66 protein-coding genes, 1 riboswitch and 1 other annotated feature (2 of these 68 only partly in view) are annotated in these 55,242 nt (G+C 40.6%); of the genes, 42 read left to right on the top strand and 24 right to left on the bottom strand.

Annotated elements, in window-relative coordinates:
* Together C1A12_RS17675 and C1A12_RS17680 are read left to right on the top strand one after the other, a co-directional pair.
* Positions 1–224, top strand: the final stretch of a protein-coding gene (locus tag C1A12_RS17675) for a nucleotidyltransferase domain-containing protein (RefSeq protein ID WP_235001677.1). The gene continues 256 nt to the left of window position 1, outside the view; 224 of the gene's 480 nt are visible here — the last part of the coding sequence; its start codon lies off the left edge, out of view; the stop codon is at positions 222–224.
* A gap of 1 nt (position 225) precedes the next feature.
* Complete coding sequence (locus C1A12_RS17680; protein ID WP_101845997.1) at positions 226–636, top strand: DUF86 domain-containing protein; 411 nt, start codon at positions 226–228, stop codon at positions 634–636.
* 217 nt (positions 637–853) lie between these two features.
* Here C1A12_RS17680 and C1A12_RS17685 read toward each other — a convergent pair whose 3' ends face one another.
* Positions 854–1,339, bottom strand: a complete 486-nt coding sequence (locus C1A12_RS17685; RefSeq protein WP_101845999.1) for a DinB family protein — start codon at positions 1,337–1,339, stop codon at positions 854–856.
* Positions 1,340–1,950: 611 nt separating this feature from the next.
* On the opposite strand from C1A12_RS17685, the gene C1A12_RS17690 reads away from it, so the two are divergent.
* On the top strand, positions 1,951–3,192 hold the full coding sequence (locus tag C1A12_RS17690; protein WP_101846001.1) for a dicarboxylate/amino acid:cation symporter: 1,242 nt from the start codon (positions 1,951–1,953) through the stop codon (positions 3,190–3,192).
* Positions 3,193–3,359: 167 nt separating this feature from the next.
* A complete protein-coding gene (locus C1A12_RS17695; protein WP_101846542.1) occupies positions 3,360–4,064 on the top strand; it encodes a YqcI/YcgG family protein in 705 nt (234 codons plus the stop codon).
* A gap of 61 nt (positions 4,065–4,125) precedes the next feature.
* Here C1A12_RS17695 and C1A12_RS17700 read toward each other — a convergent pair whose 3' ends face one another.
* Positions 4,126–5,088: a bile acid:sodium symporter family protein gene (locus C1A12_RS17700; protein WP_101846003.1), complete on the bottom strand. Its 963-nt coding sequence runs from the start codon at positions 5,086–5,088 to the stop codon at positions 4,126–4,128.
* A gap of 663 nt (positions 5,089–5,751) precedes the next feature.
* Here C1A12_RS17700 and C1A12_RS17710 point away from each other — a divergent pair.
* The 3 genes from C1A12_RS17710 to C1A12_RS17720 all read left to right on the top strand — a co-directional run bounded on the left by C1A12_RS17710 (position 5,752) and on the right by C1A12_RS17720 (position 7,727).
* Positions 5,752–6,204 carry a GNAT family N-acetyltransferase gene (locus C1A12_RS17710; protein ID WP_373420493.1) on the top strand — a complete coding sequence of 151 codons (453 nt, stop codon included), beginning with the start codon at positions 5,752–5,754 and terminating at the stop codon, positions 6,202–6,204.
* A gap of 614 nt (positions 6,205–6,818) precedes the next feature.
* Entirely contained in the window at positions 6,819–7,253 is a 435-nt protein-coding gene (locus tag C1A12_RS17715; RefSeq protein ID WP_101846010.1) for an N-acetyltransferase, read from the top strand.
* Positions 7,254–7,277: 24 nt separating this feature from the next.
* On the top strand, positions 7,278–7,727 hold the full coding sequence (locus C1A12_RS17720; protein WP_101846012.1) for an NUDIX hydrolase: 450 nt from the start codon (positions 7,278–7,280) through the stop codon (positions 7,725–7,727).
* Between the two features lie 172 nt (positions 7,728–7,899).
* Here C1A12_RS17720 and C1A12_RS17725 read toward each other — a convergent pair whose 3' ends face one another.
* Entirely contained in the window at positions 7,900–8,367 is a 468-nt protein-coding gene (locus C1A12_RS17725; RefSeq protein WP_101846014.1) for an Lrp/AsnC family transcriptional regulator, read from the bottom strand.
* 543 nt (positions 8,368–8,910) lie between these two features.
* Between C1A12_RS17725 and ggt the strand changes: the two genes are divergently transcribed.
* The 5 genes from ggt to msrA all read left to right on the top strand — a co-directional run bounded on the left by ggt (position 8,911) and on the right by msrA (position 13,218).
* The gene (gene ggt / locus C1A12_RS17730; RefSeq protein ID WP_101846543.1) at positions 8,911–10,515 is read left to right on the top strand and encodes a gamma-glutamyltransferase; all 1,605 of its coding nucleotides are present in this window, start codon (positions 8,911–8,913) and stop codon (positions 10,513–10,515) included.
* Positions 10,516–10,537: 22 nt separating this feature from the next.
* The gene (locus tag C1A12_RS17735; RefSeq protein ID WP_101846016.1) at positions 10,538–11,116 is read left to right on the top strand and encodes a chromate transporter; all 579 of its coding nucleotides are present in this window, start codon (positions 10,538–10,540) and stop codon (positions 11,114–11,116) included.
* Positions 11,113–11,646, top strand: coding sequence for a chromate transporter (locus tag C1A12_RS17740; protein WP_101846018.1), 534 nt, complete (start codon positions 11,113–11,115; stop codon positions 11,644–11,646). Before C1A12_RS17735 ends, C1A12_RS17740 begins: the two co-directional genes overlap by 4 nt.
* Positions 11,647–11,717: 71 nt before the next feature.
* Entirely contained in the window at positions 11,718–12,416 is a 699-nt protein-coding gene (locus C1A12_RS17745) for an AIM24 family protein (RefSeq protein ID WP_101846020.1), read from the top strand.
* 84 nt (positions 12,417–12,500) lie between these two features.
* Positions 12,501–12,622, top strand: a riboswitch (SAM riboswitch).
* A gap of 122 nt (positions 12,623–12,744) precedes the next feature.
* Complete coding sequence (gene msrA, locus C1A12_RS17750) at positions 12,745–13,218, top strand: peptide-methionine (S)-S-oxide reductase MsrA (protein ID WP_101846022.1); 474 nt, start codon at positions 12,745–12,747, stop codon at positions 13,216–13,218.
* A gap of 61 nt (positions 13,219–13,279) precedes the next feature.
* On the opposite strand, the gene C1A12_RS17755 is transcribed toward msrA, so the two are convergent.
* The 3 genes from C1A12_RS17755 to C1A12_RS17765 all read right to left on the bottom strand — a co-directional run bounded on the left by C1A12_RS17755 (position 13,280) and on the right by C1A12_RS17765 (position 15,449).
* Entirely contained in the window at positions 13,280–13,813 is a 534-nt protein-coding gene (locus tag C1A12_RS17755) for an RDD family protein (RefSeq protein ID WP_101846024.1), read from the bottom strand.
* A gap of 13 nt (positions 13,814–13,826) precedes the next feature.
* Entirely contained in the window at positions 13,827–14,825 is a 999-nt protein-coding gene (gene sppA / locus C1A12_RS17760; protein WP_101846026.1) for a signal peptide peptidase SppA, read from the bottom strand.
* Positions 14,826–14,921: 96 nt separating this feature from the next.
* On the bottom strand, positions 14,922–15,449 hold the full coding sequence (locus tag C1A12_RS17765; RefSeq protein WP_101846028.1) for a GNAT family N-acetyltransferase: 528 nt from the start codon (positions 15,447–15,449) through the stop codon (positions 14,922–14,924).
* A 124-nt stretch (positions 15,450–15,573) separates the two neighbouring features.
* Here C1A12_RS17765 and C1A12_RS17770 point away from each other — a divergent pair, with 124 nt between their 5' ends.
* The 4 genes from C1A12_RS17770 to C1A12_RS17785 all read left to right on the top strand — a co-directional run bounded on the left by C1A12_RS17770 (position 15,574) and on the right by C1A12_RS17785 (position 19,077).
* Positions 15,574–16,002, top strand: coding sequence for a hypothetical protein (locus C1A12_RS17770; protein WP_145997062.1), 429 nt, complete (start codon positions 15,574–15,576; stop codon positions 16,000–16,002).
* Positions 16,003–16,030: 28 nt separating this feature from the next.
* The gene (eutH, locus tag C1A12_RS17775; RefSeq protein ID WP_101846032.1) at positions 16,031–17,122 is read left to right on the top strand and encodes an ethanolamine utilization protein EutH; all 1,092 of its coding nucleotides are present in this window, start codon (positions 16,031–16,033) and stop codon (positions 17,120–17,122) included.
* A 69-nt stretch (positions 17,123–17,191) separates the two neighbouring features.
* The gene (locus C1A12_RS17780) at positions 17,192–17,845 is read left to right on the top strand and encodes a peroxiredoxin-like family protein (RefSeq protein ID WP_101846034.1); all 654 of its coding nucleotides are present in this window, start codon (positions 17,192–17,194) and stop codon (positions 17,843–17,845) included.
* Positions 17,846–18,180: 335 nt separating this feature from the next.
* Complete coding sequence (locus C1A12_RS17785; RefSeq protein WP_101846036.1) at positions 18,181–19,077, top strand: DMT family transporter; 897 nt, start codon at positions 18,181–18,183, stop codon at positions 19,075–19,077.
* Positions 19,078–19,081: 4 nt separating this feature from the next.
* Here the strand turns inward: C1A12_RS17785 and C1A12_RS17790 are convergent, their stop codons facing one another.
* The 4 genes from C1A12_RS17790 to argS all read right to left on the bottom strand — a co-directional run bounded on the left by C1A12_RS17790 (position 19,082) and on the right by argS (position 23,310).
* Entirely contained in the window at positions 19,082–19,603 is a 522-nt protein-coding gene (locus C1A12_RS17790; RefSeq protein WP_101846038.1) for a ribonuclease H-like YkuK family protein, read from the bottom strand.
* A 111-nt stretch (positions 19,604–19,714) separates the two neighbouring features.
* Positions 19,715–19,951 (bottom strand): hypothetical protein, encoded by a 237-nt coding sequence (locus C1A12_RS17795; RefSeq protein ID WP_101846040.1) that lies wholly within the window; start codon positions 19,949–19,951, stop codon positions 19,715–19,717.
* 64 nt (positions 19,952–20,015) lie between these two features.
* Positions 20,016–21,491, bottom strand: a complete 1,476-nt coding sequence (locus C1A12_RS17800) for an MDR family MFS transporter (RefSeq protein ID WP_101846041.1) — start codon at positions 21,489–21,491, stop codon at positions 20,016–20,018.
* A gap of 136 nt (positions 21,492–21,627) precedes the next feature.
* Positions 21,628–23,310 (bottom strand): arginine--tRNA ligase, encoded by a 1,683-nt coding sequence (gene argS, locus C1A12_RS17805; protein WP_101846043.1) that lies wholly within the window; start codon positions 23,308–23,310, stop codon positions 21,628–21,630.
* 39 nt (positions 23,311–23,349) lie between these two features.
* Positions 23,350–23,571 (bottom strand) — a binding site (T-box leader).
* A 98-nt stretch (positions 23,572–23,669) separates the two neighbouring features.
* Here argS and C1A12_RS17810 point away from each other — a divergent pair.
* A complete protein-coding gene (locus C1A12_RS17810) occupies positions 23,670–24,287 on the top strand; it encodes a DUF421 domain-containing protein (protein WP_101846045.1) in 618 nt (205 codons plus the stop codon).
* Positions 24,288–24,305: 18 nt separating this feature from the next.
* Here C1A12_RS17810 and C1A12_RS17815 read toward each other — a convergent pair whose 3' ends face one another.
* Positions 24,306–24,839: a hypothetical protein gene (locus tag C1A12_RS17815; RefSeq protein WP_101846047.1), complete on the bottom strand. Its 534-nt coding sequence runs from the start codon at positions 24,837–24,839 to the stop codon at positions 24,306–24,308.
* Between the two features lie 85 nt (positions 24,840–24,924).
* On the opposite strand from C1A12_RS17815, the gene C1A12_RS17820 reads away from it, so the two are divergent.
* From C1A12_RS17820 to C1A12_RS17835, 4 genes are all read left to right on the top strand, one after another.
* Positions 24,925–25,248, top strand: coding sequence for a thioredoxin family protein (locus tag C1A12_RS17820; protein WP_101846048.1), 324 nt, complete (start codon positions 24,925–24,927; stop codon positions 25,246–25,248).
* 398 nt (positions 25,249–25,646) lie between these two features.
* Positions 25,647–26,489 (top strand): pyrroline-5-carboxylate reductase, encoded by an 843-nt coding sequence (proC, locus tag C1A12_RS17825; protein WP_101846050.1) that lies wholly within the window; start codon positions 25,647–25,649, stop codon positions 26,487–26,489.
* A gap of 55 nt (positions 26,490–26,544) precedes the next feature.
* The gene (gene proB / locus C1A12_RS17830) at positions 26,545–27,678 is read left to right on the top strand and encodes a glutamate 5-kinase (RefSeq protein ID WP_101846051.1); all 1,134 of its coding nucleotides are present in this window, start codon (positions 26,545–26,547) and stop codon (positions 27,676–27,678) included.
* An 81-nt stretch (positions 27,679–27,759) separates the two neighbouring features.
* A complete protein-coding gene (locus tag C1A12_RS17835) occupies positions 27,760–29,022 on the top strand; it encodes a glutamate-5-semialdehyde dehydrogenase (protein WP_101846053.1) in 1,263 nt (420 codons plus the stop codon).
* A gap of 169 nt (positions 29,023–29,191) precedes the next feature.
* On the opposite strand, the gene C1A12_RS17840 is transcribed toward C1A12_RS17835, so the two are convergent.
* Positions 29,192–30,199: a nuclease-related domain-containing protein gene (locus C1A12_RS17840; RefSeq protein WP_101846054.1), complete on the bottom strand. Its 1,008-nt coding sequence runs from the start codon at positions 30,197–30,199 to the stop codon at positions 29,192–29,194.
* Positions 30,200–30,276: 77 nt separating this feature from the next.
* Here C1A12_RS17840 and C1A12_RS17845 point away from each other — a divergent pair, with 77 nt between their 5' ends.
* The 15 genes from C1A12_RS17845 to C1A12_RS17920 all read left to right on the top strand — a co-directional run bounded on the left by C1A12_RS17845 (position 30,277) and on the right by C1A12_RS17920 (position 42,428).
* Positions 30,277–31,008 (top strand): nucleotidyltransferase domain-containing protein, encoded by a 732-nt coding sequence (locus C1A12_RS17845; RefSeq protein ID WP_373420494.1) that lies wholly within the window; start codon positions 30,277–30,279, stop codon positions 31,006–31,008.
* A gap of 139 nt (positions 31,009–31,147) precedes the next feature.
* Entirely contained in the window at positions 31,148–31,405 is a 258-nt protein-coding gene (locus tag C1A12_RS17850; protein ID WP_101846057.1) for a DUF2651 family protein, read from the top strand.
* Positions 31,402–31,656 carry a hypothetical protein gene (locus C1A12_RS17855; protein ID WP_101846059.1) on the top strand — a complete coding sequence of 85 codons (255 nt, stop codon included), beginning with the start codon at positions 31,402–31,404 and terminating at the stop codon, positions 31,654–31,656. Before C1A12_RS17850 ends, C1A12_RS17855 begins: the two co-directional genes overlap by 4 nt.
* A gap of 414 nt (positions 31,657–32,070) precedes the next feature.
* The gene (locus C1A12_RS17865; protein ID WP_101846063.1) at positions 32,071–33,285 is read left to right on the top strand and encodes an acyl-CoA dehydrogenase; all 1,215 of its coding nucleotides are present in this window, start codon (positions 32,071–32,073) and stop codon (positions 33,283–33,285) included.
* A 3-nt stretch (positions 33,286–33,288) separates the two neighbouring features.
* Positions 33,289–34,068: an SDR family oxidoreductase gene (locus C1A12_RS17870; RefSeq protein ID WP_101846065.1), complete on the top strand. Its 780-nt coding sequence runs from the start codon at positions 33,289–33,291 to the stop codon at positions 34,066–34,068.
* On the top strand, positions 34,062–34,667 hold the full coding sequence (locus C1A12_RS17875) for a TetR/AcrR family transcriptional regulator (RefSeq protein ID WP_101846067.1): 606 nt from the start codon (positions 34,062–34,064) through the stop codon (positions 34,665–34,667). The genes C1A12_RS17870 and C1A12_RS17875 overlap by 7 nt, the downstream gene beginning before the upstream one ends.
* On the top strand, positions 34,664–35,536 hold the full coding sequence (locus C1A12_RS17880) for a 3-hydroxyacyl-CoA dehydrogenase family protein (RefSeq protein WP_101846069.1): 873 nt from the start codon (positions 34,664–34,666) through the stop codon (positions 35,534–35,536). Before C1A12_RS17875 ends, C1A12_RS17880 begins: the two co-directional genes overlap by 4 nt.
* A 13-nt stretch (positions 35,537–35,549) precedes the next feature.
* Positions 35,550–35,948, top strand: coding sequence for a thioesterase family protein (locus C1A12_RS17885; protein ID WP_101846071.1), 399 nt, complete (start codon positions 35,550–35,552; stop codon positions 35,946–35,948).
* An 11-nt stretch (positions 35,949–35,959) separates the two neighbouring features.
* Complete coding sequence (locus C1A12_RS17890) at positions 35,960–37,024, top strand: phosphotransferase family protein (protein ID WP_101846073.1); 1,065 nt, start codon at positions 35,960–35,962, stop codon at positions 37,022–37,024.
* Complete coding sequence (locus C1A12_RS17895) at positions 37,017–37,748, top strand: 2-phosphosulfolactate phosphatase (RefSeq protein WP_101846075.1); 732 nt, start codon at positions 37,017–37,019, stop codon at positions 37,746–37,748. The genes C1A12_RS17890 and C1A12_RS17895 overlap by 8 nt, the downstream gene beginning before the upstream one ends.
* Positions 37,745–39,517, top strand: coding sequence for an acyl-CoA dehydrogenase family protein (locus C1A12_RS17900; RefSeq protein ID WP_101846077.1), 1,773 nt, complete (start codon positions 37,745–37,747; stop codon positions 39,515–39,517). The genes C1A12_RS17895 and C1A12_RS17900 overlap by 4 nt, the downstream gene beginning before the upstream one ends.
* 73 nt (positions 39,518–39,590) lie before the next feature.
* The gene (locus C1A12_RS17905; RefSeq protein ID WP_235001654.1) at positions 39,591–40,328 is read left to right on the top strand and encodes an enoyl-CoA hydratase/isomerase family protein; all 738 of its coding nucleotides are present in this window, start codon (positions 39,591–39,593) and stop codon (positions 40,326–40,328) included.
* Between the two features lie 12 nt (positions 40,329–40,340).
* Positions 40,341–41,315 (top strand): quinone oxidoreductase, encoded by a 975-nt coding sequence (locus C1A12_RS17910; RefSeq protein ID WP_101846080.1) that lies wholly within the window; start codon positions 40,341–40,343, stop codon positions 41,313–41,315.
* Between the two features lie 112 nt (positions 41,316–41,427).
* On the top strand, positions 41,428–41,970 hold the full coding sequence (locus C1A12_RS17915) for a GNAT family N-acetyltransferase (protein ID WP_101846082.1): 543 nt from the start codon (positions 41,428–41,430) through the stop codon (positions 41,968–41,970).
* Positions 41,970–42,428, top strand: a complete 459-nt coding sequence (locus tag C1A12_RS17920) for a hypothetical protein (protein WP_101846084.1) — start codon at positions 41,970–41,972, stop codon at positions 42,426–42,428. The genes C1A12_RS17915 and C1A12_RS17920 overlap by 1 nt, the downstream gene beginning before the upstream one ends.
* A gap of 96 nt (positions 42,429–42,524) precedes the next feature.
* On the opposite strand, the gene C1A12_RS21160 is transcribed toward C1A12_RS17920, so the two are convergent.
* The 3 genes from C1A12_RS21160 to C1A12_RS17930 are packed head-to-tail and all read right to left on the bottom strand — an operon-like array spanning position 42,525 to position 43,925.
* Complete coding sequence (locus C1A12_RS21160) at positions 42,525–42,665, bottom strand: hypothetical protein (protein WP_159462223.1); 141 nt, start codon at positions 42,663–42,665, stop codon at positions 42,525–42,527.
* Positions 42,666–42,724: 59 nt separating this feature from the next.
* On the bottom strand, positions 42,725–43,135 hold the full coding sequence (locus C1A12_RS17925) for a Mov34/MPN/PAD-1 family protein (protein ID WP_101846086.1): 411 nt from the start codon (positions 43,133–43,135) through the stop codon (positions 42,725–42,727).
* Positions 43,122–43,925 (bottom strand): hypothetical protein, encoded by an 804-nt coding sequence (locus C1A12_RS17930; protein WP_145997063.1) that lies wholly within the window; start codon positions 43,923–43,925, stop codon positions 43,122–43,124. Before C1A12_RS17930 ends, C1A12_RS17925 begins: the two co-directional genes overlap by 14 nt.
* A 749-nt stretch (positions 43,926–44,674) precedes the next feature.
* Here C1A12_RS17930 and C1A12_RS21450 point away from each other — a divergent pair.
* The 3 genes from C1A12_RS21450 to C1A12_RS17945 all read left to right on the top strand — a co-directional run bounded on the left by C1A12_RS21450 (position 44,675) and on the right by C1A12_RS17945 (position 46,167).
* Positions 44,675–44,902 carry a hypothetical protein gene (locus C1A12_RS21450; RefSeq protein ID WP_235001655.1) on the top strand — a complete coding sequence of 76 codons (228 nt, stop codon included), beginning with the start codon at positions 44,675–44,677 and terminating at the stop codon, positions 44,900–44,902.
* Positions 44,903–44,904: 2 nt separating this feature from the next.
* Positions 44,905–45,219, top strand: a complete 315-nt coding sequence (locus C1A12_RS17940; protein ID WP_101846090.1) for a hypothetical protein — start codon at positions 44,905–44,907, stop codon at positions 45,217–45,219.
* A gap of 81 nt (positions 45,220–45,300) precedes the next feature.
* Complete coding sequence (locus tag C1A12_RS17945) at positions 45,301–46,167, top strand: hypothetical protein (protein WP_101846092.1); 867 nt, start codon at positions 45,301–45,303, stop codon at positions 46,165–46,167.
* Between the two features lie 203 nt (positions 46,168–46,370).
* Here the strand turns inward: C1A12_RS17945 and glnA are convergent, their stop codons facing one another.
* Positions 46,371–47,681: a type I glutamate--ammonia ligase gene (glnA, locus tag C1A12_RS17950; protein WP_101846094.1), complete on the bottom strand. Its 1,311-nt coding sequence runs from the start codon at positions 47,679–47,681 to the stop codon at positions 46,371–46,373.
* 251 nt (positions 47,682–47,932) lie between these two features.
* Between glnA and C1A12_RS17955 the strand changes: the two genes are divergently transcribed.
* Positions 47,933–48,388, top strand: a complete 456-nt coding sequence (locus C1A12_RS17955; RefSeq protein WP_101846096.1) for a DUF2188 domain-containing protein — start codon at positions 47,933–47,935, stop codon at positions 48,386–48,388.
* Between the two features lie 187 nt (positions 48,389–48,575).
* Positions 48,576–48,785, top strand: coding sequence for a YwbE family protein (locus tag C1A12_RS17960; protein ID WP_101846098.1), 210 nt, complete (start codon positions 48,576–48,578; stop codon positions 48,783–48,785).
* Between the two features lie 389 nt (positions 48,786–49,174).
* Here the strand turns inward: C1A12_RS17960 and C1A12_RS17965 are convergent, their stop codons facing one another.
* The 3 genes from C1A12_RS17965 to C1A12_RS17975 form a co-directional block, all read right to left on the bottom strand.
* A complete protein-coding gene (locus C1A12_RS17965) occupies positions 49,175–50,167 on the bottom strand; it encodes an acryloyl-CoA reductase (protein ID WP_101846100.1) in 993 nt (330 codons plus the stop codon).
* A 16-nt stretch (positions 50,168–50,183) separates the two neighbouring features.
* Complete coding sequence (locus C1A12_RS17970; RefSeq protein WP_101846102.1) at positions 50,184–50,396, bottom strand: hypothetical protein; 213 nt, start codon at positions 50,394–50,396, stop codon at positions 50,184–50,186.
* Between the two features lie 306 nt (positions 50,397–50,702).
* Complete coding sequence (locus C1A12_RS17975) at positions 50,703–51,338, bottom strand: hypothetical protein (protein ID WP_101846104.1); 636 nt, start codon at positions 51,336–51,338, stop codon at positions 50,703–50,705.
* A 164-nt stretch (positions 51,339–51,502) separates the two neighbouring features.
* Here C1A12_RS17975 and C1A12_RS17980 point away from each other — a divergent pair, with 164 nt between their 5' ends.
* Entirely contained in the window at positions 51,503–52,078 is a 576-nt protein-coding gene (locus C1A12_RS17980; RefSeq protein ID WP_235001656.1) for a M15 family metallopeptidase, read from the top strand.
* 34 nt (positions 52,079–52,112) lie between these two features.
* Here the strand turns inward: C1A12_RS17980 and C1A12_RS17985 are convergent, their stop codons facing one another.
* The 5 genes from C1A12_RS17985 to mreBH form a co-directional block, all read right to left on the bottom strand.
* On the bottom strand, positions 52,113–53,027 hold the full coding sequence (locus C1A12_RS17985; protein WP_101846106.1) for a ketopantoate reductase family protein: 915 nt from the start codon (positions 53,025–53,027) through the stop codon (positions 52,113–52,115).
* Positions 53,028–53,046: 19 nt separating this feature from the next.
* Positions 53,047–53,406 (bottom strand): DUF1428 family protein, encoded by a 360-nt coding sequence (locus tag C1A12_RS17990; protein WP_235001657.1) that lies wholly within the window; start codon positions 53,404–53,406, stop codon positions 53,047–53,049.
* 38 nt (positions 53,407–53,444) lie between these two features.
* The gene (locus C1A12_RS17995) at positions 53,445–53,804 is read right to left on the bottom strand and encodes a DUF1428 family protein (RefSeq protein WP_101846108.1); all 360 of its coding nucleotides are present in this window, start codon (positions 53,802–53,804) and stop codon (positions 53,445–53,447) included.
* Between the two features lie 22 nt (positions 53,805–53,826).
* Positions 53,827–54,120, bottom strand: coding sequence for a hypothetical protein (locus C1A12_RS18000; protein ID WP_101846110.1), 294 nt, complete (start codon positions 54,118–54,120; stop codon positions 53,827–53,829).
* A gap of 178 nt (positions 54,121–54,298) precedes the next feature.
* Positions 54,299–55,242 carry the 3' portion of a rod-share determining protein MreBH gene (gene mreBH / locus C1A12_RS18005; RefSeq protein WP_101846112.1) on the bottom strand. Its footprint extends 64 nt past the window's final position, so only the last 944 of its 1,008 coding nucleotides appear in the window; its start codon lies off the right edge, out of view; its stop codon occupies positions 54,299–54,301.

Genomic DNA, 55,242 nt, shown 5'->3' on the forward strand with positions numbered 1-55,242 from the left:
CCGCCCAACAGCTGTCAGAACTTATTGATATTGAAGTTAATCTGGTAGATTTACGGAATGCATCTCATGTCTTTCAAACGCAAATCTTTTCAAGAGGAACGGTCATTTATTCTGAAAATGATTACCTGCGTATGGGGATGCAGATGAAAGCCTATAGCATGTACGCTCTCTTCACCGAAGAAGAGACCAGTATAGCGAATCGCATCTATGAAAGAAGGGCGTAAAATGAAGGATGATATAATTGTAAGGAAGATTAATTCTATTGAAAGAAGCGTTCAGAAAGTGTATACCGTCTACGATGATAATCCTAATGAGCTGTTAGATACGATTAAACAAGATTCAATGGTGCTCAACATTCACAGGGCATGTAAAGCAGGTATAGATCTGGCTATTCATATTATTGCAGAATATCAGCTTGGAATTCCTCAATCTTATAGAGAATCATTTGACATTTTACACGATAAAGGAATTATAGATCATTCATTAAAACTTAAGATGAAAAATATGGAAGAGTTTCGGCATGTTGCTGTAAGTGACAGCCGTAAGATTAATCTAAATGCGCTAAAGAAAACCATAGAACAGGATTTGCCAGATTTGTCCCTATTGGGGAGGCAAGTATTAAAATCCAAAATATAAGAGACAGTCCAAACGGACTGTCTCTTTTCCTGTGTTCTAGGAATTTATAGAATTCCAAGCTGTGAATCATTTTTCTTGTAGAGCGACATCCGGATCCAGCGCACAAACACCCGCGACACAAGCAATCCGACTTGCGGAAGGAAAAACCACCTTCCTCCGGCCGTTTTGCTTATGCGTGTCAGGTCTACCAGGGCTCCTGCGCCTTTGTTCATTTCTATTATTGAACTTGTTCATAAGCTTCTTTCATTTGATCTAAATGGCGGAGTTCATGCCAGCCTATAAATTCTACCCATTGTTTCACCGTTAAATCGCCAAAAGCCGGGTGGGGGAAAGCATATTTATTAAGTGTTTCCTCGTCTTTATTATGAATAAGAAATAGTAGTGCTTCTCTGCTTTTTGCTAAAGCGTCACTTGCTTCCTTCACGTTCGTAAATTGGGCTTTAGGCTGTACAGATTCAGGTGCCTCTACTTTATAATCGCGATTTATCGCTTTGTGGATAGGTTTCTCACTTGTCTCCTGAGGGTTATCTTCTTTAAACGCTTTTCCAATTTGTGAGCTTATAAGTTGCTCCATTAAATAAAGATGCTCACTGATTTCCAGGATGGACCATGACGTTGGGGTAGGCCTTTTGTAAACGAGTGGTTCGGGAATTTTTTCAATAAACGAGAGAACTTCATTACGTTTTTCTTCGATTCCATACATTATCGGTCATCCTTTCCACTTAAAGGGTGATTTGATTTTATCATATTCACATGTAATATTCTTTTCTCAACCTCGTTCTGTATTTAGATGTTTTTCTAAAACCGTTACAAGTCGCAGAGATCGCGGCTAATTGGGCGAACTTGTTCATAATGCATTTTTCTATAATAAAAGAAGAAGGAAGTAATTTTTGGGGATAAAGAAATAAGCAATAAGAACTATAATTAAATTACTTAAAATACCGTTTGAATCTTTTATCAAAGCATTATTAGCAGGGAACCTGGGGTTTTTAAAAGAATAAATGAAATAAAATGAAAGCGTGAAAGGTTTAACGCAATGAGACGCTGAATAGTGAATGCTTATTTTATGGAGAGAAGCAAATATTACTATATTCCATAAATATCCTCAATTTGTTGAAAATTATGTCAACAATATAGGTTTATTGTCGTGTATGAATTTGTCCTTTGGTCTGATAATTTAGAAAAGGACCTTTCCCATTAAAAATGCCATCATCACTATTCATTTGGTTGAATTTTCTGACACATAACCTTCTATATTGATTCATATATAGGAGTAAACGAGCTATTACAACGAAGAGAAGGAGGCGTACATGCATGAACTTAACCGTTAAAATTTTTATTGGTTTAATTTTAGGTGCTGTTATTGGTTTAGTCTTAAATCTTACTTCACCAGATTTATTTAGTACGTTAGATACGTATGTGTTCGATCCACTAGGAACGATATTTCTTAATTTAATTAAAATGCTGGTTGTCCCGATCGTATTCTTTTCCATTACACTGGGAACAGCTTCTTTAGGGGATCCTAAGAAACTGGGACGTATCGGGGGAAAGACCATTGGTTTTTTCTTAGCTTCTACAACCGTTGCGATTACGATTGCCTTACTGCTTGCATTCGCATTTGAGCCGGGCAGTGCTAACATAGACCCATCCGGTGCTAATTATGAGCAGGAGGAAGAAGCACCTGGAGTCGTCGAAACATTTACTAACATTATTCCAGAGAACCCTATGCAGTCTATGACAGAAGAGAACATGCTTCAAATTATCACGTTCTCCATTTTTATTGGTTTGGCTTTAGCAATGCTTGGTGAAAAAACATCGGGCATATTCAACCTTATCGAACAAGGTAATGAAATTATGATGTGGCTTGTCAATCTAATTATGCGTTTTGCGCCATACGGGGCATTCGGTTTGCTTGCATCCGCCATTGGAGAAATGGGGATCAATGGGATGAAGGCGATGCTTGCCTATATGATTCTAGTTCTCGCAGGATTAGTTATTCATGCTTCACTTTTCTATAGTTCAATTGTTTACTTTATTGGAAAGATGAATCCTATTCATTTCTTTAAAAATTTCTTCCCGGCTATGACTGTAGCCTTCAGTACGTCAAGCAGCAGTGCTGTACTGCCTATTTCAATGAAAACAGCACAGGAAAGACTAGGGGTTTCGAAACCGGTAAGCAGTTTCGTTCAGCCTCTTGGTGCTACTATTAATATGGATGGTACAGCGATCATGCAAGGTGTAGCAACCCTGTTTATTGCCCAGGTATATGGCAGTGATCTTTCTTTCGCTCAATTAGTAATGGTTGTATTGACGGCGGTGCTGGCAAGTATTGGTACAGCCGGCGTCCCGGGTGTTGGTTTAATTATGCTTGCCATGGTATTAAGCCAGGTGGCCCTTCCTGTAGAAGGAATTGCGCTTATTCTTGGAATTGACCGTGTGCTTGACATGGCCCGTACCGCGATTAACATTACGGGCGATGCAGCTTGCGCAGTTGCTGTTGATAAATCAGAAAAAGACAAAGGTACACCTCATAATACGGCTGAAGATCCTGTTTAATGAAAAAGAGCTTGCTCAGAAGAGTAAGCTCTTTTTCTAATTTCGCTGTTTTTAGTTTCATCCTGCTGTGACAGGGTAGTGTTTTTTCTGCGTGAATAGGGAATAGAAATATTATTAATAACGAGAAGAGGTGGAGACAGTTGAGTTTTCTGTATACAAAAGAAGATATGACCGATTTAAATAAAGTACCTCAATGGGTCAAGAATGAATACGAAACATTCCGCGGTATTGTGACAGACAAAACATTCCCGTGCTACTTTGGAATGTCGGGAGAAAAGCGTGGAGAATTAAGGTACTCCTATATTACCCATGAAAACTGGAGACACCTCCCTGAAACTCTAGAAACTTTTATTCGTTTATTTGACAACCAAAAGCGAATGATTCGTCATGGGTTTTTCCTTTTTGTAGAACCAGAGAAAGAAAATAGATCCATTCCTTATTATCGAGAGTATTTCTGGGAAATTCTACAATACTTACATAACAATGACCATAAGCCATGGCCTGAGGATTATCCAACCGATCCTGATCACCATTTATGGGCATTTTCCTTTGCGGGAGAGCCTTTTTTTGCTTTTGGCAACGCTCCTGCGTATAAACAGAGAAAGACAAGAGACTTAGGAAACAGTCTAGTAATAGGCTTTCAACCACGGCGTATATTTGAAGGCTTGGAAGGTACGTCAAAGGGCGGCATTATGTCTCGGGAAAAAGTAAGGGAGCGGGTGGAGAATTGGGATCGACTGCCTAAGCATCCAAATATCAATCATTACGGGGACCCTGATCATAGGGAATGGAAACAGTATTTTATTGGGGACGATATAGAGCCGATTCAAGGGAAGTGTCCTTTCACTCATAAAAAAAACGAAGAATCCTAATTCGATCCTTCGTTTTTTAAAAATGATCTTCACCTAAATATCATTCACATCACTTAACAAGTTAGGATGCCTGGTCTACAGAAGCAGCAGAGGATTCTTTTTCTTTCATTTTCCGGTAGATCGTAGCTACTAAAGGTCCGGATATATTATGCCATACACTAAAGATGGCACTTGGAACGGCAGCTAAAGGACTAAAGTGAACGGCTGCCAGCGAAGCTCCTAGCCCGGAATTCTGCATGCCCACTTCGATCGATACAGCCCGCTGTTTTGCAGATCCCATCTTAAATAGTTTGCCTAATCCATATCCGGTCAAATAGCCCAGTAGATTATGCACGACTACTATTGCGAAGATAATGGGACCAGTCTCCATAATTTGCTGCTGATTGCCTCCGATAACCGCTGCAACGATTGCAACAATAGCCACGACAGAAACAAGAGGGACTGATTTAATTCCAACTTCAACTTTAGTACCAAGAAGAGCTCTAACAATTAAACCTAATATAATCGGAATCAACACAACGTTGATGATAGAAAAGAACATGTCTGAAGCTGAAACAGGAAGCCACTGACTGGCAAACAAAAGCATAAGAGCCGGTGTTAGAAAAGGTGCCAGTAAAGTAGAGACCGAAGTAATGGCTACTGATAAAGCTGTATCTCCTTTTGATAAATAAGTCATTACGTTAGAGGCGGTACCACCTGGACAGCAACCGACCAAAATTACTCCGACCGCTACCTCTGGAGAAACGGGTAATAACGTAACCAGCAGAAAGGCGAGTAGCGGCATTAAAACGAATTGAGCAGCAACTCCTACGGCTACATCTTTAGGACGTCGAAAAACTTCTTTAAAGTCTTGTTTTGACAAGGTTAATCCCATACCAAACATAATTATGCCAAGCAATGGAACGATATATGGAGAGATCCATGTAAAAGCGGAAGGATAAACAAAAGATAATACCGCAAATAACAGTACCCAGACAGCAAAGGTACCTCCAACAAAACTACTGATTTTTTCTAATGTACGCATATGAATTCCTCCTGGATGTAATAGAAATATAATGTCAGATTATACGTTATTTTCAGATAAAAGAAAGAAGTTCAGTAAAGAAAAAAATGAAAAGAATGCAGTTATTGCAGCATGCTGAATTTTAATGTTTTGTAAAGTAATCGTAATCGTAATTTCAATATTACGTGTGATAGAGTGTATAGAATCAAGGGTACATACTTGGGTTACCATTCAAAGCTGTAGAGAAGGAGTGAGCTTTTTGTTTATTCGCTCGTATTTTATTCCAATTGTCTTATTCATTATAAACGTAATTTTATTAAGTATTTTAACTTTAGAGGTGTCAGGAATTTTACCCCATAAGCAGGGTGGGCTGGGTTTCTTTGTACCTTTTTTGTCCTTTCTTTCTTTCCAATTTATAAGAGGAGAACAAAGAAGACGGGATTATGTCAGCAGAGGATTAAGTACTTTGCAAGCAGTTAATACATTGACTTTCATCATTCCATTTATTATATTTTTTACGTTTTTAATTAGGTTTATTTAAATATCTTGAATTCCCTTAACTTTCCTGTAAAATATAAGTAGACTTTGTACAGGGAAGTTTTTTTGGGGATTTAAATTATGAATGATCCATCATTCATAATTTAAGGCCCGGAACTTCTATATCTGGTAAACTGACTTATGGTAATGGTGAGGAGATCGATAATGGCAGAAATAAAAGAGTTACAAACTGATGAGGAAATTAAAAGCAGTTTCCCTGTAATGAAGCAGCTGCGTACTCATTTAAATCTTAAAGACTATACCTCTCTGGTAAAAGAAGCAATGGAAAAAGACATGTATCGTTTGTACGGCCAGTTTGAAGAAGGAAATATGGTGGCCGTTACAGGGTTCAAACCCATGATCACTTTGTATTATGGTAGGTTTATCTGGGTTTGTGATTTGGTCGTAAGAGAAGACTTGCGTTCATCAGGTTATGGGGAAAAACTGTTATCATTTGTCCATCAGTGGGCGGAGGAAAATAATTATGAAAATATAGCCCTGTCATCCGGTCTTCAAAGAGAAAAGGCCCACCGGTTTTACGAGGAAAAAATGGGGTATAATCGAGTAAGCTACGTTTTTAAAAAAAACATTGAACCTTGAATACAAAAGAGTGTGTATTTTGCAATCTATTAGAAGTGAGGACCAATTAATCATTGAGGAAAAATAATGCTTGCTATTTTATCCAGAAATAGTCTGAACAGGAGGTCCTCCAAGACAGCGCGTTAATTATTCCCGCAAATACATATTAAACCAGGAGCAGGAAGACTCTTTTGTATTATGTCATAAAACCCAAACGCAAAATAGATAGTCTATATTCCCCAGATGGTTTCAGTGTAGAGTGGATACGGCTGCGTTCGGAGGACAAACGATTTCACATGCCCACCTTCATGTAATTCCGCGATTTTCTGATGAACCATATGCAGGAAGAGGACTCCGTTATTGGATAAAGCGGCCCGAAAATGAGAGAAATGTGAAAGGGAAAAAATAGAAAAAACTCACTGTAAATAGAATGATGAAAGATCGTAAATTTTTTTGATGGAAAGTAAAACTTTATGATAAGGCTAGTCGTCTAACTTCATAGAGTTTTAACTGTGAAAGTTATTCATAGTTAAATGGATATAAGTTCTAATGTTTTCCTGATTATGTTAAAATACTTTCAGTGGTAAGACAGACCCATATGATTTTATTCCATTATTAGAGGTGAAATAGAAAAAGTGAACTATAATGTGACAATTGATATGGAAGGGCGAGGGGAGTTTTCAGATTATATTTATAAAAAGCTGGCAGAATGTAAAAGAGAATATACCAGCTATTGTGCCAAAAATAAAGAAGCGCTTCAGCCTATTAATATGATGGTATCGAACGAAAACCATAAGTGGATGGGCGGCATTTCTTCGGAATTGTATTGGAACTGGCTGGAGATCAATGATTGCTGGGTATACGAACAGTACCGCGGCCAGGGTATAGGAACAGAGCTTCTCCGAACTGTCGAGAACATGGCAAGAAAAAGAGGCGCAGATTATGCTATGCTTACCACCTTCGAACAACGGACAAAAAAATTCTACGAGGGAAATGGTTACAAAGTGGTAGGAGAAATCAAAGATTATTTACCAGGAACAAGCTTCTACACTTTAAAGAAAACTCTATAGACTGCTTAGAAAGAAGGTTATTTTTTGAGTTACGTAGAAGAACTTCGTAAGCTGGTAGGCTCACGTCCGTTAATTCTCACTGGGGCAGTAGTGGCCATTTTCAATGGACAAAACCAGCTGTTGCTGCAACAGCGTACTCATCCAGACAGGGTTTGGGGACTACCAGGAGGACTAATGGAACTTGGGGAATCTACCGAAGCTACGGCAATGCGCGAAGTCAAGGAAGAAACAAATTTAACAGTAAAGAATCTAAAGTTAATTGATATCTACTCTGGAAAAGATTTTTATACTGTCGCTCAAAACGGTGATCAATATTATTCAGTTACTGCAGCTTACTATACTTATACATTTGATGGCGAATTAAGTGCAAACAAGCAAGAATCGTACCAGTGCAGATTCTTCGATACAGAGAAACTGCCTGAGCAGATGGTTGGCAGTCATAGAAAAATCGTTAGTGATCTATTAAAAAAATAAAAAGTACTTTTCATATAAAAAGGCAAGGTCTTCTGTTGGAGACCTTGCCTTTTTATATGATTTCTCTCAATTTAAAAGATTGGCGCTTTAAAATAGAGACAACCTTTAGAAGTACGTAGGCTGCTCTAGTCAGCGGGTAAATTGAAAGCCTCAGCGAACAACTCCGGTGAACTTATAGCTTTAAGCCGCTTCTGCTCTTAAAACGCCTCAGTAAAATGTGGCTTTCCACGCGTGTAATCCCCTCAAGTGCGTAAAGTTCTTTATTAATAAAAGATTCAAGCTCTGTAAAGTCACTAACTAACACGTGCATATGTAGCGTGCTGGGGCCTGTCATCTGGTAGCAGCTTGCTACATAAGGATTGTTGGCCAGATTTTCAGCAACCTCTACAAGCGCTCTGGGTTCGCAATCCACTTCAAAGAATGCGGACACTTCTTTGCCCACTTTTTCGCTGTTGACCACTGTCGTAAACTTTTCAATCACTCCACACTCTATTAACTGATTTACTCTGGATCGGACAGCTACTCGTGAAAGGTCCAGTTTCTTGCCTATATCCGCATAAGATAGTCTTCCATCCTCAATTAACAGCTCTAATATTTTTTTATCTGTATCATCTATTTTTAAATTTTGGCTTTTTTCCATTTTACAACCACCTATCTATAAACAAGCCGGTTTGAAGCGCATATAATTTCCATTTGTTGTTTGAATACTATCACGAAGAAATTAATGTTTCAATCGACTGTATTTCTAAAATAACTAAAAAATATTTTTCATCATAAAAGGGTTTAAATTTTTAGATTTTTCAATTATAATCATGAACAACGAACCAATTGTTAACTTAATTATTGTTTTTGGTTAACTATAGAAAGTTGTTAAGGTTCAATTTAATGTAAAGTAAATTTGTGAGATCCTTAAAAATTGTCAAGAAGGGTGTGCAAATGGTCTTATAGAATCCTATGCTTCCTTTAATCTGCTTTAAAAAGGAGGAACATCTATAAACGAGCTCTCCTTGTATTCCACGAATAAAGAACAGAAAGACCGGAATGGAGGGAAGTCGACCAGGGCCATTTTGTAGCTTGCCATGAAGTTTAAGGGATTTGGCCTCCACTAACCAACTGGATTAGGAAGGTAGAGGACAAATTTTTTAAATATCTTATTAAGAAAGGAATCGTACATATGGAAAAAATGGATTATTTATACCAGCCTTATACCTCTAAAAGAACTTCTGCCATTTCTAATAAAGGAATGGTAGCTACTTCTCAGCCGCTAGCCTCCCAAGCTGGCCTCGATATGTTAAAAAAGGGTGGAAATGCGGTTGATGCAGCCATTGCAACTGCAGCTGCTCTAACAGTTGTTGAGCCTACATCTAACGGGATTGGCGGGGATGCTTTCGCTATTGTCTGGATGAAAGATAAGCTGTATGGGTTAAACAGCAGCGGGCATTCACCTTCCACCATTTCAATTGGTTCATTAAAAGAAAAGGGATACGAAGAAATTCCGAAATATGGGTTTATACCCGTAACCGTCCCTGGTGCGCCTGGGGCCTGGGCAGAACTATCTGAACGTTTTGGAAGCCTTCCATTAACTGAGGTGCTGGCTCCAGCCATTGATTATGCAGAAAATGGTTTCCCAGTCACTCCTGTATTAGGGAAGTTTTGGGAAGCGGGATACAATAAATTCCGGGAGGTTCTAGAAGGGGAGGAATTTTCGCACTGGTTCGACACGTTTGCTCCTAAAGGAAGGGCTCCAAAGATCGGAGAAGTGTGGAAATCACCAGGTCACGCTGAAACTTTGAAAAAAATCGCAGAAACAAAAGCTGAAGCTTTTTATCACGGTGAGATCGCTGATAAAATTGATAACTTCTCCAAAGAATATAACGGCTATATCCGAAAGAAAGATTTGCAAAACTTTCAGCCTCAGTGGGTTAATCCTGTGTCTGTCAATTACAGAGGATATGATGTGTGGGAGATTCCTCCGAATGGCCAGGGGATGGTCGCCTTGTCTGCATTAAATATTATGGAAGGATTTGACGTGCAATCTAAAGAAGAGGTAGGTACCTATCATCAGCAAATCGAGGCTATGAAACTGGCATTTGCTGATGGAGAGAAATTTATAGCTGATGAAGCACATATGAAGGTTGGAGTAGACCAGTTACTAAACCGTGAGTATGCTGCTCACCGTAGATCATTGATCGGAGAAGAAGCACTGCAGCCCGAGGCGGGAGATCCTCCGAAAGGCGGTACCGTTTATCTAGCTGCCGCTGATAGTGATGGAAATATGGTTTCTTTTATACAAAGTAATTATATGGGCTTCGGCTCTGGCCTTGTTGTTCCAGGGACGGGTATATCCTTACAGAATCGAGGGCATAACTTCTCCATGGATCCTGGCCATGTTAATTCTTTGGAAGGAAATAAACGTTCCTACCATACAATAATTCCAGGGTTCCTGACAAAGGATAATAAGGCAGTAGGACCTTTTGGAGTAATGGGAGGATTTATGCAGCCGCAAGGTCACTTGCAGGTCATTATGAATACCATTGATTTTCATTTAAATCCTCAGGCTGCTTTAGACGCCCCTCGTTGGCAGTGGATGGAGAATAAGACAGTATGGGTGGAACCTGATTTTCCAATCCATATTGCTGAATCCCTTAGAAGAAAAGGCCATAACGTCGAGGTTCAAGTGGAAACAGGAGCTTTCGGAAGAGGGCAGATCATTTGGAAAGACGAGGAAACAGGTTCCTTATTTGGAGGAACAGAATCACGAACGGATGGTTCTATCTCAGCTTATTAATACCGATAAGGGGTGAAAGATCTTGCAACAGTGGAATCTCTTCCTTGCCTTTTTTAGAGTAGGGATATTTGGGTACGGAGGAGGTCCATCCTCTATACCGCTCGTTCATAAAGAAGTAGTAGAAAAGTATAAATGGCTTTCCGATGACGATTTTGCTGATATCCTGGCACTGGGTAATTCTCTCCCGGGTCCTATTGCAACCAAAATGGCTGGCTATATTGGATACAGGGTTTCCGGCTATACCGGCATGCTGAATGCAATCCTGGCTACGATCCTGCCAACGATAGCTCTGTTAATTATGCTTTTATCCTTTTTGAATAACTTTCGTGAGCTGGACTGGGTGAATGGGATGACTCAGGCTGTCGTTCCAGTAGTTGGTGTGATGCTGGCTGTGTTAACCTTCGATTTTATAAAAAAATCTAAAGAGAATCTGGGGATTTGGATTACTATACTGCTTGGTGTAACGTCGCTTATTTTAATAGAAGCCATTGGGATTCATCCAGGAATTGTTATTTTAGTACTCCTGATATATGCATTAGTGAAACCAATGAAAAAGAAGAAAGATGAGGAGAACTACAAAGGTAAGGAGTCTTCGGTATGATTTATTGGCAGATATTTGTAGCGTTTTTTATCCCTGGTGTCGTAGGATATGGCGGAGGGCCCGCTTCCATCCCCCTCGTCGAGAATGAAGTAGTCGGGCGGTTTGAATGGATGTCGGTTAATGAATTTAGTGAAATGCTTGCTATGGCCAACGCTCTTCCTGGTCCGATTGCTACAAAGATGGCAGGGTTTATTGGTTATGAACAAGCTGGCATCGCAGGAGCTTTTGTCGGGGTATTCGCTACAGTAGCTCCGTCTCTGATTCTAATGATTGCGCTGTTAAGTTTACTTAATAAGTTTAAAGGTTCCCCTCGTGTAAAAGCGATGACCTCCTTGATTCGTCCTGTTATAGCTATCCTGCTAGGTGTGATGGCTTATCAGTTCTTTGCCAGTTCCTATGGATCTGCTGGTCTCCTTCAAACCTTCTTATTAATCCTCGTCAGCTATATTCTGCTTGAGCGGGTGAAGGTTCATCCTGCTTTCGTCATTGCAGGTTCTTTATGTTACGGAGCGATTTTTCTTGGAGGTTAGTTTTCTTATGAATCATTTATTTCTTCTTATTCGTATACAATAGGGACGAGAGAGGAAAGGGGTATAGCTTGATGAGCAATTATTCAATTAATGAATTTATTAGAAAAACAAAGCAGGATGAAGCAGAAAATGAGTTCTTTGAACTGGAAACACCGCGTATATTAGAAGTAAACCTTGCTGATCACGTGTGGGCGAAAGCAGGTTCCATGATATCTTACAATGGAGCGGTAAAATTTGAACGTGAAGGTATTCTTGAGCACGGCGTAGGAAAAATGTTTAAAAAAGCTTTCTCTGGAGAGGGAAGTTCTCTTATGAAAGCTTCAGGCAGAGGTCGTTTATACTTAGCTGACCAGGGGAAAAAGATCACGGTTTTTGATTTGGATAATGAGGCCATCACTGTAAATGGAAACGATCTTCTAGCCTTTGAACCAGGTATTTCCTGGGATATTAAATTGATGAAGAAAGTGGCTGGAATGATGTCAGGCGGGTTGTTTAATGTTACATTAGAAGGCAGTGGAAGGGTGGCAATTACTTCACATTATGAACCATTAACCTTGCTGGTGAGTCCTGATCAACCTGTTATTACTGACCCAAATGCTACAGTTGCCTGGTCGGGTCATTTGAAACCAGAATTCCGTACCGATGTCAGCTTTAAAACTTTTATTGGGCGTGGAAGCGGCGAGTCTATTCAAATGGAGTTTAAAGGAGAAGGATTTGTGATTGTCCAGCCTTTTGAAGAAGTTGTGACATCTGGGGGCAGTTCTTCATAATTTTTATGAAAAAACAAGCAAACGCCTTTACTTCGAGTTTGAAACATTGTATTATATAAAATAACTTAAAATTATAACGGAAACTTCTTATCCAGAGAGGCGGAGGGACTGGCCCTTTGATGCCCGGCAACCATCGAATCAATCCAAGGATTGACGAGAACGGTGCCAATTCCTGTAGAGTGATTATTTACTCTAAAAGATGAGAGGATCGTACGGAAATTTACGACCCCTTTTCTTATTACTAGGATAAGAAAAGGGGTTTTTTGGTAGTTTAAACCGTCAAACTCTCTTAGGTGGAAGTTGCGTTAATGGAAAGGGAAGATGACAAATGGCGACAGCAATTTTTGGAGCAGGATGTTTTTGGGGAGTTGAAGCATTCTTTGAACGTTTTGAAGGAATTACGAATACACGTGTAGGTTATACAGGTGGTCACGTAGAGAATCCTACTTATGAACAAGTTAAAACCGGTACAACCAGACACGCCGAGGCTATCCGTATTGAATACGATCCTGAGATCATCACATATGGCGGGTTAGTTAATATCTTCTTTGAAGCCCATGACCCTACAACTAAAAATAGGCAGGGTGTAGATGTGGGGCATCAATATCGATCGGCCATCTTTTATCAGAATGAAGCTGAAAAAGCAGTAGCAGAAGAAAAGATCCAACAGTGGACAAATAAAGGAATATTCAAGCGTAGGATTGTAACTGAAGTAACACCAGCAGGTCGTTTTTATGAGGCAGAGGAGTATCACCAGAAGTATGCACAAAAAAATGGGTCCTTTGCCTGTGGAATTGGCTAAGGTAGTTTATATCATTTCACTTAATAAAGCCGCTCCTTCACATAAGAGGGAGCGGCTTTTTTTACATAGCGGATTCAATTTCACGGTTTAATTTTTTCATTCGATCTTTGATCACAGAGGTATCGGCAAACAGATCATGGATGCCTTGATGTTTCTTAGTGAAAATTACGACTAAGTAAGGTAATCCCATAATGGCCATGCTGATATATCGACCGACCAGTTCTCTAAAGATTATCTGCCCTTTTGTAAGGTGGTCTCCTTTTAACGATTCGACTGACAGTCCAAGAACCATTTTTCCAAGGGTAGCCCTGAAAAAGAAAGTCATAAGGATGAAGTAAAGGAAAAACACTATAGATTGAGTGATATTTGCGGCGCTAAAGATTTCAATCCAGAGCTTTGCTTCAGAGAGATTGGTTACCCTTAACAGCGGTCTGGTAATAATCGAGTTCAAGCTCCAAATTACGATCAGATCAATGATGTAAGCAAAAAAACGTGGTCCAAATCCTGCATAAACAATACGATGGATTTCGTTTAAGTTTGACGATACAGCTTGATTTAAATAATTAGACGGCTGATTTGATTCTACAGTATCCATTTAATCGCCTCCTTTACTCGGAATACATATACATTAGTCTTGGACCTTGACGCTGCTCTATTAATTCATTGACCCATTTTACTTCGCTTGTTGGAAGAAAGCTTCTTACATCAATTGGGACTCCAAAAAAGGTTTCGCCGCTCGGATTATATTCAATCACTTCAGGGCTGCCGCCGACCTCTTCCTTAAGAGCATTCATTGCGTCTTCTTCAAAGCCTATGTTGTCAACAAGGCCGTTATCAGCTGCTTGTTGTCCAGAGTAAATACGGCCGTCTGCAATTTCTCTCACTTCATCTTCCGACATTCCACGTCCTTCACTGATTACGTCAACAAATCCTTCGTATGATTCATCTACTAAAGTCTGCAGTATTTCTTCATCTTCTTCAGTCATCTCTCTTGTCGGGCTCATAATGTCTTTGAATTCCCCGCTTTTGATGGTATTAAATTCTACCCCATATTCATCAGCGAGCTCTTCATAGTTTACACTTTCCATAATTACGCCTAACGATCCAGTAAATGTTTCTTCAGAAGCATAAATCTGGTCTGCCGGGGCTGATATGTAATAACCTCCTGAAGCAGCCATTCCTCCCATAGACACATACAACGATTTATCTTCCTCTTTTAATTCATTGAGTTTGTCATGGATTTCTGCACTCTCAAATACACCGCCGCCAGGTGAATTGACGTACATTAAAACGCCGTCAATCGTTGAATCTTCTTTAATGGCTTCCAATTGTTCCATTAAAGCTTCATGATTATATCCCTCACTCATAAAGGGATTCGAACCCTGACCGCTCATAATTGTACCCTCAACAGAAATACGGGCGATTCGATTAGAAGAAGAACCGGACTCGATAACTTCTTCGGTTGGACCTTCAGCATCATCTCTTCCAAATAATCCTTGTGATGACTCTGTAAAGGTGCTGGATGTTAAAAAACTAATACTTTGAATCAGGATAGCAATGATTAATAAACCACCAGCAATCCCAACAGCAATCAATCGTTTTTTCATAGTCTATCGATCCTTTCTTTAATACTCTGAATTACAATCGTAGCAAAATTATGGCAAATAATATATAGTTACACGAAAGAACATTTAACTAAATTGTTACGGATTTTGTTTCCATTCCCTATATAAAATACTCATTTCGTACAAACTCCAGTATTCCTCGTTAAAACGACGATGGTCTCTAAGTAATCCGTCAATTTGAAAACCTGCTTTTTTGTACGTTTTTATGGCAGGTTCATTGAAATCGAACACCCCCAGGGTTACTTTATGCAAGTTCAAATTCTCAAATGCGATTTGTAGCACGCCTTTTATCATCAGCAGACCAATACCCCGCCCACGCGCTTCTCTTCTCACAAGTACTTTACCAATACGCCCTGAATGATTATGTAGATCAATATTATTAAGCGCTATATGTCCTACTGCTTGATTAGTCGAATGTTCCACTGCTTTATAAACAAATAATGGACTTTGTTCCTGGTTAGCTCCTTTTATATACTCATCCAGCTGATTGTAGGTAAGCGGGTAGGAGAAATGTGGACCTGCCCATTGTAACAAAAAAGCAGGGGATTCTACCCATTGAATAAGTTGATCATAGTCTTTTTTCCCAAAGTGTTCTAATCTAACCATAAAGCACACTCCTTTCTTCTACTTGACGTAAACATTACTTTCCCTTTTAAATGGACATAGAATTGAATTCTTAATAGAAAGCAGGTCAACTATTCGATACCATTATATACTTTTGATCATAGGTTTGACGATTCTAAGTGCTTGTGGAAACGGAGCAGATCAAGTCGATATTGATAGTGCTCAGCTGTCGGATACGCTTTATATTCAAAAGGTAGAAGATAGTAAAACAAAGGAAGAACAGACAACAACAAGACAAGATGAAGAAACGAAGGAAGAACTGTTGGATATTATAAGTGGAATGGAGATAAAAGAAGCCGATGAAAAAGAAATGAGAGACAAGATGGATGCTCAAACTGCGTATACTTACAGCTTTTCAGATGAGGGAGAACTGGCAGCGGGCACTGAGTCTGATTTCAGCTTTGCTGTTTTAGAAGATGGTACGTTTTTACTTCCAGAAAATGAAGAAAGCTCTGGTACCTTAAGTTATCAATCTGTTGAGAAGCATCCAGATTTATTAAATGAAATTAATCATCTGGCAGATATTAGTTTTTAGTTTCTGATGGGGATGGGGAGCGGTGTCTATGTGGATCAATGATACGATTTTAATTCTTATGACCGTGTTTATGGCAGCAGGAGCTGTGGACTATACCTTTTTTAACAACCGCTTCCGTCTGGGAGACCGTTTTCATGAGGCTTTTCAAATGATGGGCCCTCTTGCCTTAGCTATGGTCGGAATTATATCGCTGGCACCAGTGATTTCGCACATGCTCTCACCTGTTGTTAGCCCTTTATTTGAATCGATCGGCGTTGATCCTGCTATGTTCGCTTCAATGCTGCTGGCTATCGATATGGGAGCCTACCCGCTTTCAGAAGCACTTGCGGCAAGTGATGATGCTGCCATCTTTTCATGGGCATTTTTAGGAACGATGATGGGGCCGACATTAGTGTTCACTATACCAATTGCGCTAACGATTATTCAAGAAAGCGATCAGCGCTATTTTGCGCGAGGTATATTAATTGGCATCTTAACGATTCCTGCCGGCTGTTTGATAGGTGGAGCTCTTGCAGGATATGAATTTCTCTGGATGCTTCGGAATCTTCTCCCTGCTGTTATTGTAGCTGTTCTCGTAGGTATTGGTCTTTGGAAGTTTACTACTTTAACCATAATGCTCTTCTCTAAATTCGGCAGAGGAATTGAAGTAACAGTCATATTCGGATTAGTGGCTATCATCATTGAGACGTTAACCGATACGACAATTATTCCTGGTATGGCTCCTTTAAATGAAGGAGTTGAGATTGTCGGCACCATTACGGTTACTCTGGCAGGGGCCTATCCCTTAGTTGCTTTTATAAATCAAAAAGGGGAGAAGCTGTGGGAAAGTTTAAGTCCTAGATTAGGGATCAATTCCGTCGCAATGACAGGATTTATTGCATCATTAGCCCACCATCTTCCTATGTTTGCTACGATGAAAGACATGAACCCTAAAGGAAAAGTTATGAATGCTGCGTTTGCAGTCAGCGGGGCATTTGCTTTTGGCAGTCATATCGGGTTTGTAGCCGGAGTGGAAAAAGAAATGATGGTTGCTGTTATGGCAGGAAAACTCAGTGCAGGAATAGCAGCCGTCTTTATTGCTTATGTGACCGCTGACAGTCTCGGAGATGAGAAGGCGTGAGCGCTTTTCTTCAATCCTGTCTCTTCATCTATTATACTTAGTTTATAATATGATAAAGGAGTTTTTCATATGAAGACGGCTATGAAGGAACGCTACAATGAGTACTTGCAAAAGTTTAAAGAAGCGACACCTCAAGAAATTCAGAACAAAATGAAAAACGCCATTGATGAATTAAAAAGCTCGGATGATGGAGAAGGATTGAAAGAAGGGGACAAGGCTCCGGACTTCTCACTTCCTGATCCTAATGGAAATCAAGTAAAGCTATCAAACCAGCTCGATCTAGGACCGGTTATTTTAACGTTTTATCGTGGAGGATGGTGCCCTTACTGTAACATGGAGTTGAGGGAGTACCAACAGATTTTAGATGAGATTCACAATAATGGGGGAGAGTTGATTGCCATTAGTCCCCAGACACCGGATTATTCACTTAGTACAGCGCAGAAAAATGAACTGAAATTTCGTGTGTTAAGTGATGTCGGCAATGAGGTGGCGCGTAAGTATCAACTCGTTTATCCAGTACCAGATTATCTTGCTGACATTTATAAAGAAAAAGGATTAGACGTCGATTTGCATAACGGAGATGAATCGTGGGAGCTTCCTGTTGCGGCTACTTACGTCATTGATCGGGATGGAACCATTATCTATGAATATACGAAAGCTGATTACAAAGATCGGGCTGAGCCTTCGGAAGTATTAGAAGTATTAAAGAAAATATCTAAGTGATTATGTGACACACCCTGTTAAACGGGGTGGATCCAGCTTGTGGAGAATTCTTTGATTTCTCTGCAAGCATTTTTTATATAGTTTGTTAAGATACTGCTGTTTTTCCGTAGTTGTGACCGTGGGACCCTCTGTGATAGGAAAATGAACGGAACAAAATGGGAATACTGATATTTTACATATCCAACAAGCGGTGCGAAGTCAAGGCAGCAGGACTGTAAGCACGGTTCCTGGTTAGAAGGAGCTCTACACCATGTTCGTTTCTGTAAAAAAAGTGGAGAGACGTTTTCACACCCGTTCAAAAGCGGCAATAAATAAGAATAAAGAGGGATAAATCGATGAAATTATATAGCGCTTTAATAGGTTTAAGTTTGATATGGGGATTGTCCTTCGTATTTATTAAATGGCTTTTGGATCCAGTAGGAATCTGGGGCACTGTATTTTTCAGGTGTTTAGCCGGGGCACTGGTATTGCTACCGGTTTTATATCTTAAACGAAAAGAAATAAAAGGACGAATTCCCTGGAAAGCTTTATTGTTTGTAGGTATATTTAATGCTGGGCTGCCCTGGGGAATGATTGCGTGGAGTGAAACGGAAATCCACAGCAGTACGGCAGCAGTAATGAATGCTTTGACTCCGATATGTACAGGCCTCGTTGGCTTTATGTTTTTTTCCATTGTATTGAAACGAAGACAATGGCTCGGTATTTTGCTGGGCTTTGTCGGTATATTAGTATTAATGGATTTCAATGTGTTTGAATTATTTAACGAAAGCTTTATTGGGATCGGGACGATGATTATGGCTTCAATTTCTTATGGATTTGCTTCTCAGTTCTCGAAAAAGCATTTACAGGAAACTTCTATTCTGCTCATTACAACTTGCTCATTGCTGGTAGCTTCCGCATTTGGTTTCGCAGGCATGGTAGTTACAGGGTCAATTGCAACTTTTGAATTTGAAGTAATGACCCAGCCTGGAGTATGGCTGTCCATTGTGGGTTTAGGTTGTTTTGGATCAGGTTTTGCTCATTTACTGTTTTATTATATGGTCAAGAACGGTAGTGCGGAATTCGCTACTTCTGTTACTTATATCATCCCAATTACTGCAATGGTATGGGGGTATGTGTTATTGGAAGAACCGATAACGAAAAATTTACTGCTGGGCTTATTGATTATTTTCAGCGGTGTTTATCTCGCTACGCGCAAGCCTCGCCAACAGGTGGCTTCAGCAGCTGCGTAAACAATTATTTCGTATATTTGTTAGCATAACTGCTCGCTGTTATGGATTCGGGTTTGATCTTTGGTTCAAAACCAAGAGACTCGATTCTGGCAACCATTTCATTAACATACGCTTTAGTTCTGTTTCTTTCTCCCGCTCCGATATCAATATGGCCTTCAATCGTGAAACTGGCATTTTGATAAATGTTAGGGAGGACGATCTCAATTAATTGATCAATTTTTTCTTTAGTAAAAAGAGATGCCACCTCAACCGTGAGGCTGGTTTCATAAGAGATTCTTTCATGAAGCACTCTCATCGTTCTCGGAATCACTTTTTTGTGGTAGCAGGCCCACGCTCCTTTCCCGACACGATGGATAACAATTCCGGTGATAAATAGAGTATGGTCGGAGTGAACCTGGGAATCTGTACCTAACATGAGTTTATATTGACCTGAAGGATCATCCTTCAGGAAAGTTTGGATGTGAGAAAATACTTCCTCGAAGCTCATTTTCGGAGAAGACAAATTCTGAAAAAACATCGGTTCCATTTTTGGTTCCTCTTTTCAATCAGGGATCATACATCCTGTTTTTACTATCCTATTCATGTTTTACTATTCCCGTGTTTTCCAAAATTAAAAAAGACGGCCAGAGCCGTCTTTTTAAAAAATAAATATCCATATGAGCAGAATGGTAATAACAAAGGTTATGGTATAAATCGTCGTCAATAAGCGTATGCTTGAATCTTTAACGGGACGTTCTGCCTTTAAGCGGGTTAAATCGGCTTCCGGCGTGTCATCCTCTTTTTCTCGTTTAGTCATTTCTCTGGCGATTTGAACTGTTCCAATGCCGGCAATAATACATACCGCTATAATGATTACATAATAAATAGGATACATAACAACCGCCCCCCCTGTTTATATGCTGTATTAATTAAATTTTACCAAGTGATATAGAAAAAAACTAGGAAGTTGTTTCGTTAGATAGATCTACAGGCCGTGCTCTTTTAACAAAAAGAGAAAGAACAAAACCTGCTAGAGCTACGGCAAAGGCCACGAAATAGACGAGCTCCACCCCTAAGACCATTGCCTGGGTTACTGCCTGTTCGGATCCTGGATCAGCCATTTGATTCAAGGCACTCTCTTCCCTGGTAGTTAAAATGCTGATAAACACTGAAACGCCAATGGCTCCTGCTACAGGCTGTAACGTATTCATAATGGCTGTACCATGAGGGTAGAGACGTTTGGGCAGCTGGTTAAGCCCGTTCGTTTGAGCAGGCATCATAATTGCCGATACAGATAACATTAACAGAATATAACTGATAATTATGACATAGACAGGCGTATGCTCACTTACTTGACTGAGGGAGAACATAGTGGCCGTCAGTACTGCGGCTGCCGGAATTATTAGTTTCCTTGGGCCGAATTTGTCAAAAAGTTTCCCCATTACAGGGGACATCAAGCCATTCAGCAATGCACCAGGAAGTAATATAAGCCCGGCCGCTGCTGCGGTCAATCCTAATGGCCCCTGCATAAACATAGGCAAAATAATTTCTGAAGAGAACATAGACATCATGACGATGAGAAACATAAAAAGAGCGATGGAGTACATCGGGTATTTAAATACCCTTACGTCCAGCAGAGGTTCGTCAAGCTTTAACTGTCGAAGGGTAAAAACAATTAAAGATGCTGCTCCGGCTACAATAAAGCTATATACCTGAGGTTCCATAAAGCCAGCTTCCCCTTCTCCTGCAAAGCTGAATCCCAGGACAATCCCGCCGAATCCTATCGTGGACAGAATAATAGACAGGATATCAGCTTTAGGTTTTGTTACTTCACCGACATTTCGTAAATATTTATAAGCGAAAAGAATGGAGAAGAGAGCAAATGGTATGACGGTGATGAATAAGTATCTCCAGCCTAAATGCTCCACTATAATTCCTGACAGTGTTGGACCGATAGCAGGTGCAAACATAATAACCAATCCGATCATCCCCATGATGGCCCCGCGCCGCTCCGGCGGAAAGATAAGCAAAAAGGTATTGAAAATGATAGGGATTAGCAAACCAGTACCAATGGCCTGGATAAGCCTTCCTGTCAGAAGGACAGCAAATGTTGGAGCAAGTGCACAAATTAATGTGCCGATTGTGAAAACAGTCATCGTCCCTATAAACATTTGTCTCGTGGTGAATGTCTGCAGCATAAACGCAGAAACAGGAATTAAGATCCCCATAATTAACATAAAACCTGTAACCATCCATTGTACGGTTGGACGATCGATTGTGAAGACCTCCATTAGAGACGTCAATGCAATGTTTAATAAAGTTTCATTCAGTATGGCGAAAAAAGCCCCAATAATGAGAGAGAACATTACAGGCTTTACACTAAAATCAGGATCATCAGCTAAAAATTCATATTCGTTTGATTCATTTCCTTCCATATATAATCTCCTTTTTTATATAACTTCACAATAGACTATTATATAGGAAAGAAGGGATCGATATGAGGTTTTTGCTCAATTAATTATAAAAATGACGGAACCTTAATAGAATCGATGCATCACTGACCGTAATGGCTCACATCTGATTTGGAGCTTCGATGCCTAGTAGTTGTAATCCCTCTTTAAGAATAATAGAGAAACCGTATACCAGCGTTAACTTAGCTTGCTGCTGGTCATCTCCTAGAATCTTTGACTTGCTATAATACTGGTTGAAAGCACGTGCCGCCTCAAGCAGGTATTTAGCTACTTTACTCGGATCGTAATCTCTATACGCTTGTTCTATAACGTTTGGGAATGTACGCAAGTGCTTAATAAGCGACCAGGAATCAGGATCATTAAGATTAGCTTCAGCCTGCTCAGCAACAAAAGCTCCTTTTTCAAGTATTGATCCTGCCCGTACATAGGAATACTGTAAATAAGGCCCCGTATTACCTTCGAATGTCAGCATGTCTTTTAGTGAAAATTCAACATCATTCTGACGGTCATGCTTTAAATCGTGAAAAATAACTGCTCCAACCCCGACTTGGTGTGCCACATCTTCTTTATTTTCTAAATGTGGGTTTTTCTCTTCTATATTTAATCGAGCATGCCGTATAGCATCCTTTAACACTTCTTCTAATAAAATTGTTTTTCCTCTGCGCGTAGACATCTTAGATCCATCCTGAAGCATCATACCGAATGAGATATGCTTAATGTTCTGGGCCCAGGGCAGCTGAAGCTTGCGGAGAACATGCTTTATTTGCTGAAAATGGAGCGACTGTTCATGTCCGACTACATAAAGAGCTTCATCAAATGTGTAATTTTGATAGCGATCAATGGCTGCTGTCAAATCACGAGTAGCATAAATAGTGGTACCATCACTTTTTTTAATTAAACAAGGGGGTAGTCCTTCCTTATCAAGACGAACAACTTGAGCTCCCTCAGATTCCTCAAGCAGTTTGTGGTCCTTCAATAAATCAACTGTTGACTCCATTTTATCGTTATAATAGGCTTCTCCGCGGGTAAGATCAAATTCTATTCCGAGAAGCTGGTAAATCTTATCAAATTCTTTTATGGAAACGTCTTTAAACCACTTCCACAACTTCACCGCTTCTTCATTCTGCTCCTCAAGCTTTTTAAACCAGGCACGGCCTTCTCCTGTTAAACTTGGGGAGTGGCTGGTTTGTTCATGAAACGCTACATAGAGCTTATTAAGTTCAGCTATGGGATTTGCTCGTATTCGTTCATCGTCTCCCCATTTTTGGTAAGCAGCCAGCAGCTTACCGAACTGAGTACCATAGTCTCCGATGTAGTTGATCTTAACTGTTTTAAACCCGCAACGTTCAGCGAGGTTAGCAATAGCATTACCGATGACAGTGGAACGGAGGTGCCCCATTGAAAAAGGTTTCGCAATATTAGGAGCCGAAAGGTCAAGGACCACTGTTTTTCCTTCCCCAAAAGAGTGTTTACCGTAACTCTCTCCTTCGGTAATCATTTGCTTAATTGTATGTTCAGTTATAAATGCTTTGTTAAGAAAGATATTGATATATCCATTCACAGGTTGAACTTTCTCAAATAAATCATGTTTCAACTGAGGAGCAAGTTCGCTCGCCAATTCATGAGGCGCCCTGCGCAAGGAGGGTGAGAGCTTAAAACAAGGGAACGCCAGGTCACCCATTTTTTCATTCTTAGGAACTTCAATATTGGCATAAATCCAATCCCTGCTGAATTCTTCTCCTAGTATGTGGGATAACTGAAGGGCCAGTACGTGTTTCTCCATTTGATTACCTCCTTAAATAAAAAAACACCTCATCTCTTTAGAAGAGACGAGGTGTTTGCCCGCGGTACCACTCTAATAGCTGAACGATTTGTCGTTCACCACTTGAAATTTGTAACGGGGTGCTCCCCGGCCGCATCCTACTCTTGGTTCAGAAGGGCATCTTAAAAGTCCGGTTCACTTTATGACGGATGTCAGGCTTTCACCAACCCTGACTCGCTTTGAACCAGTCAATAAAGCTACTCTCTTTTTCATAGAATTTATGTATTGAAAAGATTATAGCGGAGAAAGGAAGGGAATGCAACACCCTTTATGAATAGATAAGGACATTCGAGTGAGAATATGCGTAAGGAGGGATAATCTTGGAATGGGACTGGATATGGAAATCCATACTAATCATCTTCATCGGTACGTTTATTCTAAGGATTGCAGGGAGAAAGTCTATATCCCAAATGACACTTGCTCAGACTGTTATTATGATAGCCATAGGGTCACTTCTCATACAACCAGTTGCTGGCAAGAACATCTGGGTTACCTTCGGGGTCGGAGCTTTGTTAGTACTTTCTTTAATTGTGATGGAATTCACCCAGCTAAAATTGAATTTGTTTGAGAAGCTGTTCACCGGACAATCGATTTCTATCATAGAAAACGGCCAGTTAAATAAAGGCAATTTAAAAAAGCTGCGTTTTACAGTAGACCAACTGGAAATGAAGCTGCGCCAGCAGAACGTTTCTACAATGGCTGACGTGAAATCTGCTACTTTAGAGCCAAATGGCCAAATTGGGTATGAGTTAAAAGAAGATAGCAAGCCGGCTACAAAAAAAGATTTACAGCGGTTGGAGCAGGAAATTATTTCTTTAAAAGAGGCATTGGGGTCAAACAAAGCGCTGCCTTCCACTTTTCCTTCAAATGAGGAAAATATTTTTGATGAAGTAGCTAAAAAGGCTCATCAAAATGCGCCGCCAAAAGAGCTTGAATAAAAGAGAAAGGTTCAGCTTTTATCCATTTCTTCTATATAAATAGATGGAGGAACTATATCTGGTTCTGGACTCGACCGGCCATATTAAAGAGGGCTTCCAACCCGGCATTTGAAAGAAGTTCGATATTAATATGACGGGAGTATGGTTGATTTTCTCCTGCAATTGATCCATTGCTTTAGGGTAGAGATAGGTATAAAGGAGATCATGTTTTGATAAATCCTCCTTCATAAAGTTTCTTCTCCGTACCGTTAAATTTGGCCGGGGCTGAATTCTGCTTCTTATAAGCAAAAAGATCCATGGAAGTGCAGCCATTTCGTATGCCACAACTCTGGAGTTCGGAAATTGTTTAGCTAAGGGGAAAGCCATAGTTCCAAAGCCCGCTCCTAAGTCTGCAATCGAGTCTGGTTTGAAGGGCTCGGAAATTTTTAAAGCGGCCGTTTTCTCTTTTGATGTTGTAGGAGTAGGAGTAATGCCGTTCTTCGCGGAATCAAACAGGACTATCATCGTTATTAAAATCATTAAAAATGGTACAATTAAGCTGATTAGTGACATATGTTCACCTCTTAACCATTAGTATAAACCAACTGTTTCTGCTAATAAAGAACCAGGCGGTAAAATCGATGATAGGAGTGAAAAGATGAGACAAGCTCATTCCATTGAAGAGGTACGTGAATTTGTGGAAGGGGGATTGCTGTCCCTTATTTATATCTCACAGCCAGGCTGCTCTGTATGCCAATCGCTGCTTCCGCAAGTAGAGGAGTTACTGAAAGATTTCCCTTGCATTCATCCTTTACATGTTAATGCAGCGGAAGTAAAAGAGGTCGCAGGAGAGTTTACCGTGTTTACAGTACCTGTCGTGATAATATTGGCTGAAGGAAAGGAACTAGACCGAATGGCTCGTTTTATTCCTGCAGGTGCGTTGCACGAAAAGCTTGTAAAGTACAATCAGATGGTTAACTAAGGACCTTCTCAATTGGGGAGGGTCTTTTTTTGTACTTCAAAATCTAAACTTTGTAAAAAGATAAGCATATGAAAAATACGACTTACGCCCTTGGACTTGAGTGTAAGCCAGGCTTTTCTAATAAAACCCGCCATAAAAGCAATATTTAGAAAACTCAGACACGAAATCCTTATTATTTCCAAAAAAACAATCTCCATATAGCCGCTTGAATCGTAATTATTTGCGATGAGAAGCGATGAATGATAAATATCTCTCCATGAAACCGTTTACGCTCACTAATTGGACAATATAGACGTGACTTGTGAAATACCCCTTGAACTAGTTTTTACTAGTGTTATGATGAAAAACGTCATTGAATGAAGCGAACAAAAAACGCGAACGGGAGAGATGTAACGCAAATGATTAAACAGACAATTGCTTTTCTAGGTGCAGGATCTATGGCAGAAGCTATGATTTCTGGAATGGTTGAATCAGAAAGCATTCCTGCGCATCAAATCATTGTTACGAATAGAAGCAATCAGGATCGTTTAAACGAAATTCAAAGTAAATATGGTGTTCGCACCGTTCTAAAAGAAAATTTAGATTATGGTGAAGTTGACCAATTTATTTTGGCAATGAAGCCTAAAGATATAGATGCTGTTTTAGAAGATTTAAAAAATCGGATTACCCCTGATCAGGTGCTTGTTTCTGTATTAGCAGGAATTACTACTTCATATATGGAAGAACGGTTAAATGACGATCAGCAAGTAATACGTGTAATGCCTAATACCTCCAGCATGCTTAGAGAATCGGCAACAGCGATCTGCCCCGGCCAGTATGCAGCTATGAATAATGTAATGGTCGCAAAAGAATTACTGCAATCCATTGGTGAGGTATTTGTTATTGATGAAGATAAAATGGATGTCTTCACAGGAATCGCAGGAAGCGGACCAGCTTACTTCTATTATTTAATGGAACACATCGAAGAAACTGGCAATGCAGAAGGGATCGATCGCGAAACATTACGAGAGATCGGAGCCCAAACATTGCTTGGCGCAGCTAAAATGATGCTTGAGCGTGATGAAAGTCCATCTGAACTTAGAGAGAATGTAACATCTCCTAATGGCACAACAGCAGCCGGACTTAAAGCCCTTCACCAGGCAGGCGGAGGAGAAGCAATATCAGAAGCCATCAAAGGAGCTGCAAGCCGTTCAAAAGAGATGAGTAAAGAACTTGAAGGAATGCTTGTAGGCTCTAAATAATAAATTTTAAGAATCTAACCTCTTTAACAATATAGCAAACAATAGGAGTGATAAATTGGTTAACGGCACGAACAACAAACGTGTAGTTATAAAAATTGGCAGCAGTTCATTAACAAGTCTTCACGGTGAAATCAGCCGCCGTAAACTTGAGAAATTAGTAGATGAGGTCGTACGCATTAAAGATGACGGGCATGAAGTATTGCTTGTATCATCTGGTGCAGTAGCAGCTGGATACCGTAAGCTTGGCTGCCTGACTCGACCGGATTCATTACCGGAAAAACAAGCTGCAGCGTCCGTTGGCCAAGGATTGCTCATGGAATCATATTCTGATTTATTCCTATCTCATGGCTATGTAGGATCCCAAATCCTCATCACGCGCAGTGACTTTTCTAACGAAGATCGATACAACAACGCGCGTAATACCATCAATGTACTGCTGGAACGCGGTATTATACCAATTGTTAACGAAAATGATACAATTACAATTGACCGTTTGAAATTTGGCGATAACGATACCTTGTCAGCCAAAGTGGCGGGCTTAGTTGACGCGGATGAGCTTATCATTCTTTCAGATATAGATGGTCTGTATGATGCAGATCCGAGAAAAGATAGCAATGCTAAACTACTTGACACAGTTCATGAAATTACTCCGGAAATTGAAGCAGCAGCAGGAGATCCGGGAAGTGATGTCGGTACAGGCGGTATGAAGTCCAAGATTGATGCATTCAAGATTGCTATGGCTTCAGGCATTACTTCCTTCCTGGGCAAAGCCAGTACAGAGAATGTAGTATATGATGCTGTTTATCGTAAGGCTGTGGGAACGTACTTTGAACCTAAGCCGGATTGTGAAAACTTAAACCAGAAGAAACAGTGGATCGCCTTTAACTCTGGTCCAGAAGGAGAAGTAACTATTGATCACGCAGCGCGTGAAACAATCGTTGATCAAAGGAAAAACCTGCTTCCGATTAATGTGCATCATGTAAACGGCCGTTTCAAGAAAGGTGCGGTTGTACGGATATTTGATTTAAATGGTGAAGAAATCGGCCTTGGAGTTGTAAATTATTCATCTAAGCAGCTTGAAAAGATGATAGGGCTGACAGAAGATGAATTATCTGCCTATGAAATGGCTGCAATAGAAAGCAAAGATTTAGTTTGTCATTTAGAAGTTAAACTGCCGGTCGGTGTATAGTACAATTAGGTAAATATTAAGACGTCCGGGTCACCGGACGATCCCACCACGGCGTGGGCCAAACTTTCAAGGAGGTCTTTGATGACACAAACAAAAAGTAATGTGAACGTTGAGGAACAAGCGATTGAAGCAAAGAAAGCTTCCAAATCACTTCTGGTACTTTCAGAAAGTGAGAAAAATGAAGCCCTGAACCATTTAGCAGATGTATTAGAGAGAGAGTACGAAACCATTTTGCACGCTAACGAGAAGGACCTTGAAAATGGAAGAGAAAAAGGATTCTCTGATGCTTTTATGGATCGACTGTCACTATCAAAAGACCGAATTAGTGAATTTGCTAACGGGTTACGTGAAGTAGCAAAGCTTGAGGATCCAACGGGAAGCATTCTGTCAGATTGGACGCTGGATAACGGCCTTCAAGTAGAAAAAGTTACGGTCCCGCTTGGTGTGATCGGCATGATTTATGAAGCTCGTCCTAATGTAACAGTTGACGCTACAGGGCTTGCTCTAAAATCAGGGAATGCGATTGTGCTTAAGGGTGGGTCTTCCGCCATTAACTCGAACGGTGCAATCGTTGATGTCATTCACAAAGGCCTTGCGGAAACAAAGATTCCTAAAGAAGCGGTGCAGTTTATCGCAAGTACGGATAGGGCAGCTACGAATGAACTATTTACAATGAAAGAACACATTGATGTACTCATTCCTCGCGGCGGCGGCAAGCTGATTCAAGCTGTTGTCGAGAACGCTACTGTTCCCGTGCTTGAAACAGGAGTGGGAAACTGCCACATCTATGTAGATAAAGAAGCAAATGTCGAAAAAGCTATCAATATTCTTGTGAACGCCAAAACGGATCGTCCAGCTGTGTGTAACGCAGCAGAGACGCTGATTGTTCATGAAGAGTGGCTTGAGCAGCACAGTGCTGCTTTGATCGATGCCCTGCAGCAGCATAGCATTAACGTACATGGCGATGAAAAAGCAGTAAATGTTATTCCAGATGCTGTTCCTGCCAGCCATGAAGACTGGGCAAATGAATATTTAAGCACAGATATTGCAGTTAAGACAGTGAGCGACTTGAGTGAAGCCATTGCTCATATTGAAACCTACGGTACGAAGCACTCTGAAGCGATTGTGACGGAGAACGCTGACACCGCTCAGAAATTTCTGAGCCTAGTAGATGCGGCGGCTCTGTATCATAACGCGTCTACACGTTTTACCGATGGTGGAGCCCTTGGCTTTGGAGCAGAAATCGGAATTTCTACTCAAAAGCTGCATGCCCGCGGCCCAATGGGACTTCCGGCATTGACGACTATCAAGTTCTTAATGAAAGGCGACGGCCAGACAAGATAAAGTGGAAGGGAAGCTGAGGCTTCCCTTCTTTTTTGTGTAAGAAAGGGGGAAAGGGATAACGCCCTAACTAAATGAGATAGCGCCCTAACGATAGTAGATAAGTCCCTAACGTAAATAATAGCGCCTTAACCCATTTAGATAACGTCCTAACAAAAATTATAGCGACTTATCATAATTTTATATAATACTTTCTTGATTGCGTGTGGCCTGAATTGTGAGAGCAAACTTCTTTTAATAACTTCCGAGCGACTTTCACAGACTTTAATCCCGCAAACTTGCGAAAGTCTATATTTGTGATCTCACTTCCAAATAAAGTGTGATAATCCCTCAGTGTCTGCTTATGAGCGTCTTTGGACTTCCATTCACAGCGGCCGCACTTCCAATGATCTCTCTTTCGTTCCATTCCGAAAACCCTGCATTTTTCACATTGTACACCCAGAATTAATTGGTCCATTGTAATTTCATACTTTTCTACCAGTGAGCGGGAGAATGGCGAGTTTTCCTTTTCAAAAAGAGCAGCTAGTTCGTGAGTTTGTTGTTTAGTTAAAACCCCCCTGTCACTATAAGAGGAGTACAATTTGTGGACAGCAGGTATGATTCCTTTTGACCGGACAATACACGTGCTCCAATCGAATGAATTCTTCTCAGTTGTCTTGAAACTAGTGTTCGGATTTGCGATTACAACAAATGAGTGAATCGGCATTTGAATGCAATTGTAGTTATCTAACCAGTGAGAAAGCTGGAGTTTCTGGTGTTCAACTTGAAGAAAAGGATCCGGGAAAATATCTCGTACCCCCTCCAGTTCCCGAAACAGCTGGTTATGAATGAGGTCAAAATTCAGATCACCTTTAAGGTTCTTCACTTCAAGAATTAATAGAAAGCAAGGGGTAACTATCAAAGTATCCATTTGAAAATTTGAAATTCCATCAAATAAGCGAAGGTCTTTTATAACGCAGAATGTATCTGGGGGTAGATATTGAAGATAATGGTCGGCAGCTGTTTCACCATAGTGACCAGCGGAAATTTTGAGAAGCTGTGCTTGAACATCGCTCTTTTTATTGTGATTTGGGTGCAGCCGGTTATTTAATATTTCAAGTTGTACATGTGCGGTAGTCCGAGTTCTTTTTATAAAAAACAGTCCCTTCCTTAAGTTATTTTCGACTTCTCTTTTCAGAATCCTTTATTTAGGATATGATGAGGTAATAATTTTTCAGAGGAGGAATACTTATTCGTCAGTACGAGGCCGTTCAAAGGATTACTGAAAGCTTAAAGCAAGATGACCTGGTGAAGGCTGTTTTCTTAAAGGGCTCATTGGGGAGGGAAGAGGAAGATGAGCATTCGGATGTGGATTTGTATGTCCTGGTAGACGATGCAGAACAGTTTCTTCCTAAGCGAGTCCGACATTTAGAAGCTTATCGGCCACTGATTTTTTATGATGATATTTTTATTATAGCTCCTCAAATTATTGCTGTTTATGAAGATTTACTTCACCTGGATTTGTTTACAGTAACTAATGAAACTATTATACATAAGGATGCTTTTAAAGTGTTGTATGATCCTGCATCCAGGCTGAATAAGCATGAAGTCGAATACAATTTAAACCTCTCAGACCAGGAATTTGTTGACGCGGTCGAGGATTCGGCTTTCTTTCTCCTTCAATATAAAAAGGCTGCTGGACGTGGGAACGATCTTTGGGCAGTTAAGATGCTTACCAATGTAATGGAAAATCTGGCGCGAGTACTTTTATGTAAGTATTGTCCAAAGAGGGCACTATTGGGACTTAAAACGATTGAACGATCCCTGCATAAAAGCTTAGTCCTGGAATGTAAGAGCATATTTAAATATACCACGGTCCACGACCATCCTCGTGCTGCTTATTTAATTGCAGAACTATTAGACCGGGAATTTGCATGGATTACAATCTGTCTCCCAACGACTATGGTTACAGCTTCATTTCTAAGAAGAATGATTGACGAAGTAAAGTAAACCCTTCATTTTTAACTATGTAGGAATCGGGTTGAAGAACGCGCTTCTATCCGGCTGAAGAACCCCGGCAGCTGCTGACAGATGATTTATCTTATGGAAGGAATATGAATATATATGAAGAAATTTGAAGGAGGGAGGGATGAGAATCAATATGGTTATCTTACTGTTTATTATTTATCCACTGATTAGTATTATTCTTGGCGGCATAGCTGTATTATTTTTACGAAGTGTATATCTTATGCCAATTTTTATCGGGATTATATCAATGACAGCTATGTTTATTTTATACAATTCCAGCTTTTTTGTGTGGTGTGTCATTTACACAGTACTCGCCTATGGAAGTGGCCTGATCACGAAAAATATATTACTGCAAAATAGGAGGGAAACAACAGGGTGAATGTTAAAGGAGCGGCAATCGCATCACTAGTATTAGGAATTCTCTCCATTATTTTTCCCTTCGCGGGATTAATTCTTGGAATTATGGGTGTTATTTTCAGTCGAAAAGTCATGAAAGTCTCTGGAGAAAATGAAGGTTACCGTGGGGTGGCCAAGGGAGGAATGATCTGTTCGGTCATTGGTATCTGCCTGCAGATCTTATTTGTTCTATCTGCAGTATTAGGAGTGGCACTCTTTTGGAGTTTTACTTAATAATTGGAAACAGAAGAGGTTGAGGCAAAACTGAATAAAGCAAAAAGTAATCCGAACGATTTTGTTGAAATCAGTTCGGATTATTTATTGGCCAAGAAAAGATTTTTATCATCGCTCCGTCAAAACACTTCGCTTTTTCGTGGGCACGGCCTCAGTATCCTCGAGTGCATTCCCCCGGAATCTTCGGCCTGTGCTGTTCCCACAGGAGCCTACACATTTTGACTACCCTAATGATCTGAGTTTATATTATTCAATTTTAATTGCTGGACTTATGTTACAGCATATTTTTATTAAATCTTTTTCTCTGAAGTGAACAATAGTTCATTTAATACTTGAATTATCAGATTATTCGGGATAAAATGGAAATGACATACTAACCGGTCGGTATGTAATCCGGGTAAGGAGTGAGTTGGCATGAATTTCGATTACTCAGAAAAGGTGCAAGCTTATCAGCAGAAGCTTAATGATTTTATGAATGAGTATATTTATCCCAATGAAAAAGTGTATCAAGATCAGTTAAACGAGCAGGAGTCAAGATGGTCGGAGGTTCCGGCAGTTCTGGAGGAACTAAAAGCGAAAGCAAAGACACAGGGACTTTGGAATCTTTTTTTACCTGATGATACATATGGAGCTGGTTTAACCAATCTTGAGTATGCTCCTTTATGCGAAATTATGGGACGGTCGCTGTTAGCACCCGAAGTTTTTAATTGTAATGCTCCGGACACAGGCAATATGGAAGTACTAGCGCGTTACGGAAGTGACGAACAGAAAGAGAGATGGCTTAAACCTCTGCTGGATGGAAGAATTCGGTCTTGTTTTTCAATGACAGAGCCTGATGTTGCTTCTTCCGATGCTACAAATATAGAAGCAAGTATAGAGAAAGATGGTGACGAATATGTCATCAATGGTCGTAAATGGTGGTCTTCAGGCGCAGGTGATCCCCGCTGTGAAATAGCTATTTTCATGGGTAAAACCGATCCGGAGGCCGAAAAATATGAGCAGCAATCTATGATTCTTGTACCATTGAACTCCCCCGGCGTAACGATTAAAAGAATGCTGCCCGTGTTTGGATACGATCATGCCCCACATGGACATGGAGAAATTGACTTCGAAAATGTCCGTGTTCCAGCCTCCAACATAATTTGGGGAGAAGGAAAAGGGTTTGCGATAGCTCAGGGGAGACTTGGTCCCGGACGTATTCACCATTGTATGAGATTAATAGGGTCGGCTGAACGAGCGCTTGAAGAATTATGTAAGCGCGTACAAGATCGGGTAGCTTTTAAAAAACGTTTAGCTGATCAAGGAGTAGTTCAGGAGTGGATTGCCGATTCTCGAATAGAGCTGGAACAGGCACGTCTCCTTACGTTAAAGGCAGCTTATATGATGGATACGGTAGGCAATAAAAAAGCTAAAACCGAAATTGCCATGATTAAAGTTGTTGCACCTAGTATGGCCCTGCGTGTCATTGATCGTGCGATTCAGGCCCATGGGGCAGCCGGAGTAAGCAATGACTTTACACTCGCTGCTCAGTGGGCAAATTCAAGAACATTAAGGCTGGCAGACGGGCCGGATGAGGTTCACCGTAGACAACTGGCGAGACTTGAATTATCTAAGCATAAGGAGGGATAAGAAATGCACGTGATGGAGTTATTCAACCTAAAGGGTAAGACCGCGATTGTGACAGGAGGAGGCCGCGGTTTAGGGGCGCAAATTGCAGAAGGGTTAGCGGAAGCTGGTGCCAATATCGTTTTGTGTTCTAGAAAAAAAGAAGCTTGTGAGTCAACGGCTGAACGGCTGAAGGAAGAGAATAAGGTCGAAACATTGGCATTTGGCTGCAATGTAACAAACCCGGATGATGTTGAGTACGTGGTTGATCAAACAGTCGAAGCTTTTGGAAAGATTGATATTTTAGTAAATAATAGCGGAGCTACCTGGGGAGCACCTGCCCTGGAAATGCCTTTAGAGGCTTTTCACAAAGTAATGAACGTGAACGTAACCGGGACTTTTCTTATGTCGCAAAAAGTAGGAGAAGTCATGGTAAAGCAGGAGTCCGGGAAAATCATTAACATCGCCTCAGTCGCCGGTCTGGGAGGTGCAGACCCCCGTTTTATGGATACAGTGGGCTATAACGCAAGTAAAGGGGCCGTGATTACTTTTACTAAGGATTTAGCCGTAAAATGGGGATCGAAAAATATTCAGGTTAATGCCCTTGCCCCAGGTTTTTTTCCAACGAAAATGTCCAGAGGGGTCCTGGAGCAGGGTGGGGACTTTATATTGGACCGAACGCCATTAGGTCGTTTTGGAAGTGAGCAGGATTTGAAGGGGGCTGCCTTGTTCCTTGCATCAAGTGCTTCAAATTATGTAACTGGCGATGTTCTGGTTGTGGATGGGGGAATGCATGCTTCATGTTAGAGATAGAGCAGAATTCAAACATACCTAAAAAAGACAAAATGATTGATACGTGTATTGCTCTGTTTGGGCGTAAAGGTTTTCGGGAGACCTCCATCCAGGATATTGTCGATGCGAATGGAATGACCAAAGGAACTTTTTACTATTATTTCAAAAGTAAAGAAGACGTTCTCGTTTATATCCACGATACTTTTATCTCGGATCTGCTTACCAAACAAGAGAAGATTAATAGGAATATAGAATGGTCTTCTCGAGAAAAATTGTACGCGGTCGTTGAAATGATGATTGAAAATATTGCTGAAGGTGCAGACAGTGCGATGGTATTTTTTAGAGAAATACGAAATTTAAGTGATAAAAAAACAGGTGAAATTCTGCCCAAACGTGAACAATTTCAAAAAAATATACAGAGTATTATCGAAGAAGGGATTAATAGGGGAGAGTTCCGTAGTGATCTTAGGGCGGATATGCTGTCTTATGCCATTTTAGGTATCGCTAACTGGAGTTATTTCTGGTATGAACCTGATGGAGAAGTTAAGGAGAAAGAGTTAACGGACATTTATATGAATATTATCCTACAGGGGATTGAGGAGGAGAAGCCATGAGTATAGAGAATGTAGCAGTAATTGGTGCAGGCTCCATGGGGCACCAAATTGCCATGCTAAGTGCTTTGGCAGGTTATAAAACGTCGCTTCAAGATATTAGTAATGATTCACTAAAAAAGGCAAAAATGGATTTGAACAAAATCATGGACAGAGGGATAGCTAAAGAAAAAATTACGATGGAGGCACGAGACCAGGCTTTCGGTCGTTTGTATTTTACTACAGATCTACGAGAAGCTGCATGTGAAGCAGATCTAGTGATTGAAGCTGTTATTGAAAAGCTGGAAGTAAAACGCGAGGTCTTCTCGGAATTAGATATAGTCGTACCCTCTCATGCGGTACTTGCTACGAACTCTTCGACCATCGTCAGTTCCTTAATTGCGGATGCGACAACAAGACCAGATAAGGTATGTAATATGCATTTCTTCTTTCCTCCCCTTGTCATGGACTGTGTGGAAGTAGTCAAAGGAGATCATACATCCGAGCGAACCGCTGAGATTGCTATGGAGGCTTGTGAACAAATGAATCGAACAGCCGTGCTGCTGCAAAAAGAGATTTCTGGATTTATTGCTAATCGGATCCTTTTTGCTATCCAAAAGGAGGCAATGGCTTTATATGAGGGTGGCTATGCTGATTTTAAAGATATCGATAAAATCACTAGAAAGGCGTTAAGTCACCCGATAGGACCATTTGAATTAATGGACTTATCTGGAATTGATGTGGGGTATTATGTCATGCAGCAGCAGTATGCTGAGACAGGTAACCCAAAGGATAAACCATCCAGAACAATCGTTGAAAAAGTAGAAGCAGGAGAGCTGGGACGAAAAACCGGTAAAGGGTTCTACGAATACGGAACTAAAGCCAATCAGTGAGGGAGCGAACGAGATGCATACAACAGAAATTCAAGTGCGGTTCTGTGAAACTGATTTACTTGGGCACGTAAATAATAATAATTTTTTTGTGTATATGGAAGATGCTCGTATTAAATTTTTTAATGATTTAAACCTGGTGGATGAGGATTGGAATTTCATTTTAGCATCTATAAAATGTGATTTTTTAAAACAGGTTTATTTCAATCAAAAACTTCTAGTGAAAAGCGGAGTAGTTAAAATAGGACAATCCAGTTTCCATCTCGAGCAGGATATGTATGAAGAAAGTACAGGAGCTCTTGTCGCTAAAGGTCAGTCGGTTATTGTCCAATATAACTTTAAGGAACAAACCAGCCAGCAGCTGTCTTCGGAAATGCGGAAACAACTGGAAGCTTATCAATTGGCTGCTAATTGAGGAGGAACAATATGAGCGGCGCTCAAGAAACACAAGAAGTTAGAGAGGGCGAGGAATTAGATGTTTCGAAGGTGGAGGATTATCTTAGAAATACCTTTAATCATCTGCCTGAGGGGGAGCTGCAAGTTCGTCAATTTGGAGCAGGGCACTCCAACTTAACGTATGAATTAACGCTTGGGGATTGGCAGGCAGTCTTGCGTCGTCCCCCTAAAGGACCTGTTGCACCGAAAGCCCATGATATGGAAAGAGAATACACAATTATGAAAGCATTACACGAGATTTATCCTTTAACACCGAAGCCCTATGCATTCAACGAAGGGGATGTGTTAGGCAAGCCATTCTTTATTATGGAACGTAGACATGGTCTCGTATTTAATACTGAATTTCCAGAAGAAGCAGAAGGGTCAGCTGAATTAGGCGAGAAGGTTTCAAAAACGATGGTGGAACAGTTGGTTGAACTTCATTCCATTAATTATGAGAAAACTGAACTCCGCCGTATGGTGAAACCTGATGGCTTTATGGAAAGGCAGGTTCATGGGTGGATTAGACGTTTTGAAAATGCAGCCACAGAGGATGTTGGTAAAGCAGATGACTTAAAGAGATGGCTGGTCGAGCATCTTACTCAATCAAATGAAGCTTCGATTATTCATTATGACTATAAGTTAAACAATGCCATGTTTAATAAAAGTGGAGAAATGACTGGTCTTTTTGATTGGGAGATGACGACAGTCGGCGATCCATTAGCTGATCTGGGGGCAGCCATGAGCTACTGGACACAAAGTGATGACCCGGAACTGCTTCAGACAGGACTCGGGAAACCACCCTTAACAACGAAGCCGGGCTTTTATTCCAGAGAAGAGTTTATAGAAGAATATGCAAACAAGAGCGGCAGGTCAGTTGAAAATGTGGATTTCTATTTGACCTTTGCCTATTTTAAATTGGCAGGCATCGTGCAGCAAATCTACTATCGTTATAAAAAAGGGCAGACCAATGATCCAAGATTTGCCAGGATGAATATATATGTGAATAACTTAATCAGACATGCAGAACGAACGGCAGGAATAAATAATGGGTAATGTACAGTTGATTTTTAAAAAAGAAGATATTGTCCCTGAACAAATGAGAGGAAAAACAGCGGTTGTTTTCGATGTACTGTTTGCTACCTCGACAATTACTGCCGCATTAGCTGATGGGGCAAGCTCGGTCATGCCAGTATATGATCAGGCTCAGGCAAGGGAAAAAGCAAGAACTTTCAATGAACCTTATGTATTGGCCGGTGAAGAACAAGGGCGGACCATTGAAGGCTTTCATCACCCTTTACGAACGTTTCTAAATCCTATTGTAAAGGGAAGGCATCTAATTCTATCTACGACTAATGGGACAGTGGCAGTAAATCGTTCCAGTCAGGCAGATCACTTATATACTTCTTCCCTTTTAAACAATAGGGAAATGGCCAACCATTTAATCGAAAACCACAGTAATGAAACGATTGTTATCGTTTGTTCGGGCACCAGCGGTCACTTTACAATGGAAGATTTCTATGGAGCTGGCAGCTTAATTTCTTACTTAGTCGAAAAAGGGTCATTCACATTATCGGATGCAGCGCAGACTGCCCTGCTTTTTTATAATGGGTTATCGGCCTCACCTTTTGAGGTCCTGCGTTCCAGTAAGATTGGCCGTATATTACTTCAATTAGGAATGGATGAAAAGGAAATTAAATTTGTTGCCCAGGAAGGGGTTCTTCATACTATTTCTAAGTTTGACCCTGCTACTCGGCAGATTAAGGAGGTAGTTAAATGAACACAGTTCCCAACATGATTAAGGGCGGTGAATTTCTTATTTCGGATCTTCACCCGGATAATGTCTTCACTCCTGAAGATTGCTCGCAGGAACACAGAATGATTGCCGACACAGCTCGACAGTTTATTGCCCGGGAAATAAATCCTTTTCAGAAGGAAATGGAAGCTGGAGATTATCAACTGGTCAGTGAAAAGATAAAGCGTGCAGGAGAATTGGGTTTGCTCGGGCACAGTATTCCTGAGAAATACGGTGGGCTCGGGCTTGATAAAATAAGTAAAGGAATTGTTGGTGAAGCATTAGGAAGTGCTGGCGGTTACAGTGTAGCGCATTCTAATCATACATGTATCGCTACCTTACCCATTACTTATTTTGGCTCATCAGAACAAAAGCAGAAGTACCTTCCTAAATTAGCTAGCGGGGAATACATCGGAGCCTACTGTTTAACCGAACCAGAAGCAGGATCGGATGCTTTAGCTTCCAAAACCACTGCTGTGCTTAATGAACAAGGAACTCATTACATTTTAAATGGTACAAAAATATATATCACAAATGCATCGTTTGCCGATACGTTTATTGTTTACGCCAAAGTAAATGGTGAGTCTTTTTCAGCGTTTATTGTAGAAAGAAGCTTTAAAGGACTTTCTGTGGGACCCGAGGAAGACAAAATGGGGATTAAAGCGTCCTCTACGTGTTCCGTCGTGTTAGAAGATTGTGAAGTTCCAAGAGAGAATTTACTAGGGGAAATTGGTAAAGGGCATCTTATTGCTCTCAATGTATTAAATTTAGGTCGATTTAATTTAGGATTTGCCACCATAGGAGCAGCTAAACAGAGTTTCAAATTAGCGTTGAATCACATAACAGAACGTAAACAGTTTGGACAAGCCCTTGCAGAATTTAACCTGACGAAACAAAAAATTGCACACATGGCCGCTGACATTTATGCTGCTGAATCATTACTGTACCGTACGGCAGGATATGTAGAAAGTGCCCTAGGTGAATTTGAGAATTCAACGGCATTTGATTCTATCGCCAAAGCTATGAATGAGCATTCCATGGAATCAGCTATCTGTAAAATTACAGGTTCTGAAATCCTGGATTATATTGTAGACGAATCGCTCCAGCTTCATGGAGGAGCAGGATTTATTAAAGAATATCCCGTCGAACAGGCCTACCGCGATTCCCGAATCAACCGGATTTTCGAAGGAACCAATGAAATTAACCGGCTTCTTATTCCTGCTAACTTTTATAAAAAAACAACTCAGCAGGAATTAGACACAGATGCTCTTATGGAGAAGGCGATTAAATCGCTGCGGAAGGGCATAGATGGCCAAGAAGAAAATCAATTAGAACAACTCCATCAGGCTGTCCGCTTGTTTAAAGACCTCTACCTTGCTTCAGCAGGGCTTGCTTATAAAGTCTATGGAAAAGCGATTAAAAGAGAGCAGGAAATTCTAATGAAACTGGCCGACTTGGCAATCGCAATTTATGCAAGTGAATCGGTTGTCTTAAGAACGAAGAAAGTAAATGAGTCAGGTGAGCGCAAAGCAGAATTAAAGAAAAACTTGGCTTCTATTTTTATCGAGAGAAAAGCTTTTGAAGTCCTACAGACATCTAGTGAACTTTTTTCCCATCTGCTGGATGGAGAGGAGAGGAAGGAAACAGTAAGAAATATATCATTATGTTTAAGTGAATTTCAATTTAAAGACACCATATGTAAGCAACGCTCCATAGCCAATGTGTTCATAGAAGAAAAACAATATATTTTATAAAAAGTGAAGGGATGGAGATTCAATGAATAACCTGGGGAACGACCATTTAAATGTGAGTCTAGAAGGACCTGTCATGTCATGTGTTTTAAATCGTCCGGAAAGTTTAAACGCTTTTTCAAATGAAATGATTTTAGGGCTTCAGCATGCAGTAAGAGAAGCTGAAAAGAACGATCAAATAAAAGTCGTTGTTTTATCAGGAGCCGGACGGGCGTTTTCTGCGGGCGGGGATGTGAAAAGTATGGGGGAAGCGACTTCAAGTCACTTATATGACCACGTGGGAGAATTGAATAAACTTATTCTAATGATGAAAGATTTAGGGAAACCCATTGTGGCTGCAGTCCATGGATATGCTGCTGGAGCAGGGTTTAATTTAGCCCTCTCGTGTGATCAAATCCTGGCTGGAGAAGATACGAAATTTGTGCTCAGCTTTGCTCAGGTAGGGCTCGTATCTGATGGAGGAGGGCATTATTATTTAAGTCGAATTTTAGGCCCTTATAGGGCTAAAGAGGTTTTGTTTAAAGGAGAACCGATTCCTGTGGAAACTGCTTCAGAATGGGGACTGGTCAATCGCGTGTTTCCACTATCCGAGTTGGAGGAAGGGGCGATGAGTTACGCTTTAGAACTTGCGAACGGACCCGGACGCGCCCTTGGAATGATGAAAAAACTGGTGGACCGTGCTGAGAAGTCAGACCTCTCAGATATCTTGGAACAAGAGAGAATTACTCAGACAATGATGATTGATACTGATGATCACAAAGAAGGCGTTCAGGCTTTTAAAGAAAAGAGAAAACCAGAGTTCGTAGGTAAATAAGGAGGTTTTACAGTGAAAACAGTATTATTTAAACAATATGGGGGACCTGATGTACTGGAAACGGCTGAAGTAGACCGTCCTGAGCCTCAAAAAGGCGAAGTGCTCATTAAAGTTAATGCTATTGGGGTCAATTATGCTGATACAGCAAGGCGTGAAGGTGCCTATGTTGTTCCTACGCCTCTACCTTTTACGCCTGGGGCTGAAATAGCCGGGGTTGTAGAAGAAACAGGTGAAGGAGGAGAGGATTTTGCCCGCGGGGATCGTGTAGTAACTCTTGTTGGTTCAGGGGGGTATTCAGAGTATGTTACCGCCCCTGCAAATAGCTTAATTCGTATACCTGAAGGATTAGACGATGAATCTGCTGTAGCTCTCCCTCTTCAGGGGTTAACAGCCTACCATTTATTAACGACGATGGGAAAGCTGGAAAAAGGTGAAACTGTCTTAGTTCATGCAGCTGCAGGAGGAGTAGGTACGTTGGCTGTCCAATTGGCTAAGCATTTCGGGGCAGGCAGTGTAATTGCAACAGCTAGCACCGAGGAAAAACTGTCGCTTGCCAAAGAACTAGGCGCTGATCATCTAGTTAACTATACGAATACGAACTGGCGGGAAGCTGTTATGGATGCCACAAATGGGAAAGGAGTGGATGTCGCATTAGAAATGGCAGGAGGAGAAATTTTTCACGAAACGATTAAATGTATGAGATCTTTCGGGCGTGTAGTGATCTATGGAGTGGCAAGCGGCACACCGGCCGAAATGTATCCATCTGGATTAATGAATCGAAACCTTTCCGTAATTGGCTTCTTTCTTCCTCAGATTATGAAAAAGCCGGACTTATTTGAGAAAAGCCTGGAGGAACTGCTGCTGCTTGTGCATGAAGGGCGGCTTAAACTTTCGGTGGGGGGAGTATATCAATTAGATGAAGCGTCAAAAGTCCATGAGCTCCTTCAAGGAAGAAAGACTACCGGGAAATTAATATTGAAGCCATGATAAAGTCGTCCTTTTTGGGCGGCTTTTTTACATGCTGCAGCAGGAATTACTTGTAAACTATCGAATACATTTAGTAGCGGAACTTGTATTATTATGACGAAGGAGAGAGAAAATGTTTTTACATAGAGTAGATGGTGATCTAGCTTTGAAATTAATCGGACCCAACGATGCAGATGAACTTTATCAGCTCACAGATCATTCCCGAAATCATCTCCGTACTTGGCTTGGCTGGGTTGACAGCAATGATTCAGTGGAAGATACGAGAGAATTTATAAAGAATGGGTTGAGGAATTACGCTGAAAACAGGGGCATTCCTGCGTGTATCTTATTTAGAGGAAACATCGCAGGTATAATAGGCACCCAGGACACCGATTGGACAAATCGATCTACGAGTATTGGTTATTGGCTCTGTGAGGACTATATTGGAAAAGGAATTATGACACGTGCGGTAAAGGCTCTGACGAATTATCTTATTCAGGAACTCAAAATAAATAGAGTGGAAATCAGAGCAGCAGAAAAAAATGTGAGCAGCCGCTCCATCCCTGAACGATTAGGCTATACACAAGAAGGTAAAATCAGACAGGCTGAATGGCTTTACGATCATTACGTGGACCATATTGTATACAGTATGCTTGCCCATGAATGGAGTAAATAATGAAGTGGTTTTTCCTTAGTATTCTTTGTGTGGTGGTTGGAATTGCTGGGTATTTTATTTACATCAAATTGCATCCTCCCCTTACAAATGGGGGCTACGGTGCAAGTGAGTCTATGGAAACAGTGGTAATATCGTTAGGGAATAAAGGAATGCATGATATTTACTTTACAGATGTACAAATTAACTCAGACCGTACTCCTGATAATGCTGCTTTTCAGGTTGTTGATGGTGCCACCGGTTTTACACTTGATGAAAATTTTGAAAACGGGGAGAGTTTCGGAGGTCTGTCACAGTCTGTTGGAAGGACGGTGATCAGGGCCGATACAGATCCCGTGCCTCAAAATGATGAAGATATTATATATGGTTTAAGTGTGCATAGCGAAGAACCCATTGAATTAATAAAAGTGTCCTATGAATATTTTGGCCTCCGTTTTCTTGAAGAAATTGAGATCGATTAAGAGACTTGTCCGCTCTTTTGGGAAGGAGAAGCAGGGACTAGGACAGCCCCTGCTGCATTCATAAAAAATACTCCTAAGGCAGGAGATACAAGAATGCTACCTTCTTTTACCACAGCAGCCGCCAGATTTATATCCAACTCTTTTTTTCATAGTATTTGTATTAATAATAGTAGGTTCAGTTCTATCTTTTTTAACAATAAGAGGGGTTGTTTTTACCCTTGCTTTTCTTGCTTTCAAGCCTAACATCTCCTTTCGCTTTTACTATATTATAGTCGGGAATTTGAAAAAGGAGAGGGCTAGTGTATTTCCAGGGGATAGTTCATGTATGTGTGTTTATAAATCTTAAAGCATTTGATGTCGGGGGTGGAGTTCTTAAAGGAGATAATAATCATTTTTACGGCATTGTCGTAATGCTCAGCAATGTCGTAACTTGATGGTAAAGGAGAAGTCGTAGGGTGGGAGTGATAGACAGCTAGAACTTCCTCTGACTTCTCCTTTATTTGCAGCAAAGTTTTTTCAACGACAGATTGACTTACGTAGAAACGATGAACAGATTTGGCTTCATTAACAAAGGGCCAATTGTGCTTTATACAGGGTTGGCATCCAGATAACAAACCGCACACTTCAAACGGCAGGTGATTTTTTCCATGTGAGATCATTTGTTTATAGATATTCTTCGGAATGATAAGGGCGTTATTTTTTTTCATATTGCTTCCTCCTTTGAAAGAAGGAAAAAAATGATAGAATGATTTTTTTGGCTTTAGGCTGTTCTGGTTGATTGTTTCTTTCTTCTTCGTCTGCTGGTGTTGAGGGCAGATCTTCTGTCAGTCCGGTTTGCTTAACCGCCTGGATTGGCATGGTATTTACTTGTTTAGATCTCGTTTTGTTATAGATGAACTGGGATCTATCTTTTTTTTTAGACGTATTTTTTCTGGAGGAGTTGATGATGTTCCCTTGAGTAAAAGTGTTTTTATTGATGGATTGGTTGCCCGGCAAATTGGCTGACTGATTAAAATATGGTCGCTGCTGAGGACGTGAGGCTTCTGTATCATATATTTCCCTAGAGGAATGAACCATATTTCGTAACTGGCGGAAACTCGCCGGCTGTGTGGACTTTGTTTCTTGTTGAACAGGTTTAGGTTCTAAGCTTTCCTTCAAAATTTTAAATTCTTCTTTTATAGCTTGTTTTTCATTACGGTTTTCTTCCATAAATTCCTGTTGTAAATCAAGCATATCCTTCATGTGACTTTGCAGCTGTTCAATTTCCTTCCCCATAGAATGAACTTTTTCTTTTAACTGCTCGACCGTTTCTACGATAGAGGAGAGCTGATCAGGATAAGGATGACCTTGTTCTGGTTGTTGATTCTCTTCTTCCATTTCGATAAATGCACCTTCTATCTGTAAAAATTTTTTAATACTGCGGTTATCATCAGACAGGAGCTCTCGGTTTTTTAATGTTTCCAGTGTGAATCTATATTCTTCTACTCTCTGTTTCATTTTCTCGATCTCCTGTAATTCAAACCATTGTTGCCTTTCCATCACTCATCACCCTTTGGTCGCCCAGTATTATCCTATTGGCTATTGATGGATTCGTGACAAACTGCACAGAATTACATTGGAACTTCCGATCTTTATCTACTATTGAATCTATGCTGCCTATAAGAAATAGATTAATAACTTTTGAAGATTTTCCCTGGGGATAAGCAGGGGGAGAGATGTCCTGGACATTGATTAGAGCTGAGTGTCACTTATCCTTCAAAGCTTTCAGCGCAGTTGTGGAAGATGAAGGCCACCCTGCCGACCTGTCTTTTTTTAAAAGGGGACACTAGTGATATTGGATAATGGTGCAACATATGATGGAGTGAGGATGAACCTCTTTCAATTTATGAAATGGGGTGAATATAGTGGGAAGCCGCAATCATGAAATAAGCAAAAGTATTGATAGGCTTAGGAGTAATAACGAAGCTTTTATTGGGAAGGTAAAAGAGCTGGTACACCAATTAGAGAATAAGAAACATTTTTATTTATTATCTTATTTTACATATTCATTCAGCATCTCTCACCAACCTGAACAAGAAAGCTTATGCTTTGGATCCTGTCATCTTGTCAATAAAGGGTCTGTACCTGTAAACAATCCTTATATATGTATTAAGATTTCTGAAAAGTCTCCATTTACTTTTTCAGGAAAGTATACGTATGAGGCTCCTAAACAACAAGCAATAAAAACACCGGGGGGCTGGCTGAGAATGAACGATAAATCAAACAAAGAGGAATACTGGTTAAAGCCTTTAAACGTTACCACTCTTCTGCCGGACGAAACCGTATCGTTTTCTAACTTTCAGGTGAAGTGGCGGGCAGAGGAAGACTATGCCGGAAGTGTGATGGGATTTGTATATTGTGATGAGATCCCTGAAGGAGCAGCTGTGATTAATCCAATCAGCTTAAATGGAACAACTTTAAAAACGGAGGGGTAAAGGTGACCAAACAACACGAGCAGGACCAGGAGTTATTAGTGAAACATCTTATCCGCCAGTTTATGAGGGATCAACTGAATGACCTGAAGAACGATAAGAAGGAACGCAACAACAGCTTCGTATTTCTGGAAAACAATACGTTGAATATGCTGATTATTCATCTCCTTATGAACTGGGATAAGCGATCAACCGGGTCAGCAAATGATAGCTCCGCCGGGAATGAGGTTATGGAGTGGATTGAAGAATTAAACCAAGTCATCAAGCAAAGTGAGGAAGGGTTTACTGAAGTTATTACTCTTCTAAAAGAGAAAGTTTGAGTATATGCACACACTCTTTAGCTTTTTCATACACTTGAATGTATAGGTGCCTAGAAAAATGGTTGACCGGAGGTTTAAAGTATGAAAAAGGATCCAATCCAAATGCAGCAAAAGCTGATTTATTTTAAAGCTGAACTGGATAAATATAAAGAAAAGGTGAGGGATTACCAGGATAATTATCATTATTCCCAGCTGGAAGCGTTAAAAAAAGAAAATACTTCTTTATTAGAACAAAATGAAAGTTTATCTGTTCAGCTAAAGGCGGCAAAAGCGGAGCTAGACAAACGTTTAAAGGGACACGACCGAGAATTGAATGTGCAGAAAGAAAAGGTAGAAATGCTGATAAAAGAAAAAAATTCTATTCAACATAGGAATTCAGAACTGTTTCAGGAAAAACAAAAGCTGTTAAGTGAGCTGAAAACACTGAAGGATGAACTGAACACCAACCGAACCAGACTGTCCCAACAGCAGAATGACTTAGCTCTGCTTCAAGCCAGTTACGTAAATGCACAAAAGGATATAGAAGATAAAAAGAAAGAAGTCAGTACAGAGAAACTGGCCAGAGATAATGCCGAGAAAAAACTTCAAACCCTTGAAAAAAGCTGGGTAGAGGATAAAACACGGTTTGAGGAAATCACAGAGAAGTTAAGGCAGGAGAATTCGAAGTTACAGGAAGAAAGCAGGAAGATCAATCAAGAACTAAAGGATGCTTTACTCGTACAGAGGGAGCATGAAGAAGCAGCTGAAGAGCAGAATATTCAGTTTCTTAGCCATCTTGAGAGTCAGGTGAAAGATTTAATTGGTTATTCTACGGAGTTTGAAAAAGGTGAGGACTCCAAAGTAATTTTTATGAGTGTACTGGAAAACAAGCTGGAGGAGCTCACGAACGAAATTGATGAGATCGAAGAGCAGATGAGAGAAAGCCAGACTTCTGATGAGAAAGAATAGAATGTAGGAACAAAGGCGCGGGTGTCCTGGTCGATACCACACCCCTAAGCAAAACGGACGGAAGGTGGTCTTCCCTTCCACAGGTCGGATTGCTTATGTTGAGAGGGGCTGGGTGCCTGCACTGGATGTCGCTCTATGGAATTTTATAATTTCTGAGAACATAAAAAAACCCCCATGAGTAAATGGGGGTTTGAGCTTGATGATTACTTGCTCATGTAGTGTTCAAGTTCCCAATTGCTTACTTGAAGGGAATATTCTGTCCACTCTGCTTCTTTTTCTTCAATATAAACTTTAGAAGTGTGTTCTCCAAGAGCTTTCAATAGGACTTCGTCTTTTTGAAGAGCGTGTACTGCTTCTTTAAGGTTTGTTGGAAGAGTTGGAATGCTCTCATCTGTAACTTCATATAGGTTACGGCATTCAGCTTCCCCTGGCTCCATCTTGTTACGAATTCCTTCAAGACCAGCCTGGATAAGAACCGCCAAAGCTAAATACGGGTTAGCCGTCGGATCCGGGTTACGTACTTCAAAACGAGTACCTAGTCCACGCGTAGTCGGTACACGGATCATACAGCTTCGGTTAGAGTGAGACCATGCTACACTTACAGGAGCTTCGTATCCTGGAACAAGTCGCTTATAGGAGTTAACATTAGGGTTGGTGATTGCTGCTATTCCGCTCGCGTGGTGCAGAATTCCACCCATGAAATATTTCATAGTTTGTGAGATTTCATCGTCCGCTCCATTGTCATAGAATGCGCTGTTTCCATCTTTAAAAAGGGAAAGGTGACAGTGCATACCAGATCCGTTGTCGGCCGTTACAGGTTTAGGCATGAACGTTGCGTGGTATTCATGATTAGTTGCCACATCTTTAACAACACTCTTAAAGGTTTGAATGTTATCTGCTGTTTTCAGCAGTTCATCAAATCGGAAGTTAATTTCATGCTGGCCTTTAGCTACTTCATGGTGAGAAGCTTCCATTTCAAAGCCTATTTTTTTCAAAGTGCGTACGATATCCCTGCGTACGTTATCTCCTTTGTCTTTAGGAGAGGCATCAAAATAGCCTGCTCTATCATTCATTTTACGGACAGGGTATCCTTCATCATTTAATTTGAATAGGAAGAATTCTGGTTCAGGACCTACGTTTACTGTATAACCTAGATCTTTAGCTTCTTCTACAGCTCTTTTTAGAATATAACGAGGGTCCCCTTCAAAAGGTTCGCCATCAGGTGTGTAAATGTCACAAATGAAACGCGCAATTGGGTCTTCATCCATTTCCTGAGGTAATACCAGGAATGTATCTAAGTCAGGGTATAAATACATATCACTCTCCTGGATATCTGAGAAACCGGAGATGGATGAGCTGTCAAACATTGCTTCATTTTCCAGTACTGTTTCTAGTTCTTCGATAGGGAGTTCGACATTCTTTGTGTCTCCCAGCATGTCTGTAAACTCCAGGCGAATGAATTCAACTCTCTTTTCATTCACTGTCTGCTTGATCGATTCCTTTGTATAAGTCATACTTTTTCCCTCACCTTTGTTATATTTTTGAGATTTTCCTGCTAATTAAGTAGTCTGAAATCTCCAAATAATCTTATGTAAAGAATTCTAACATAAGATGTTCTGTATTTCTAACAATAATTTATATTTTTTCTTAAAAAATTTTTTCAATATCCATTAGTTCGAATTTTGGAACAATTTGACGAAGAAATTTTGTTTAAAAATTCTTCCTTTGAGGTAAAGGTTTGAAAAAGAAAAAGGAGTGACAAAGTATGCCATGGGATACGAATGATTATCCAAGTTCTTTAAAAAACCTTGACACGATCGTCCGTAAAAAGGCTATAGAGATTGCAAATGCAATGATTGATGAAGGATATGATGAGGGTAGAGCTATTCCTATTGCCACAGACCAGGCTAAAGAATGGTTTGAGAGTGCAAGCAAGAGTGAAATCGATCAAGTTCGCAATATGACAGATAAACAATTAAAGCAGCGTGATGAAAATGCAGAAAGCAGCCGCCCTGAGTTACTTGATAAAGGAGAGCATGTAGTGGCTCATGATAAAGGATGGGCTGTCCAGTCAGAAGATGCTAAAAAAGCTTCTTATGTTTTTAAGAATAAGAAGGATGCTGTGGAACGGGCGAAAGAAATTGCAAAAAATAAGGGAACAAAAGCGATTATTCATAAAAAAGATGGCAGCATTCAAAATCAGACCGCTTTTGATGATTAAAGACTGGCTCCTGCTCCGAATGAAATGGTTTCAGCGCTATCAGCAGCGGGGGATAATGGAAGGATCTCGCGATATGGAACGCAAATTACGAAGAGTAAAGCTGACGACGCCTTAAAACAGGTGTCGTTTTTTTGAAAACAGAAGGAAAATATGTGATAAAATATCAGCAGGAGAGAGAAGGTGAACAATGAACGGAAAAATTCGAAAAGATGTGAAGCCTGGGATAGAGGTAGATATCGTCCTAAAGAAAGACCAAAGAAGTGGTAAACTGACGACCGGGATTGTAAAAGATCTATTAACTAAATCATCCTCCCACCCTCACGGAATAAAAGTTCGTTTAGAAGATGGACAAGTGGGAAGAGTGAAGCGGATTTATGAAGAAAAAGAAGAAACTTAACTATCTTACCATTGAAAAAGCGAGTCAGATTATACTGACTCGCTTTTAAAAAATCGGATTAATGAATATGTTTGTTGATAGGCTTGCAGTTTCAATGCAAGCGGGATAATGAACCATATTGCCGCGGTGTGTTTCTACATGGTAGTTTTTATCAACTTAAACGACGCAATCCCTACCTCTATTGCATCCTTACAGCTCCGAAGCTGATCCAGTGTGATTAAGTTGTACTAAAACATAGCAGAATGCCAGTCTCATACTTATCACTCTTTCATTTTCCGAGTTACCTTTTAGCGAAGGCACTAATAAATAATCTTAATATACAACAACATATTTGTCAATAAAATTTACTGGTGATCTGCTGTGAAGATAGCGTACCATGTTATTATTCTTTAAACTTTCACAATTACTCTGCCTCTAGTCTGTCCTTGCAGGATCTGATTTAAGGTTTCAGGAAGTTCTTTCAATGAAATTTCCGATTTGATTTCGTCAAATAGATTTGTTGTCTTTAAATCATTGGCTAAGCGGTGCCAAATTTTCTTCCGGGTCGGCATAGGGCAGTATACGGAATCTATCCCAATAAGACTGATACCCCTTAAAATAAAAGGATAAACCTCTGTAGGAATTTTAGTTCCGCCTGTTAACCCGCTTACTGCTGCAGCACCGTTATATTTCAGTTGACTTAAAATCGATGCAAGTTGCTCTCCTCCGACAGGATCAACGGCAGCAGCCCATCGTTCACTTTGAATCGGCTTAAGCCTGCCGTCATATACATCTTCTCTGGTAAGTATGTTTTCAGCCCCAAGTTCTTTTAGAAAGGCACTGTGTTCTGTACTTCCAGTGCTTGCTTCCACATGGTACCCCCGCTTGCTCAACATGGCGACCGCCATGCTTCCAACTCCTCCGGAAGCTCCTGGGACAAGAATTTTTCCGTGATCCGGTTTTAGACCGGTATTTTCTAAACGGTGCACCGAGAGAGCTGCAGTGAAGCCGGCAGTCCCATAAATCATAGCCTCTTCCAGACTAATACCATCTGGTAGAGGCACAACCCATTCTCCAGGAATAGTTGCATACTCACTGTAACCTCCGTGATGATTTACTCCAATTTCATAACTTGTGGCAATTACAGCGTCTCCGGGCTTAAATCGCGAGTCCCTGGATTCCACCACTTTCCCTGACAGGTCAATACCCGGTACAATGGGATAGTTCTTAACTAAAGGGTTGTTTGGAGTGGCGACCATCCCATCTTTATAATTTACACTTGAGTAGTGAACTTTAATTAATACATCACTATCAGGCAGATTGTTTCTTGATAATGAAGTGATCTTGGATTCAATTTCCCCGTTTTCATTTTTATCAATGGTGTAAGCTTGAAAATCGGACACGTGAAGTCCCTCCTGTTTAATCCTTGTCTTCCTTGTTTTTTAAGTCTTCATCGAATTTTTCTTCAGTGGAAGAATCGTTTTTAGACTGGTGGCCTTTTCTTATTTCACGTTCTTCTTTTTTCATATCTTTATCAGGTACGGGATCCTCGGGTCTCTTTTTTTCTTCCTTAAGCTTTTTTTCAATCTCTTGGGTGCTGTAGCCATCTCTGTTTTCATTTTCTTTATTCATTATCATTCACCTCCGTAACCTTGTACACTGTGTTCCTTTTTTCAGCACTATTTAAACAGCTTATGTAGGTGAAATTTATAACCGTCCAGAAGAATTAGAAAAAACCCCTGCGGCAGGGCGCGGCCACTGAAAAAGTCCTTTCTGCTTTTAATTTTGTTGTTGCTTCTCACGAATCGCTTATCGGTGGATGCTTGCCGCGGGCACGGGCTCAGCTAACTTGGTCAAGACTTGACCAAGTGGATCTTCGGCTCGCGCTGTTCCCTATTGTTTTACCTCTGTTAAGGCCACTCCGTCAGGACAGAGGGGTTAAGACTCGTGATTCTTTAGGTGATTTATCATTCGCTGGACCCATGAACTTTTTAAAATATAATCAAAGGCGGTACTGATAACTAAGCCGTGTAGAACCACTCCGAACAATGTTAGGATAACTAATATGATGTGGCCGGCACTCGTAGCAGGCTCAAAGTTCGAACGGCCGAAAAACAGAAGAGCTCTAATTGAACGGATAAGAGCATCAAAGTAACTAGTCAAATGAGGTTCTGTGTTTTTTAAAGGAATGATTAAGATAAAAATAACAATTGTTGTTAATCCTGCTACATAAGAAAGGTGCTGCTTCTTTAAAAATCTGATAAACGGCAGTGTATAATACTTCGTAATTGATTTTAAACGAAGTAAATGAAAGATTCTTGCAAATCTGGCGAACTGAAAAACAGCATCGAGAGGGATTACTGCGATGACAAGAAATGGGTGTTTTTTTACAAATTCCCACTTATGTTCTGCGTGAATAAATCGAATCACAAAATCTATGAAAAAAATTCCCCAGGTCCCCCATACGATATAGCTGTCGTATTCTGTCTGCTGCCAAATGGTAGCGATTGATAACGAAGCCAGACCCAGCATAAGGAGTTCGTATACAGTTTGAGTATTTTCTTTTTTCGACATACATGTTCCCCCTGGCTGCCAACGATAAATCTATTATACCATTTTGATTAAAATGTCGAATTATGCAGTCAGAATAGTGATTATGGTAAAATAATAGATACAGAACTGCAAGAAACTTCCTCTGTTAAGTTTCTCCTGAATTATAATAGAGAGGGAAATCATACTTGAGACGCCTGTTCTATCAAATGGTCTGGCTGTTATTCTTCATCCTCGCAGCCGGATTGACGATTTATTCTTTAATTGACACCCAAGACAGCAGGGATGATGTCTACCGTGTGGATGAGGATGAACTTCCGGATGAGCTTCATCCCACTGTGGAAAATAAGAAAAATCAACTTCTTGAGGATGCATCTGAGATTGGAATTGATGTGGTAATTACGGACGGGATTCGGACTATTGAAGAGCAGGAAGAAATCTATGAAAGAGGCCGTACTAAAGAAGGTCAAATTGTAACGTATGCTGAAGGTGGAGAATCTTATCATAATTATGGTTTAGCTGTGGACTTCGCTTTAAGAACAGAAGAGGGCCGTATTTCATGGAATACCGAGGCAGACAGAAATGATAATGGAGAGGCTGACTGGGTGGAGGTAGCCGAGTTAGCTAAAGATCTAGGCTTTGAGTGGGGAGGAGATTGGGAATCTTTTCAAGATTATCCTCACTTGCAGATGGATTTTGGATTAAGCATTCGTGAATTGCAAAATGGCAAACGCCCTGAAGCTGAGCCTCCTGAAGAAGAATAAATGCCCCGGCCATATAGGCTGGGGCATTTATTCGTTAACTATTCTCATAAGGTTTGATCATGGCGTGAACAGTCTGGATATAAGGCAGAGAAAGGTTGTGTTCGTCAGCTAATCGAAGTGCCCCTCCGTGTAGATGTTCCACTTCTAAAGTAAGACCTTTGCGGCGGTCCTGGTGCATTGAGGATGTCATGGAGTCATCGAGTTTATTTAAATTGTTAAAAGCGGTTTCCACATCATCGCTCGTCAATTGGATTCGATTGGCATTGGCAAGTGATTTCATTTCATTCAACATCTCTTTAGCAATAAGAAAAGTTTCGGGGTGCTGCCTTATTTCACCAATAGGTAAATTAACCGCTGTCGTAATTCCAGAAAATGAAGTAATAAACATATACTTTTTCCACATGTCTTCGAGAATATTCGGGCTTTGTTTCCCTTTCATATTTGCCTGGCTGCATGCAAGGCTGAGCTCTTCACAAATCTGCTGTTGAGAAGGGTGCAGTGGCCCAAACACTAAATCGTGGAAGGGACTTGTATGGTGCACGTGACCTTTTTCATCCAAAGTAGCGATAATATAAGCCAATCCTCCAATGACAGCTTCTTCTCCAAGTTCCCTTTGTAATATGGTAAGATGTTCGACTCCATTTAATACTGGTAATACTTTAGCCCCTTTTTGAACGAGCTGTTTCAGCCATGGAAGAGTGCCGGGGAGGTGGTATCCCTTTACAGATAAAAAGACCAGGTCCGCTTCGGAAATCTCATCGGTGCTCTCGGCTACGTGAAGATCGGGAACTTCATAATCTCCATTTTTACTATGTAATACCAGTCCGTGTTCTCTTAATTGTTGAGCACGTCCTTCACGGACTAAATTAATTACTTTATGCCCGGCTTCCTGCCAGCGCGCCCCATAGTAAGCCCCTAAAGCTCCTGCCCCTAATACTACAATCCTCATAGCAAAGCCTCCTTAATTTTTATACTAATTTGAATTTAGAACTTATTATTTTGTCCAGTTCAATGATACCTTTAATGTACTGATTTAAATAAGACAGCATATCGTTGGAACCTGTTTTTTTCATTATTTCATAATAATGATCTTCATCATTAAATACGGTCTGCCCAAGTACTAATTCTTCGTCTTCTTCCAGTTCAAATAAATTCAGCATGCCCATTGTTCCCTGATTACCCGTCAGTTCATAAGACAAATAAATACTATGGTCTAAGGTGCCGTGGGAGACGAGTATATCTCCTGTTTTCTTTGCCATTTTAAGAAAGGGCGTAATTTGGTCCTTTTTCACCCTGAAAAAACAGATCACTGTATAAATGGAAGTCACACTCCTTAATAATAGATACGCCCTTTGAAATCGGCTGCCTATGTTTCTGACTCTGCATCTTGAAAAGTAGAGGTAACTACTGAAGTAAAATCCACTACCTCCCGCAGCTGCTCGTAGAGTTGAGTTATTTTGTCATCTTGCTTCATTTGTTCAATGGCCTCGTGAAAGTGGTCTTTAGACTTATATTCTATTTTTCCTAAAAAGACAACTTCATCATCTTGAGGATCAAATAAATTCAGAAGCCCTAATGAGCCCTGCTTACCTGTCAATGCATCTTCCTCAAATAGATATGGTGTACAGTCATAGGAGCAGATCGCAGGTTTAAGCTTATTCGTTATCTCTATGAAACGACTGGTGTGTTGACGGGGAACTCTAAAAATATACATTGATATGAACATTGTCTCCACCTCATCAAAGCTCTTATTTTTTTGTCTCTATGGCAGCATCAATAAGTAAAACGAGTGACGTAATCGTGTGCATGACCCATCCAACCAGAGGGATGGCGCCAATAAAGCTTGTAATCATACCCAATATGCTTCCTGCACTAAACCTTGCATCTTTAATTGAGAAAACTAAAGTTATGGTATGCAGGGCAAACATAAAAAGGAGAGGGGTCCATGACATGCTTAGAATAAAGGTTCCTCCTGCGAAAGGGATAGCAAGCAGCCCTTCACAAATGCCTGAAATCCATTTTAGTAATGTAGTGCGGTTCATATTCGAATCGAGCTCCTTTGCAGTTATCCAACTTCTTTACTAGTTGTTTACTTCGACACGTTATCGCTAAAACCCTTTTCATTCTACAATAAAGAAAAGACTAACCTAAACAATCAGGTTAGTCTTACTCAATTGAATCGTATTAGATTTCAGTGTTTTTGTCTACTTATTCACTCGTTTACTTTGCAGCTTTTTCCAACTTCTGAATCATCTTAAGGGAGCGGCCGGTACCTATGGCGACAGATTCCAGCGGGCTTGGAGCCATGTGAACAGGCACGTAGATTTCTTCAGAAAGCCAATCCTGCATACCTTTAAGCAGTGCTCCGCCTCCTGTTAAAATCACACCGTGATCGACAATATCTCCACTTAATTCAGGCGGGCAGTCTTCAAGAGTAGCACGAATGGTTTCGAGAAGCTGTTCAAGTGATTCTTTTAAGGCAGACTGAATTTCAGGTGAAGTCAATTCAATGGTCTTAGGCAGTCCAGTAACCATGTCTCTTCCGCGTACTTCCATTTTTTCTTCTGGATGGTCTACGAGGGCGTATCCAATCTCCATTTTAATTTGTTCTGCCGTTCTCTCTCCAATTAAAATGTTATAGGCTTTACGCACGTACTGAATAATCTCTTCATCCATTACGTCCCCGCCCATGCGAATAGAGCGGCAGGAGACAACACCGCCAAAGGAAATGATGGCTACTTCGCTAGTTCCGCCTCCGATATCAACGATAACATTGGCTACGGGTTCATCTACAGGAAGGTCTGCACCTATGGCTGCTGCGATAGGCTCTTCGATCAAATGCACCTGTTTGGCACCATAGCTTTTTACTGCATTATGGATGGCCCTGCGTTCTACCGAAGTAGAACCTGAAGGAGTGCAAATGACAACCGTAGGTTTACGCATAGACACCCCGGATTTACGGCTTACTTTCTTCATAAGTTCTTTAAGCATTTGCGCCGTCATATCATAATCAGCAATTACTCCATCCCGGAGCGGGCGTACCGGAATAATATTTCTCGGGGTCTTTCCTACCATTTCTTTCGCTTCTTTTCCAACGGCCACTACACTTTTAGTCTCAGTATTATAAGCAACAACGGACGGTTCGTTTAATAAAATCCCTTTAG

It is taken from the genome of Halobacillus sp. Marseille-P3879, assembly GCF_900240285.1.
Lineage (GTDB): Bacteria > Bacillota > Bacilli > Bacillales > Halobacillaceae > Halobacillus_A.

What these genes read in the sequence shown, in the direction of transcription:
- C1A12_RS17680 (WP_101845997.1), top strand. Translation starts at nt 226, where the DNA reads ATGAAGGATGATATAATTGTAAGGAAGATTAATTCTATTGAAAGAAGC.
- C1A12_RS17685 (WP_101845999.1), bottom strand. Translation starts at nt 1,339, where the DNA reads ATGTATGGAATCGAAGAAAAACGTAATGAAGTTCTCTCGTTTATTGAA.
- C1A12_RS17690 (WP_101846001.1), top strand. Translation starts at nt 1,951, where the DNA reads ATGAACTTAACCGTTAAAATTTTTATTGGTTTAATTTTAGGTGCTGTT.
- C1A12_RS17695 (WP_101846542.1), top strand. Translation starts at nt 3,360, where the DNA reads ATGACCGATTTAAATAAAGTACCTCAATGGGTCAAGAATGAATACGAA.
- C1A12_RS17700 (WP_101846003.1), bottom strand. Translation starts at nt 5,088, where the DNA reads ATGCGTACATTAGAAAAAATCAGTAGTTTTGTTGGAGGTACCTTTGCT.
- C1A12_RS17710 (WP_373420493.1), top strand. Translation starts at nt 5,752, where the DNA reads ATGGTGAGGAGATCGATAATGGCAGAAATAAAAGAGTTACAAACTGAT.
- C1A12_RS17725 (WP_101846014.1), bottom strand. Translation starts at nt 8,367, where the DNA reads ATGGAAAAAAGCCAAAATTTAAAAATAGATGATACAGATAAAAAAATA.
- ggt (WP_101846543.1), top strand. Translation starts at nt 8,911, where the DNA reads ATGGATTATTTATACCAGCCTTATACCTCTAAAAGAACTTCTGCCATT.
- C1A12_RS17740 (WP_101846018.1), top strand. Translation starts at nt 11,113, where the DNA reads ATGATTTATTGGCAGATATTTGTAGCGTTTTTTATCCCTGGTGTCGTA.
- C1A12_RS17745 (WP_101846020.1), top strand. Translation starts at nt 11,718, where the DNA reads ATGAGCAATTATTCAATTAATGAATTTATTAGAAAAACAAAGCAGGAT.
- msrA (WP_101846022.1), top strand. Translation starts at nt 12,745, where the DNA reads ATGGCGACAGCAATTTTTGGAGCAGGATGTTTTTGGGGAGTTGAAGCA.
- C1A12_RS17755 (WP_101846024.1), bottom strand. Translation starts at nt 13,813, where the DNA reads ATGGATACTGTAGAATCAAATCAGCCGTCTAATTATTTAAATCAAGCT.
- sppA (WP_101846026.1), bottom strand. Translation starts at nt 14,825, where the DNA reads ATGAAAAAACGATTGATTGCTGTTGGGATTGCTGGTGGTTTATTAATC.
- C1A12_RS17765 (WP_101846028.1), bottom strand. Translation starts at nt 15,449, where the DNA reads ATGGTTAGATTAGAACACTTTGGGAAAAAAGACTATGATCAACTTATT.
- eutH (WP_101846032.1), top strand. Translation starts at nt 16,031, where the DNA reads ATGTGGATCAATGATACGATTTTAATTCTTATGACCGTGTTTATGGCA.
- C1A12_RS17780 (WP_101846034.1), top strand. Translation starts at nt 17,192, where the DNA reads ATGAAGACGGCTATGAAGGAACGCTACAATGAGTACTTGCAAAAGTTT.
- C1A12_RS17785 (WP_101846036.1), top strand. Translation starts at nt 18,181, where the DNA reads ATGAAATTATATAGCGCTTTAATAGGTTTAAGTTTGATATGGGGATTG.
- C1A12_RS17790 (WP_101846038.1), bottom strand. Translation starts at nt 19,603, where the DNA reads ATGGAACCGATGTTTTTTCAGAATTTGTCTTCTCCGAAAATGAGCTTC.
- C1A12_RS17795 (WP_101846040.1), bottom strand. Translation starts at nt 19,951, where the DNA reads ATGTATCCTATTTATTATGTAATCATTATAGCGGTATGTATTATTGCC.
- C1A12_RS17800 (WP_101846041.1), bottom strand. Translation starts at nt 21,491, where the DNA reads ATGGAAGGAAATGAATCAAACGAATATGAATTTTTAGCTGATGATCCT.
- argS (WP_101846043.1), bottom strand. Translation starts at nt 23,310, where the DNA reads ATGGAGAAACACGTACTGGCCCTTCAGTTATCCCACATACTAGGAGAA.
- C1A12_RS17815 (WP_101846047.1), bottom strand. Translation starts at nt 24,839, where the DNA reads ATGTCACTAATCAGCTTAATTGTACCATTTTTAATGATTTTAATAACG.
- C1A12_RS17820 (WP_101846048.1), top strand. Translation starts at nt 24,925, where the DNA reads ATGAGACAAGCTCATTCCATTGAAGAGGTACGTGAATTTGTGGAAGGG.
- proC (WP_101846050.1), top strand. Translation starts at nt 25,647, where the DNA reads ATGATTAAACAGACAATTGCTTTTCTAGGTGCAGGATCTATGGCAGAA.
- C1A12_RS17835 (WP_101846053.1), top strand. Translation starts at nt 27,760, where the DNA reads ATGACACAAACAAAAAGTAATGTGAACGTTGAGGAACAAGCGATTGAA.
- C1A12_RS17850 (WP_101846057.1), top strand. Translation starts at nt 31,148, where the DNA reads ATGAGAATCAATATGGTTATCTTACTGTTTATTATTTATCCACTGATT.
- C1A12_RS17865 (WP_101846063.1), top strand. Translation starts at nt 32,071, where the DNA reads ATGAATTTCGATTACTCAGAAAAGGTGCAAGCTTATCAGCAGAAGCTT.
- C1A12_RS17870 (WP_101846065.1), top strand. Translation starts at nt 33,289, where the DNA reads ATGCACGTGATGGAGTTATTCAACCTAAAGGGTAAGACCGCGATTGTG.
- C1A12_RS17875 (WP_101846067.1), top strand. Translation starts at nt 34,062, where the DNA reads ATGTTAGAGATAGAGCAGAATTCAAACATACCTAAAAAAGACAAAATG.
- C1A12_RS17880 (WP_101846069.1), top strand. Translation starts at nt 34,664, where the DNA reads ATGAGTATAGAGAATGTAGCAGTAATTGGTGCAGGCTCCATGGGGCAC.
- C1A12_RS17885 (WP_101846071.1), top strand. Translation starts at nt 35,550, where the DNA reads ATGCATACAACAGAAATTCAAGTGCGGTTCTGTGAAACTGATTTACTT.
- C1A12_RS17890 (WP_101846073.1), top strand. Translation starts at nt 35,960, where the DNA reads ATGAGCGGCGCTCAAGAAACACAAGAAGTTAGAGAGGGCGAGGAATTA.
- C1A12_RS17895 (WP_101846075.1), top strand. Translation starts at nt 37,017, where the DNA reads ATGGGTAATGTACAGTTGATTTTTAAAAAAGAAGATATTGTCCCTGAA.
- C1A12_RS17900 (WP_101846077.1), top strand. Translation starts at nt 37,745, where the DNA reads ATGAACACAGTTCCCAACATGATTAAGGGCGGTGAATTTCTTATTTCG.
- C1A12_RS17905 (WP_235001654.1), top strand. Translation starts at nt 39,591, where the DNA reads ATGTCATGTGTTTTAAATCGTCCGGAAAGTTTAAACGCTTTTTCAAAT.
- C1A12_RS17915 (WP_101846082.1), top strand. Translation starts at nt 41,428, where the DNA reads ATGTTTTTACATAGAGTAGATGGTGATCTAGCTTTGAAATTAATCGGA.
- C1A12_RS17920 (WP_101846084.1), top strand. Translation starts at nt 41,970, where the DNA reads ATGAAGTGGTTTTTCCTTAGTATTCTTTGTGTGGTGGTTGGAATTGCT.
- C1A12_RS17925 (WP_101846086.1), bottom strand. Translation starts at nt 43,135, where the DNA reads ATGAAAAAAAATAACGCCCTTATCATTCCGAAGAATATCTATAAACAA.
- C1A12_RS17930 (WP_145997063.1), bottom strand. Translation starts at nt 43,925, where the DNA reads ATGAAACAGAGAGTAGAAGAATATAGATTCACACTGGAAACATTAAAA.
- C1A12_RS21450 (WP_235001655.1), top strand. Translation starts at nt 44,675, where the DNA reads ATGAACGATAAATCAAACAAAGAGGAATACTGGTTAAAGCCTTTAAAC.
- C1A12_RS17945 (WP_101846092.1), top strand. Translation starts at nt 45,301, where the DNA reads ATGAAAAAGGATCCAATCCAAATGCAGCAAAAGCTGATTTATTTTAAA.
- glnA (WP_101846094.1), bottom strand. Translation starts at nt 47,681, where the DNA reads ATGACTTATACAAAGGAATCGATCAAGCAGACAGTGAATGAAAAGAGA.
- C1A12_RS17955 (WP_101846096.1), top strand. Translation starts at nt 47,933, where the DNA reads ATGCCATGGGATACGAATGATTATCCAAGTTCTTTAAAAAACCTTGAC.
- C1A12_RS17960 (WP_101846098.1), top strand. Translation starts at nt 48,576, where the DNA reads ATGAACGGAAAAATTCGAAAAGATGTGAAGCCTGGGATAGAGGTAGAT.
- C1A12_RS17970 (WP_101846102.1), bottom strand. Translation starts at nt 50,396, where the DNA reads ATGAATAAAGAAAATGAAAACAGAGATGGCTACAGCACCCAAGAGATT.
- C1A12_RS17975 (WP_101846104.1), bottom strand. Translation starts at nt 51,338, where the DNA reads ATGTCGAAAAAAGAAAATACTCAAACTGTATACGAACTCCTTATGCTG.
- C1A12_RS17985 (WP_101846106.1), bottom strand. Translation starts at nt 53,027, where the DNA reads ATGAGGATTGTAGTATTAGGGGCAGGAGCTTTAGGGGCTTACTATGGG.
- C1A12_RS17995 (WP_101846108.1), bottom strand. Translation starts at nt 53,804, where the DNA reads ATGTTCATATCAATGTATATTTTTAGAGTTCCCCGTCAACACACCAGT.
- C1A12_RS18000 (WP_101846110.1), bottom strand. Translation starts at nt 54,120, where the DNA reads ATGAACCGCACTACATTACTAAAATGGATTTCAGGCATTTGTGAAGGG.